Here is a 57,671-nt window from a genome sequence, read left to right on the forward strand (position 1 = left end):
GACCATAGGACAACGTTGCAATCAGAGTACCAAGACCAATACTTCCCCCTAATAAGGTTCCTGTTGCAACCAGGCAAATATCCATTGTAATTCTTACAAAACGAACTTGTTTTTTAAGCTTATCAGCCGCGAACATCATCCATGCATCAAAACCGCCTTCTCCTAATCCAGCCGAAACGTATATCCCAATTCCAATACTCACCAGGAGTATTCCAATAATTAACATGATAACTCTTAAGAGAAAATTTTCGTTTAACTGGTTCACAATCGGCATAAAAAAATTAGCAGAAGCGCCTACTAATACTCCATTGGCAACAGAACCTATTCCAACTCGTTTTTTATCTATAAAAAACAGAATTACTATGATGGATACAACTACAAGCTGAGATGCCGTACCTAAGGGAACACCAAGAAGCTTTCCCATTCCTTCATTAAACAAAGAAAGTGCGTCTAATCCAAATCCAGACTTTGCTTCAAAGGCGATACCGCCCCCCATAATAATAGATCCTGCAATAACCAGAAATAAATCCCACATTCGTTTTGTCATTTGTTTCTCCTTTATTAGAATTCTTTCCAGGGACCCATTAACTTTTCATTTAGCAATCGTTTGTTACCAAACGGCATCTTTATATGATACTATAAAAAGTCAAGAAAGAAAAGAAGATTTCATAAAGAATAAAACGCTGGAAACTTGCATTAAAAAGGACATTACTATGGGTTTTTGGCATTTGCTGTGAACTGGTTCAAGCTTGTCATTTGGCCCATACAAATAGTTACTTCACCTGACAATTTGCATCTATGATTTCCTTTCATTTTATATTTGGGTTTATAAATCTGGACCTGGTCAAGGTAGTACATTGGAAGACTATAAAATACCAATGTCGCACAAATGGGAACTGCCTGTGAAATCAATTCAGGAAAAGGCGGAAGAAATTAACGAAGTGTTGAAAAAAATGATGGGAAAAAGTTTAATGCTGGAATGGGGTATCATGCAGGGAATGCATATAACTGGAAGTACTTCTCCGTATGATTTTTTTCAAAACATATTTGCTTATAAGACAGAACCCTTTTCACATTTAATAACGCAGGATGTTCTTCTTCTCGCAGGACAGAATGATCATTATGTTCCAATCAAGCAGTTTGCCAATCAGATCTCAGCATTGACAAAGGTCCATTCGCTTACTGCACGTACGTTTACATCAGAGGAGTCAGCCGACAACCATTGCCAAACAGGGAATTTGGGGTTGGCTACAGAAGTCATGCCTCGCAATAGATGTTTTGTAATAAAAAAGCTGCACCCCGTCAGAGATGCTGCTTACTTTTTAAATATATTGTACTATCGTCTTTTCTCTCTCTTCGAGAATTGATTATAGCTCTTCTTTTCTTTTAAAGTTCCATCGGCTGTCATGCGGAGTTTCTTCCTGGGAGCAGAGTCTTTCTTCCCAGCGTCCCGCCTTGGCTGCGTCGTCTTGACTGCCGGAAAATTATTCTTTAACGGATAAGGATGATCTTTAATCTCCGTCAGCTTTTTCCCAATCAGCCGTTCAATATCCTCTAACTGGCCTTTCTCATCAAAATCACAAAAGGAAATGGCTGTGCCTCCAAGTCCCGCTCTGCCGGTTCGTCCGATGCGGTGAACATAAGTCTCCGGTACATCCGGCAGATCAAAGTTAATGACATAACTCAGTTCATCAATATCAATTCCTCTTGCCGCAATATCAGTCGCCAGCAGCACACGCAAGGTTCTGTTCTTAAAATCATTTAAGGCACGCTGTCTTGCTCCCTGGGATTTGTCGCCGTGAATTGCCTGGGCAACGACCTTGCCTTTGGACAACTGCCGGATCAGACGATCCGCTCCATGTTTGGTTCTGGTGAACACCAATACCGAATCCATGGTTTTATCCTTTAAAATGTGCATAAGAAGATCTTTCTTATTGCTTTTATCTACATAATACAGATATTGGTCAATGGTATCCACCGTTGATGAGACCGGAGTAATATCAATTCTTACTGGATTTTTTAAAATCGTACTGGCAAGTCTTGCAATATCCGGAGGCATGGTGGCTGAGAAAAAGAGGGTCTGCCGGTTGGTCGGTGTCTTGGCAATGATCTTCTTTACATCGTGAATAAATCCCATGTCCAGCATCCGGTCTGCTTCATCTAATACAAGCATCTGAAGGCGGTCAATCTTAATAATCTTCTGATCCATCAATGCCAGCAGTCTTCCCGGAGTCGCTACCAGTACATCCACGCCCTTTTCTAACTCTTCTTCCTGGGGTTTCTGGGAAACGCCTCCAAAAACTACAGAATACTTTAAATCCGTAAACTTTCCATAGGTCTGAAAGCTTTCATATATCTGCAAGGCAAGCTCTCTTGTTGGGGTAATAACCAGAGCCCGGATATTCCTTCTTCCAAAAGCCTTCTCTTTCTCAAGAAGCTGAATGGCTGGAATGGCAAAAGCTGCCGTCTTACCAGTTCCGGTCTGGGCGCAGCCCAGCAGATCTTTTCCGCTTAAAACAACTGGGATCGCCTGTTCCTGTATGGGAGTAGGGGTCTGATATCCTTCCTCCTCCAATGCCTTTCTAATATCAGGCATAATATCTAAATCATTAAACTGCATAAACACTCCTTTAATATCTGTCTTTGTATATTTATTGTGAAATCTTATTGGTTCTGGTAAATTCAAGTCCTATGTTCTTATTCCGTTTTGCTACTTTTCCAGAACCAATCTTTTTCTCGGCTTGTAAAAAACCGTTTTTTGCTTTTTTTTCTTCTAAAAGCTGTTTCATCTTCTCTATATCATTCATCGACATGTTGGATCTTCCCTTCGGATCATTATTTCGTTGTAGTAGTAATACTCTGAAATCTTGTGGGTCAGAGTTATTTTTTACTATTATATCATAATTTTTGTGATTTGTGGATGGATGCGTATGGGCAGAAGATAATTTGTGGATTTTATTTTTTCTAATATAAGATAGATAGGGATAAGAACAGAAGAAAAGCTCTTTGATTATTCTTGAATAAGATCCGGTTTGTGTGTATAATTACAGAAACAAATACAATAGTATTATACGATATTTACTGGTAAATGAAGGTAAGGAGGTGTTTTCATGACATACAATCCATATGAAATTAAATTCACATCATGTAGTTGGAGCGAAATCAGTGAAAGCGTGGAGTCCTATATTCGGATGAATCAGATGGTAATTGATGCATTTTGGGAAGATCATGTTTTGGAGAGCAACCATTATAAAATGCTGTTTAACGATACAACCATCGGTTACTTTTCTATCCACAATTATTCTACCATCATGCTCTTTTGCGTGATAGAGGAGTTCAGAAGTATATCACAGGAATTATTTGCAAGAATTAAAAAATGGGAATCAATATCAAATGCAATGGTTACCACCGGTGATGAATTATTTATAAGCCATTGTCTGGATAATTTTGTTCGAATTGAAAAACAGGCATACTTTTCCGTCTACACAAATAGAGGCATTCCAAACGAACTGATAAAACCGATTCAGTTGCATCTCGCTGATATCAATGACAAAAAAGATTTAGAGACTCTTCAATTAAGCAAGGGGTTCTTAAATGAAGAGATAGAAAAAATAAAAAATGATCCGGATTTATTAAATATTTATATTGTAGAATTAAACCAAAAAACAGTGGGATTCGGCGTAATTCAATATGGCAGAGTTTTAGCTGACATCGCCAGCATTGGCATGTATGTCTGCGAACCCTACCGCTGTCAGGGCATCGCTTCTAATATCCTTGAAAACCTGAAACAGATCAGTATAAAAAATGGTTTTAAGGCAATCTCCGGATGCTGGTATTACAATCACAATTCGAAAAAAGCTATGGAACTTGCAGGTGCATATTCCAAAACAAGACTGGTCCGGTTTTATTTTTAAAACCGGACACTTATCAAGCGAATATATGTTATGTCAACTAATGTTTTAAATCATAATGGATCTTTTTTTATGTACTTTCCCTTCCATATCATATAATACTCCTCTTCCCCTGTATCTTCATCTACCTGCACTTTTTCTACCACAAACATTTCCCGTATATAAAAATCAATCGCTTTCTTATTCTTTTTATATACAGACAAACTTAAATCAGGATAGAGTTCTTTTGCCTTATCAAGTAATTGTTTTCCAATGCCGCTTGACTGCATATCTTGGGAGACGAAAATCCCTGCCAGATACCCTGCCTTTATGCCCACAAATCCTATCACCTTACCATTGGATTCATAAATATAGACATCTGCTTCTGGAATCATACTCTGAACAGCCTCAAAATTATCCCTCCAGTAACTATCTGGAATAAAGTTATGTGCCTGTATATTGGTATCCAGCCAGATCTTCATCACTTCTTCTAAATCTTTTTGCTCAAATTTTCTAATCAAAATAAGTACCCCTTCTTCTTTATTAAAACGAAACATTCCCAGGGAATATCAAATACCGCTCCACACTCTTACTCTGTCACCCAAGAGAATTCGTATTCCATATGATCCGGATTGTCAATTCCCGGATGTTCCAGTTTTTTAAACGTTCCTGGAAGATCCTTTTCCAGGGCTGCCAAATGGAAATGGCATGCAGCAATCCCCATGTCAACCTTTTGAATATCAATCCTCTCTCCATTGGTTTTCAGCGCTCCATTCTTAAAAAAATGGAAGGAATCCTTATCCTTCATAACCCGCCATGGCTGTTTATTCACAGCAGAAGGCGCCAGACGCAGCATTTCCAACGGAAAGGCATACTCCCCTGCATCTGACTGGCTTAAAGGTTTTGAAACATTCTCTATAAAATACAGATCCTTCCACTCCTTTCTCTGATCAGACTTAGCTGCCAGCCTCATAAACGAATCCAGCAATCTCTTTTTGCTTATGGGATATCCAATTGGAGAAATACAGGGGAAAAGTTCTCCCTCTTTTAAATTCATAGCTGATGCAAAACTACTTCGGTTAAATGTCCCGCCAAGCCAGCAGGTTCCAAGTCCAAGGGAGGTTAGATACAAAACCAGTTTTTCAAAAGAATAGCCCAATGCTTCCAATGCCAGATCCCCTTGCACTACGGATGCTCCAATAAAGTCCACAGCCCCCTTGATAACACCATAGGTTCCAAGCTTTTCTCCGTTGGCTGATGCCTCTTTTTCCAGCAATTGAAAGGAAATATCAATGGAAAACGGATTGGTCAATGATTTCATATATGCTTTAATCTGATCCTTTTCCTTTGTGGAAAGAGTATGGTTATCATAAGTTCTCACACTATACCGTTGTTTCACTGTCTTTTCAATGGAAAATTCCATTTTCATATAAATGAACCTCCTGATTATGTGGCAATGATTTGCCGTGGCTGAGTTGTGTTAATACCCTTTTTTCCCTACTCCGTGTGGATTCCAAAAATGGTTCCACATTCATCCGTATTCCTTTCAAGCTGTTTTATTCTTCTTTCCAGGTGTCGAGACGATCTTGTTCCTTAATCCACCCGGTTGACTGGCTGTCCATCAGTAAATGCTTTGATATTACCCTGAATTAATGACACAAGACGTTTCCTTGTCTCCAATCCTCTCCACCCCATATGAGGAGTGATAATCACATCTTCCATTGTATACAACGGGCTTGCATCATCCAGCGGCTCCGCTTCCTGCACATCCAATCCTGCTCCTGCAATTGTTTTATTATTCAACGCTTCAATCAGAGCTTTTTCATCAATCAGGGCCCCTCTGGCAGTATTGACTAAAAATGCGGTAGGCTTCATCATCGCTAATGTCTCTTTGTTAATCATATGTCTTGTGGATTCGTTTAATGGACAGCTAAGCGAAATGAAGTCGCTTTGTGCTAACAATTTCTCGTTGGTTGTAAAATGAACATTCTCCGTATCTTCTCTGGGCGTTCTGGTGGATACTAAAATCTTCATTCCCATGGCACGAGCTACTTTGATGGTTTCTTTTGCAATATTTCCATAACCGATCACTCCCAGTGTTTTGCCATTCAGTTCCACATGGTCTACCATTAAATGCTTATGGAAATTATCATGATTGCTCTCTGCAAGCATACGAATCTGCTTCTGCATGGAACTTGCCAGATTTAAGATCATAAGGATTGCTGTATGTGCCACCCGCTCACTGCTGTATGCAGGAATGTTGCATAATACGATTCCTTTTTCACGAACTGCCTCCAAATCTATATTATTGTATCCGGTTCCTGCTTCGCAAATCATCTTCACGCTGTCAGGGAATTTTCTAATAATATTACCGGAAACTTTCATCTCTTTTGTTACAACCACAGTAAAACCATTGACCCGTTCTAATATCTTATCTTCCGGGGTTTCATCATAAATTACCACTTCCGATGCAATCGTTGAATAATCAACGTTCCCATCGTAATTTACCAGTCCGGCATTTAATACTACTGTTTTGTCATTCATAACCAATCTCCTCATATGATCCATATGTTACCTTTTTTTAAATAAAAACTGCACTTTATCCAGTTTCTTACCCAAAGTACCAGAGTACTCTCTAATATTTAATTTTACTCTTTCATTCTGCCAAAAACAATCCGGAAAATTATACTTTTTATTTTTTATCAAAAAAATTCAATGGAGGCATCGAAAAGCCAGCTAAAATATTTTTTAATTATAGCATAGCCGTTATGACTTGTCAGTATTGGCAAGGGCTGCTACTAATGGAATCTGTGATATCCGTTTATTCAGATCTTATTAATAACATGAAAATACGCCTCAGTATGGTCTGAAAAACCATACCAGGGCGTACGTTTATATATTCTTTTTGGTTGAAGCTCTCTTAAACCAGTTCTTTTGTATTGTCTTCTTCGGAAAGAAGCTTTTTTATAATAGCCGGTTAAGCATATGTCACCAAATTGTACGTTTGTTCATATTCATTAATATTTGAATAATTCAGCCGGTTTGTTGATAGATCTCCACCCACTCCAAGCATTAAATCTATGTTTTGTACGTTACCATCATGAACGCTTTGTTGAAAATGATTGATTGTTATTGTATATTTCTGTAAATCACTCAGTTCCAAATCATAAGGCTTATGCTTTCTGCTTTGAAAAAAATTATCCCAATTATCAATATCACTGTTATAACGTTGCACGCTTCTGTAGGTACCACTTTTCACTTTGTTATCATACAGATTTTCTCCATACTGTGCTCCGCTTACTAATGCCTGCCTCATATCACCATATCGTTGGTATTGGCTTTTTGTATATTGATAAACAGCCTGAACCGCCGAATGGTCCAAGGGTGCATATAATTGTTTGCTATTTGAAACCATAGAACGATCAGCATATTTTTTTAACTGTTCATCAATCTTTTCCAGATAATTTTCCACATATCCATCAAACGTACGGTTAATAAGAGAAGCCATTCGATTGCTGATTCCAGAATTTTTAGTTAGATAATCGGTTTTCATGGATTGAACTGCCAGATCAAGACCAATGCTTTCCTCGTTGCGTATTGTCCCTATCTGATCCAGAGATTCATACTGTTGTGAAGTCTGCTGCACATAAATAGCTGCAACCTCCAGATCGTGCAAAGAATACGCTGCTGCCTCCGATTTTTCTGACGTCTTCCCTGCAACGAGAGAATGATCCATCTTTTCCCGCAACTGGGCTGCCATGTAGCCATCATCCTGAAGCAGCCATTTATCGCTGTCCGAATCAATCTCAGCATAACTGTGATTGCTTTGTATATAATCAGAATATTCTTTGACACGATTCTCAATTCCAGCACGAATACTTTCTGTCAGATTTGCAGTTTCATCTCCCACACCATTGTCTTCCAGAAAACCGCCTACTACATGAGCATAAGAATCTGCAAGCTTTTCTGTTGCCTTGGAAAACAAGGTATTCAATCTGTCCATTTGCTCTTCCAGGTCTTTCCCCGAATAATTCCCATGAATTCGATCTTGCATTACCGCATAGCGGGAAGCTATATAATCTGCTTTATTACTGAATTGATCAACCGTATTAAGGTAAATACCGACTGAAGAAAAATCATATTCGATGCTCTTCCAGTTAATTTCATCTCCGAGGCCTTTTTTCTCCAGTTTATTGCGGAAGGTTTCTATTGCTTTCAAAAAAGAGTCATTATTTTTTGAATTTGGCAAGCCCACCTCTATAACCTTTCCTTTTCCACTTGCAAGCTCGTCAATGGTATATTTAATATCAAAATGTCTATTATACTGATAAATAACCGCATCCTCTTTTGTATAAGTATCCTCCGACGGGACTCCAATACTTTTACTCAATCGGGAATCTGACTGAGCAGGTCTTGCTAAAGCTTCCAAATAAGGCATCTGCCTCATAATTGAATTAGATATTTGCATATACTACACCCCTTTCTCATTCTAGTGTGTCTGGAAACTGCCTGTTTCAAGATGTGCATTCCATTTTGTTGGATACTTGTTCCAAATGAAGACGACGCAGTAAGCACTAATTGAATTTGGTACAAATATACTGCAAAATAGGACATGCAGATCGGACCAATGAGTTTTCAGATACATTATAGTACCTAAATAAGATATCGACACATTAATTCTATATTTAAGCTTTTTTATACAATTAGATTTATCTTTATTACTATTACTGATCCTTTTACTTCAGAAGGTGAAAATCTTTCTCTCATGACAGGATATTATCCATGAGCAAGGCTATAAGAGTCAACATGAAGCAAACTTCATTTTTTGTTGACATCAGCAGCTTTGTATGATAATATGAAGTCAGCTTCATACGAAGCACACTTCACATAAAGCTTATTTATATTAGGAGGCATTTATGAAAACGAAAGTGAAAGAAATGCGTTTACGCACTAAAATGACTCAGCAACAACTGGCAGACTTCGTTGATGTGTCTGCACGCACCATTATTTCTATTGAAAAAGAGCAATATAATCCATCGCTTATGTTGGCTTACCGCATGGCGGAAGTATTTGGTATGACGGTGGAAGAATTGTGCTGTCTTAAAGAAAATAAAGAATTGGAGGACAAAAAACATGAAAACGATTAAAAGTACAAGACATTTTTTTGCAGGTATGATTACCACCGCTTTGGCTATTACCTGTTTTTTGGTGATTTTGTTTAAAGGATATGAGGCTAGATTTCTTACTACAGGTTTATTTCTACTGACCTGGTCTGTCACGAACTACTTCCTTGCTTTTTCTAAAACAACCATTTCTAAGGATATACTTGGAAAAATGGATGAACGAGACAAATATATCACAATGAAAAGCGGGAAGATGTCCATTCAGATTTTGAATTACCTTATATGTGCCGTCTGCCTGCTCAGCATAATTCTATATGGACTGCTTCATCTTTCTATTTTCATCACGGTATCCGCTACTCTTTCTGGTGTCTTGATTGCCCTGTTTATTATCACGTTATGCGTGAATATTTATTATGAAAAGCATGAGTAAAGAGTTTTAGTGGGCTGGATTTTGTGCTAAAACAGGTTTTTCCCAGATTTGCATTGACTTTCCCCTGCCTATAACAGTAAGACAAGGATAAAAGACAGAAAAATACCGTCCTTCCAATTTCAACGTTCAAAGTGGAAAAGACGGTATTTAATTTTAAAGGTTTTTATTTTTTCGGATTAGATTCCACAGAAGGCTTACGGTCTTCCTCTTCTGCTTCTTTTGTTTCCTTTTCAATGGATTGCAATGCTTCTGTTTTACTTCCAGTAGTGGACCGAATGGAGAAAGCAACATTTACAATATGATCCGATATTCTTTGTAATGAAAACAGAACGGAATAAATGCTTTTTGATACTTCAACAGGATACATTCCGGAACTCAGGCGTATTACATGTTCGTTACGTGTCGTGGATATCAGTCTTTTTATTTCTTTGTGAAGGTTTGAAATTTTTCTAAAACTATCCGTTTTACGTTTTGTAAACGCATCAAAGCCCAAATCAAACATTTCGGATATATCCCCGTAAATCTGGTTAAGCTCATCCTTGGTCTGATCTAAAAACTTCACATTATTTTCCTTCATGTAACTGGTTTCTTTTACCAAAAGAACTGCATAATCCCCTAATCGTTCAATGTCATTTGTTACATGATGCAATCCGCCGATCAACTTTTCATCATCAGCAAATTTAGTAACTGATGAAATTTTAATAAAAAAGCTTGTAAGCTTATTTGTCAAAAAATCAATCCGATATTCAACATCGGCAATCTTTTTGCTCTCACTCATATCTTCGTTGACCAGGGAAGTAAAGGAACGATCAATATTTTCCTTTGCCAGAATCGCCATATCATGCAATTCCTTCAATGCCTGTTCAATGGCAACCGCTGGAGTCTGCAGGAAACGTTCATCAATATATGACAATTCCTCCAGTTCCTGATGCTTATCTTTGACCAGTCTTGTCACCAGATTAACCAAGGGGTCCAAAAACACCAGCAGTACCAGGGTATAAAGTGTATTATAAAGCAGGTTGAACGTTGCAAGGCTAAACTGTGGTTTTCCAGGGAACAGACCTTCAAACAGGCTGCTGACCGGTGCTCTGAAAAGAACCAGTATAATGGAAAAAGCGACCGCTCCAATTGTGCTGGTAATCACATGGAACAATGCAATTCGTTTTCCATTGGCATTGGTAGACAGAGAAGCCATAATGCCGTCACTGCAGGTTCCTATATTGGCACCCATTACTAAGAAAAATGACTGGTCAACATTACGGATTACTCCCGTTGCCAGGAACGCTATAAAAACACCAGTTGCTGCTGTGGAGGACTGTATAATACCAGTAAAGAGAATTCCTAACAACACCAGCAAGATGGGATTTTGCATAATTTCATATTTAAATATTTTGGAAAGCTGAATGCTCAGCGTTGAATCTGCCCCGCCGATTGCGGTTTCCATTACTTCCATTCCAATAAACAACATTCCGAATCCAATTAAAAATGGCGCAATCTTATTCAGGGTTTCGTTACCGGTGGAAAAAACGATGATGACACCGACAAATGCAACCGCTGCAAAAACAGAACTGATGTTAAACCCGCCTTTGCTTATGCCTGAAAGGGCAAAGATAAACGCAGTAAGGGTTGTACCTACTTTTGCCCCCAAAATAAAACCCGAGCCTTGCTTGACTGTTACAATATTGGCATGGGCAAGTCCGACTGTCATGATGGAAGAAGCGGAGGATGATTGCACCAGTACGGTAGCACCGATTCCGATTCCGTAATTAAAGACTCTGTTTTTGTTGATTCTCTTAAAAAGATTTCGTATTCCTGATCCTGCGCTTCGTTCTAAGCCAGAGCTCATCTGCTTCATACCGAACATAAAAACAGCGACTCCACCCAACATAAGCAGTAAATTCATTAATATTTCCATTATTCTTTTCCTAATCTGTATTATTTATTTCTTGTTTTGTATTTCCAGCAGCCTATATTGCGCATATCCGGCAGCCAGTTTCATATTGTACCGAGACAGATTTTCGCTTTCATACTGCTCAAGTTCACAAATTGAATGAATAAATCTTTGTATATTTGCATTATGTGTTCCTCTGCAACTTAATATTTATTATTTTCTCACCCAGCTATCCTTTTTTGTAATAACACATAGCGGAATATATTAATTTTTTGAATCCACCGACTCACCTCCCTGGATTATTCGCCATTTATATTATATTGTCTATTACAATGATAAGTAGGCAATATTAGCAATTTTCATTCATAAGATCACACATGATATTGTGTTTATAATGTACTTATTACAGATATAGATGATATCAACACCATAAACTCAATGTCAATTTCAAAAAACCACGAAACTTCTAGAAAGCTATCATAAGACAACGGAATCCTCTGATGATAAGTTTGAATTATACCATTCCATGATATTCAAATGATTTATAATAAGTTTCCCCTTAATAATATAGCTTAAAGAGGACAAGCATACAAGCAAAAAGCGCCAAATACTTACAAAATAACCGAATTTTTTTAATAAAATCGAAGATTATGGTAATTTCAATTTCTATTATATAAAACAATATGCTTGTTTCCAGTTGTAAAACATGCCATACTGTTGTCAAGTTCTATATTCTATCATGTACTTGAGGTGATTATTATGCAAATAAGCAGACTCTTTGAAATTGTATATATTCTTTTAAATAAAAAAACGACTACAGCAAAAGAACTTGCCCAGAGATTTGAGGTCTCTGTGAGAACCATTTATCGGGATATTGATACATTATCTTCGGCAGGCATCCCCATTTACACAAGTCAGGGAAAAGGCGGCGGTATATCCTTGCTGGATGATTATGTTCTAAATAAATCCCTTCTTTCAGAATCGGAACAAAATGAAATATTATTTGCTCTGCAAAGCTTAGCCATAACTCAAAATCCTGAAATCCACAAAGTTCTTTCAAAATTAAGCAACTTGTTCAATAAAAGCACGACCAACTGGATTGAAGTGGATTTATCGCCCTGGGGAAGCGATAACAATAAAACCTGTGAATTTACACTCCTGAAAAATGCTATCCTTAACCATCAAATCATTGAGTTTACTTATTTTAATTCTTCCGGTAAGAAATGCGTTAGAAAAGTGGAACCCCTAAAGCTTATTTTTAAAGTCCATGCATGGTACCTCCAAGGGTTCTGTCTAACTAAAGATGGGTATAGAATTTTCAAAATCTCACGAATGTCCAATCTGGAGATAACACAAGATTGCTTTACAGATAGAGAATTGGAAGAAATGACTGCAGATCATAGGGAGAAAGACTCTCAAACCTTCATTGACGTGCAATTAAAGATTACTCCCCAAGGAGCTTATCGGGTGTTTGATGAATTTGAAGAAAAAGACATAACCATAAATCAAGACGGCTCTTTTACCGTCATGGCTTCGTTACCAGAAAGTAAATGGCTGTTTCACTATATTCTTTCTTTTGGAACTGATATTGAAGTATTGGCACCAAAAAGCCTACGTGAAATGATTGAAGAAAAATTAGATGAAATGATTCGAAAATACAAAAAGTAAAATCATAACTTGACCCAATGATGTCAGGTTATCCTCAGTATAATCAGGATATGGTAAAAACAACCTGGAAAGTCTGGAAAAGAAAACTGTACCAGCTTTATTGGATTACTCCATTTTGGTATTTACTAACAATGAAAGCCCTAGAAGAAAGAAGGAAAATAACAATGAAATTACAATTACCTGAAGCAATTGAAACTTACTTTCAGGCATCAAACTCTTATGAAAGCAGTCTGCTCGCCAAGTGTTTTACAGAGGATGCCATACTCTATGACGAAGGGTTGGCCTTTCACGGTCCAACTGCTATAGAAGCACATATTGTAGAAGCAAATAACAATCTACTCGTTAAGACTGTTGTTACAAATGCGGTAGAAAAAAATGGACAGACAATTGTTACTGCTACAATTTCCGGTAATTTTGACGGAAGTCCGGCAGCACTTGATTTTTATTTCACCATGGAAGGACAGAAAATTTCTACGTTGAAAATTGTTTTTGCCGGGGAATGAGAGCGCAGGCGGGCTACTTTAATAATCCTGTCTTTTTCAGCAGCAGGAGGTATGGCTCATATTTCTCTTATGCAATATTGTACATTTAAAGGTGGGGTAATTCATTTACCCCACCTTTAAAAAGTCTCTTTCCTGTTTTACAGATAATCAAATAAACTAAATTTAATTTAACACCCCATAATATTCCTGTATGGCCTGGGCAATGTATCCTGTAGTTCCAATTCCATACTGCTTATCTGTAGCTTCTGTTAGTTTTGAATGATGTAAATAGTCGTTTGCCAATTCCAATAGTATATATCTTGCATTATCAAGCCCAAACATAGCCTTATAATTTTCTGCAAGTTTTTCGACTGCTTCCATCGCTATGTCTGTATTGCCCGTTTCCTTAGCCAGTGAAAACTGTTTATAGGTTTTGTCGATTTTATCCTGTTGTTTCTTAAGTTCTTCTTCATTTCCCGTCGATTTTAGACTTGCTTCTAGCGCCTTATCCTTGCTTCCATACATTTTAATCATATGTGCATTCAATTTTTCGTCTTTCAAATTTTGGGCTAAAAAAGTACGATAATCATCAACGCTTCCAAATTTATTGATAATGGCTTTCATCGAGTCCTTTCCCTGTAATTCCAGTGAATGATCTATTATCTTTTTTACATCCTCATCATTAAATGCTTCAAAATTCATAGTATTGACTCCTTTCATCACGTCATTTATTAACTCAATAATTCCATTTAAACGATTTCGTTTATGCTCCAGTAAGGACTTTTGAGTTAACAAAATCTGTTCTTTATCATAATTGGGATTATCCATAATTTTTTTAATATCAATTAATGGAATTTCCAACTCTCTAAAGAACATGATTTCCTGCAACTTCTCCAATGCTTTGTCATCATACTGCCGATAACCGGCTTCTGTTAATTTCGTAGGTTTTAATAACTCTATTTCATCATAATACCTCAGTGTTCTTATACTTACTCCGGTTATCTCTGATACATCCTTGACGGTTTTCATTGCTTCCTCCTTTCTGTTCCATCCTAAACCGTTACGCAGCGAGAGAGTCAATACTAAATTTCAAAAGCAAGAGGCTAAGTCTACATGTCATCAAAATTGACCCAAAACTTAGCCCCTTATTTTTCTATTATTTTTAATGTATTCTATATGCGAATTGATTTTCGAATCCATTCCCTATAAACAGCCAGATCTTCTTCCCCATGGAAATAATGCTCTGAACTATCCGAAATAGAAAGATTACAATGAAAATTTTTACAAAAGGATGCAAGTATATCATACTCACAAAGTTCATCCTTTTTTCCATACAAAATTGATGTTGGCGTATTCCATTTCATAATTGGATTTTCCATAACATACTGATAATAATCCCAATACAGTATTTGACCAATCGGAGTAATAACTTCCTTAGTTCTGCGCAACTGTTCTTCTGTCACAGCAAACCTTTGCATCATATTTTGGATTACTCTCTTCATATCCACTACTGGAGAGAGAAGCAGACTTTGCTTTAACCTCTCATTCTTATAAGCCAGGAAACTAAAATAGGCACCTATACTATTTGCCCATAAGCTGATTGTGTTCGTCCTTGAAGATGCAAATGCAAAAACTTTCTTTAAATCTGAAACACAATTTTCTACCTTAAAAAGTGTCGGCTTATCTTTTCTGTCCCCATGCTCGGGCAAATCAAAGCTAAGTACCTGATAACCTAATGGAACAACTTCTTCCGCAAAAATGCAGATTGGTATATCCGCTTTGGATGACATATTACCATGTACTGCAATGAAGATCTCTGTTTTTTCCTCTCCCCATAAAAGAGCAGGGATTCCTTCTATTACTATATTTTTCTTTAACATATTTCCTCCTTATTACAGAGGAATTACCCTCCGTAAATCTTTGCCTGCACTCTTTTTATGCATCTCATAGTCTCCTTTCTCAATTGATTATATAAAATATCAAATGCAATTTGATACTACATAAGCTGTTTTGTTTTTGCTGAGAATTTCTTCTCTTACTATGAATTTTTATGAGATTTTATTATATCATCTATATTTCCGTCTAAAAACCAAGGCGTAAACCGGCTACTTTTGTGCCTGATTTTTGCCCACTCAAGGAAAAAAGTTTAATTATCTACCCTATCAATATGTAAACATAAACTTATAAAAATCAGGAACATGGATCATGAGATTATCGGATATAAAATTCATTTATAAAATCCCTAATAATAACGTTTTTTCTGGAAAATGTAATATACATTTATGATGAATTTGATTTGAAATGACTCTTCCGAAAAATCTATAATAACTGAATACCAAAACCAACTTCATCCATTATTTTATCAAAGATTAATTTATTGTGCTTATACGACAAGCAATGGGAATTTTCCTAAGCTACCATAATCAAATATATGATCTTCTTTTAAATCCATTTCTACATAATGATAAGAAATCCATTCGTTAAAGAAAATGCCAAATTGTTCAACAAATTCATATGCCTCCAATGCCTCATCTTTCAAACTGAGTGTTCTCTCCAATCCATTCTGTGAATCCACAATAACTTTTGACTTCTCAATAACTGCTATCTTCTTTTTATATTCATTGCTGTTTTTTAAAAGTTCTTTTGCTTGTTCTATTTGAAAACTGCCATTATAACTATAGTAGTTTATATCTTCATTAGGAACAAATGATTCTGGATCATCATAGTCATATCCTTCCGTTAGTCCTTCTTTATTAAAATAGCTCGCAAAGCTGACAATGCATTGATTCTTATCATAAATTTCATATGACCATCCATGATCTTCGGCATTTACATAGAAAACCAATGGTTTAGTATTATATGTGAGCAATTGTTCACAGCAATTGAATTCAGATATTTGATCCTGTTCAATCACAAATGTAACAATGCCATCTTTCTCTGGAAAAACATAACCATGTAAATTTGCATCTTTTAATAATTCTACTGCATCTTGCTGATTGGATGTGATTAAGTGATAACTTGTACTGAATTGACTCATTCTTTTTTTCCTTTCGTCTTGTTCAAGATATTAATTGTCATCTGGCTTCACTATATATAAATTTGAGTTTTTTCACTTTTTATGATATTATAAAACCCGCTTTTTCAAAACATTCATTTCTCTTACCCCCCCCGGTAACCGGAAACATATTGCGCCCCAATTAACCACAAAAACACACCTACATATCCCGCTAGAATCCCCGAACCCCTTAGATTTACTAGGCTTTCCGCTCCAGCAATACGACGGTTTCAACATGTCCACTATGCCCAAACATATCGCACCCTCTTACTTTCACCACCTCATACCCATTCCCCGCAAGATACTTCAAATCCCTTGCAAGTGTTGCCGAATCACAGCTCACATACACCACTCGTTTCGGTGCCATTTTTACGATGGTATCAAGGCAGACCTGGTCGCATCCTTTCCTTGGAGGGTCAACCACAATCACATCCGCATAGACTTTGTTCTTTTCAAACTGTTCCGGCAGAACCTCTTCGGCCTTGCCTCCAAAGAACTCCACGTTCTCAATCCCGTTGATCTTTGCATTCTCCCTTGCATCTTCAATCGCCTGGGGCACAATCTCCACGCCATAGACCTTTTTCGCCTTCTGCGCCAGGAACAGGGAAATGGTTCCAATTCCGCAATAAAGATCCCAGACGGTCTCTTCTCCTGTAAGACCGGCATACTCAAGAGCGGTGCCATAGAGCTTCTCAGTCTGAACCGGATTTACCTGGTAAAAGGACAGGGGGGAGATCTGATATTTCACATCCCCGATATAGTCAATAATATATCCCGGTCCATACAGATTCTCCACCTGATTTCCCATAATGACATTGGTTTGTTCCCGGTTAATACTAAAAGAAATACTCTTCATACCTGGAATCTCCAAAAGCCTCTTTACCAGTTCCTCACTGTGAGGAAGAGTCTTTCCATTGATCACCTGGCATACCATCAGCTCCCCGGTCTTAAACCCTTTGCGGATTAAGATGTGACGGATCAGCCCTTTCTGTGTTTCCTCATCGTAAGGACGCAGGTCGTATTGCTCCATATAAGCCTTCATACGCTTTAATACAGCCTGATTCTCTTCTATTCCCAGTAAACAGTCGTCACAGGGAATAATGGAGTGAGTACGGCCTGCATAAAAACCGGTAATCAAATTCCCTTCTTTATCGGTTCCCCATGGAAACTGTGCCTTATTCCGGTATCTCCATGGCTCGTCCATTCCCATTATGGGAAGCATGGGAATATCCGTAAATCCGCCGATTCTCACCAGATTGTTGTAAATCTTGTTCTGCTTGTAGCGGAGCTGTTCCTCATAATCCATTGATTGAAGCTGGCAGCCCCCACATTGCCTGGCAACCGGGCATAATGGCTCCACTCTGTTTTCGGAAGCCTTTATAATCCGTTCCAATCTTGCGAATCCATAAGACTTTTTCACTTTCATTGCCTTTGCCTCTACCTGGTCTCCAATTACTGTATCTTTAATAAACCAGGTAAATCCGTCGGTCTTGCCGATTCCTTCGCCTGTTTCACTCATATCCTCTATTGACACTTCTATTTTGTCATTCTTTTTCCATTCCGGCATAATTTCCTCCACTGATTCAGACAGCTTCTCTGCAATTTCTCTGTGCTTCGTCAATCCTATTTTGCATTGACTTTCCTGACTTATTGTAACTTTTTTTTCAGCAGGAAGCAAGCGGCTGTTTTAAATCCCTTTTTTATATTCCTGAAAACGAAAACCGGGCAGAGAAGAAAAACAATCTTTTCTTCTCTGCCCGGTTTTCGGAAATTTACCTGCCTTTTCCGTTGGCTTTTTCCATATGGATATTCTTTCCCTTGATCTTAACATCTTTCATGGCTTTTAATACCACATCTGCGTTTTCTCTTGGGACTTCTACGAATGTATATTTGTCATACATGTCGATGCTTCCAACCATCTTACCAGGCATACCGGATTCTCCGGCAATGGCACCCAAAATGTCTCCAGGTCTTACGTTCTGATTCTTTCCGATGTTGATGAAGAGACGAGCCATGTCTTCTCTTTCTCTGGAAGAATCTCCTCTTGAACGACCGTTTCCATTTCCGCCTCTGCCGCGTCCACGTCCGCTGTTGCCGTAGAAACTTTCCAGATCATCAAGAGAACGTGGTTCTCTGGTGTCAATCACATCTTCATTGTCTTCACCCATGGTCATCTTCAAAAGAGCTGCTGCCAGATCAAGAGAGGTGTAATCCTCTTCCAGCAGTTTCTTTTCAATGATGTTGACCATCTTGCTTAAGTCCATCTCATTGATGGTGCTGGCTACGCTCTCTAATACCTTATCTACCTTAATGGCAGTTACGTCATTGAGAGAAGGGATTGCCTGAGGCACAATCTTGGTCTTGCAGTAACGCTGGATGTCACGGAGTTTATAAACTTCCTTGCCTACCACAAAGCTGAATGCAATGCCTTCGCGGTTGGCACGTCCGGTACGTCCGATTCTGTGTACATAATACTCATCATCCTGAGGAAGATCATAGTTGAATACCGCTTCTACGTCGTCTACGTCGATTCCACGGGCAGCTACATCTGTTGCCACTAAAATCTCTGTCTTACCGTTACGGAAGCTGTTCATGACCCTGTCACGCTGTATCTGCTTCAAATCACCATGAAGTCCTTCTGCAAAATATCCACGCCCCTGCAGTGCCTGTACCAGTTCGTCAACCTGCTTTTTGGTGTTACAGAATGCAACGGAAAGCTTTGGTGCGTACATATCTAACAAACGGCACATAACTTCTACTTTGCTCTTTGGTTTTACTTCATAGTAATACTGGGTTACTCTCGGTACTGTCAGTTCCTTTTTAACCACCTTTACGGCTACCGGTTCCTTCTGGAACTTTCTTGCGATATCCATAATTGCTGATGGCATGGTTGCTGAAAACATAACCGTCTGGCGTTCTTCTGGAAGCTGACTTAAAATGGTTTCCATATCTTCTAAGAATCCCATATTTAACATCTCATCCGCTTCATCCATAACTACGGTATGAACATTATCAAACTTCACAGTTTTACGGCGCATATGATCCATCACACGTCCCGGGGTTCCGATAATGATCTGAGTTCCATCTTTTAAAGAACGGATCTGCTTTACAATATCCTGACCTCCATAGATTGGAAGAACTTTTACACCGTGCATATATTTTCCAAGCCGGCGAACCTCATCCGCTACCTGAATTGCAAGTTCTCTGGTAGGACAAAGTGCCACTGCCTGAAGTTTTTTTACCTTAGGGTCAATTTTCTGTAACAGGGGAATACCAAAGGCTGCGGTCTTGCCGGTTCCTGTCTGGGCCTGACCAATAATGTCTCTTCCTTCTACCTGGACCGGAATTGCCTGGGCCTGGATCGGAGACGCCTCTTCAAATCCCATATCTGCTACAGCCCGCAGAATTCTTTCATCCAGTTGTAATTCATCAAATCTAACTGTTTCCATAAATGATTAATTCCTTTCTCATGACCAGCCGGGTTCCTATGTTGCCGACGGCCGCACACAAACATTCGCAAACAAAACGAGAGGTATCAGGCACGTTTCAGACCTTCATCCTCTCGTTTCACACAAAAGTAAAGTATAGCAGACTTTTTTTCCAGTGTCAAGGGCGAAGACTTTTATTTTTCGCACCTGACTGGTAATTTTTTCCACTTTTCTTCTGCTCATTCCCCGTATAACTGGTGTACCACTCCGGCAATCAGCTTTGCTGTTCCAGTCACTCCAAGGAGAGAGGAATCAAGCATCAGATTGGTGTGTTCTGGATCATTTGGCAGATAGCCCGCATATTTTTTATGATACGTTCTTCTGGCTTTATCAACAGATACGATCATCCGCTTTGCCTCACTTACGGTCATTCCAAGAGAATTCACACAGTTCTCTACCCGCTTTAAGTAAGGCGCATAAATAAAGATGTTAATATTGTTCTTCTGCTTTTCCAAAATATAATTGGAGCATCTTCCTACAACAATACAGCTTGACTGTTTTGCAAGATCAAGAATAATGTCCTTTTGAACATCAAAAATAATGTCCTGCATATAGTCCTCATCAGTCCCAAGGGGAAACATATGGGATAGAAAGTTCTTAGACTTCTCCTCTTCGTTGCTGATTGTAGAAATAGGAAGATTCAGTTTTTTTGAAACCTCCTCCACAATATCACGGTCATAAAACTTTACCCCAAGCTCTTTGGAAAGTTCACGGGCAACAGAACTTCCAAGACTTCCGAATTCACGGGCAATGGTGATTGTAAACTTCTCCATTTAAAAGAATCCCTCCCTAGCCAGTTACAATGGTCTTCTGGTAATGCCTTACCACACTGCTTAACGCAAAACATACGGTGAAATAACAAAGGGCTTCAAACGCAAACAGCATAATCATACCCCTCACATCGTAAATACTTCCCATTACAACAGAACTGTTTCTCATTAACTCCGCTACGTCAACCATCTTTAAAAACGAGGTATCTTTAATAATTGTAATAACCTGGCTTAACAGAGCCGGAATTACTTTCTTATAGGTCTGTGGAAGTACAATATACCAGAGTGTCTGGACAAATCCAAATCCCTGGGACTGGGCACCTTCAAACTGACCTTTTGGTATGGAGTTAAGTCCCCCTCTGAATATCTCTGCCATAACGGCTGATGTAAACAGGGAAATAGCAAATACTGATACTCCAATCTTATTTCCCTTAACAGTAAAATAGATCCAGAGAATCCATAAAAGGTTGGGGGTACAGCGGAAAAATTCTGTATAAACTGCTACTAAGGCTCCTGCCCACTTCCATTTTCCACTTGCATAAGTACGAATCAGGGCAAACAGCGTTCCAAAAAACATGCTGATCACCGTAGAAAAGATGGCAATCAGCACCGTCATACGCAATCCCTTTAACATGAAGAGAACATTTGCCGGTGTAAATATCTGGTGAAATAATTCTATCATGCGACCTCCTCATCTGCTGTAATATCAAGCTTCTTTGCAGTTGGCACCCGCATGGAACGAATCTCTAAATAACGGGCAAGCCTTGCCAGCGGGAAACAGATGATGAAGTACAAAAGTGCACTGGTAAAGTACGCCTGTGCAAAATATCCCCGGTCTGAGCCCCAGGAATCCGTAAAGTACATAAGATCCATACCGGCGACCATTGCCAGAACAGAAGTATTCTTTACCAGTCCAAGTGCCTGATTGGCAAGAGGCGGCAGGATGATCTTCATAGTCTGAGGCAAAATGATGTGATACATGGTCTCCAGATAGGAAAAACCCTGAGACGATGCTGCCTCAGACTGTCCCTTTGGTATGGCTTCAATTCCGGTTCTTATAACCTCCGCGATGTAGGCACCATGATAGATTCCCACACCAATAACTCCTAAAATAAACTTTGGGATACGAAAGCCTGAACTGGAAAACAGCATGGGCAGAACAGCGTAATAACACACCACCTGCAATGCCAGAGGGGTATTTTGTACTACTTCCACATAGATTCGTGATATAATACGAAGCGGCTTTAACCTGGATGTGGAGAATATACCAAATACCACTCCCAGGGCCAGCGATACCGCCAGCCCTACCAGTGATATTTTCAGTGTCATAAGAAAGCCTGGTATATAATAATCGGGAAATGCCTGAAACAGGGCACTCCAGCGTTTTACATCAAAAAGACCTTTTATCATGTCAATTTTCCTTTACATAACCGCTTACTGCAATTCCCATTTATCCTGAAGCGTCTTCATGGAGCCGTCAGAGATCATGGTAGTAACTTTATCTTCAACCAGAGACGCAAGACCTTCATTCTCCTTTGCGGAAGCAACGCCGTACTCCTGCTCTGCAAAACGGTCTTCTAAAATCTGGTTTTTATCATTTACATATCCGGATAAAATTGCCCGGTCAACGGAAAAGCAGTCAATCTGCTTGGTTGCCAGTGCCTGGGCAAGAGCTGGATATCCGTCAAATTCCTGGAATTCCGGTTTAACGTTAAAGCCTTTTTCTTCCACATATTTCTTAAATCCATCTTTTGTGTTCGCAGACTGGGCAACGCCTACAATCTTGCCATCAAGTCCCTCAATGGAAGTGATTCCGGAATCTTTATTTACCAAAAGACCAACTGCATCGGTGTAGTAAGGAGTTGAGAAATTATAAGTTTCTTTTCTCTCAGGAGTGATGGTAAAGGTAGCGATAACCAGATCAATCTCTCCATTCTCTAACAGAGGACCTCTTGTTTTTGCAGTTACGCCCTGGAATTCAACCAGTTTCTTCTCTTTTGCTTCCTCAGGGGTACAGCCAAATATCGTGCCTGCGATCTCATAAGCCAGATCATCTTCAAAGCCTTCGTACTCGCCAGTAGCTGTATTTTGTAAACTGAATTTTGGAATGTCGGACTTGCATCCAACCTTTAAGGTTCCACGGTCAATAATCTTCTTCACGTCTGCAGTCACACCGTTTGCTGTATCACCGGCTTTTGTTTCTCCTGCTGATGCAGCAGCCGTTGTTCCCTGTTCTGGTTTGGAACCGCATGCAGTCAGTGCTGCAGCCATGGTAATTGCAAGTGCAAATGATAATATCTTTTTCATCATCTTATATTTCCTCCTCAATCATATTATTATATTAAACAATTCCCTAGTGCAGGATCTTGCTTAAAAACGCCTTGGTTCTCTCATGTTCCGGTGCTTCAAAAAAGTGTTCCGGTGTTCCCTCTTCTACAATATAACCGCCATCCATGAAAATAACACGGTCTGCTACCTGACGGGCAAATCCCATCTCATGAGTAACGCAGATCATGGTGATATTTTCTTTCGCCAGCTCCACCATAACATTTAAAACTTCCTGAACCATCTCCGGATCAAGGGCAGAAGTCGGCTCATCAAATAAAATCAAGGGCTGTTTTGTGCATAAAGCCCTTGCGATTGCCACTCTCTGCTGCTGTCCGCCGGAGAGCTGTACCGGATAATTACCTGCTTTATCCTTAAGTCCTACCCGTTCAAGGCATTTGATGGCATTGGCTTTTGCTTCTTGCCTGGAAATATGCTGCAGCTTAATGGGTGCCAAAGTAAGATTTTCTAAGACAGTCAGATGGGGATATAAATTAAATTGCTGAAAGACCATGGATGAATACTTTTTTGCCATTTCCAGATGATTCTTTCTTGTAACTTCCGTACCTGCAACGGTGACTTTTCCGCTGGTAGGTTCCTCCAGGTAATTAATGCACCGGATAAAGGTTGATTTTCCCGAACCAGAGGGTCCAATAATTACCAGCTTTTCTCCTTCTTTCACGGTAAGGCTGATATCTTTTAAAACCTCCAGGTCGCCGAAGTTCTTTTTTAAGTTCTCAACTTTCACCATATCTGGCATAATTTCATCTCCTCTCTAAGTAAAGAATCCTTCGATATGCAAAAAAACGCCTAAGGGTATATACTCTTAAGCGTCCTCGCTTAGTTTCTTTTTTTAATTGTTGTTATTATAAAAAGATTTGAATGAAAAGTCAAGAATTATTTTTCTAATGTTTGAACGCCATCCTATGGAAAATGTCAGATTTATAGGGGTTTTCTCCGAATAAAGAAAGTTCTTTCATAAGGCGTATAATCATTAAAATAGATGGTAAATCCTGTCTCATTGACTTCTTCTCCGGAATAATGTCCTCCGAATTCATGGGTGCCGTAGCCTGGTCCGATCAAAAGGCTTTCGTTCTCATGATTTAAGGTCAGATATCCGTCCCGAAGCACCATTTCGCCTCCCTTTGCCGTTTGAAAATAAAAATGTTCATTCTCCAGAATGCTTCCCGAGGGAATACAGATCTCCACCCGAAGGGGAACCCGGTCAAGGCCATCGGATTTCACATTCACTTCCATTCCATCCGTCAGTTCCTTTACGGTAACCGTCATACAGATCTGGCTGCTGTTCAGGATTTCCCTCTTTTTATGGTCCATGTTCCACCAGTCACTGGTGTCCTGTTTCTCCTTAAATGGAAGATAATACCAGCCCTTTTCGACTGATGTAAGAATACAGCCGTCCTTTGTCTCCTCCATGGTTTGGGGAATAAAATTACGGATGCTGCAGTAGCTTTCTCCTATTTTTAAGTAGATCAGGGTCTTTCCGAACTTAAGATATAAAAATCCACGTTTGCCTTTTAAAATACTGTATCCATACTGAGGCGTTTTTCCACGAATGACACCGGCTTCTAAAAAATGTTTATGATAGGTGTCCAAAAAACCATATCCCTTAAATTCATAATCTTTCATAATGTCATGCAGCATGAGAATATGAAGGCACTCCGGTGCCATGTCTCCCCTTGCCATATTATCTTTTATGATCTTGTGTGCTGCTTTATCAAAGACTTCATTCCCTGTTCTTGCAGCCAGATAAAGGTACTGGTAGAAATATTTGTCCGCATAATCAGCTCTTCCCTGATCCTGTCTTGTGGAGTTCTGGGTAAATATCGTGTCGTCAGGATCTATGTAATAAAGCATCATCTTTAAATTCCGTTCCACATAGCCTAAGTAAGTTTCATCGCCGGTTTCTTCATACATGGACAGCATGGCACTGTTGACCACCGCATTATAATTGCCGGTGGAACGTTCGGCATATTCTCCGTCTTCATTTCCATCAATGCCCTCCATCAGATATAAATCGGCCCGGTTTCCCAGTTTTTCAGAGAAATCGGGATTTTCTTTCTCCAGCAGATGTGCGCCCTGCATAAGCGCCGCCGCAATTGCCCATCTGTGGTTGGGGGTATGAAATCCTCCATTTAAAAGAGCGTGCAGTCCACGGGTCAGAAGGAAACGGTATCCTGCCTTTAAGTTTCTAAGTTCCTCTTCTTTTGTAAATTTATAAAACAGGCGGTAAGTGGCAATCAGACGTTTAAAACAGAAAGACGTGTCCGGGGCTGAGAGGAAGTTGCAGGAGGGATAGTCAAAGCTTCCGTCTTCCCTCTGGCAGTTCCGGATAAATATCAGGGCGGATTCCATTGCCTTTAAAAGAATCTCATCCTTATAATACCGGCTGTCCGGATTTAAATAGACGGCCGCTGCATCCGCCATCACATAAACAGTGGGCTTACAATCAAGCACAGGTCGTTTCATCCCTCCGTAAAATGGGTCTCTCTCCTCCTTTACCTGGGTATTTAAAAAAATATCCACTCTTTTTTCTGCAGAGTGCAACAGATGTTCCATATACCGTTTCATAGCATTCCCCTCTCCTTTTTATGGCAGCAGAGCCGCACCAATCAGTCCTGCGTCATTGCCCAGCTCTGCCAGGGTAAGTCTTGTCCTTACCTTTGAATTCCTTGCATAGTCCTCCTGGTCTATAATTTCCTGCAGAGGCTTTATCAGTAAGTCTCCTGCCTGGCTGATTCCTCCTCCCAGGCAAATCCGCTCCGGCTGGAACAGATTGATCAGATCTACAAGTCCGGTTGCCAGATAGGCGGTATACTGATGAAGCACCTGTCTTGCTGTCTCATCTCCTTTTCTCATCCCGTCAAATAGGGTCCTGCCCTCAATACGTCCCGTTTCACCCCCGCAAAGGTCCCACAGCAGGGAATCCCGGTCTTTTTCCATGGCAGCCCTTGTCTGGGCAATGAGGGCGGTTGCAGAGGCATATGCTTCAAAGCATCCCCTTCTTCCACAGCTGCATGCCACGCCATTCCGGTCGATGACCATATGACCGAACTCTCCCGCCCCATAGTTTATCCCTTCATACAAGGTTCCGTCTAAGATAATTCCACCGCCGATTCCGGTTCCAAGGGTAACAAAAAGCATGGACTTGCTTCCCTTGCCGCCGCCTGCCAGATATTCTCCCCAGGCGGCGGCATTGGCATCATTTCCAAACCTTATGGCAGTGCCTTTTAAATACTCTTTTGCCATGGCAACAATGGGCACGTCAAAAAAGCCAAGATTGTTGGCGTACTCCACAATCCCCGTCTTTCTGTTGGCAGTTCCGGGAACACCGATTCCCACCCGCCTGATCTTCTCCCATGCCACGTTATGACAAGCGGCGGCTTCTTTGGCTAAATCAGCCATATCCTTTACGATCTCACCGGCACTTCTTTCTCTTTGTGTGGGAACTGACAGACGGTTTATCAGTGCCCCGTCCTCTCCCACAAGCCCTGCTGCAATATTCGTTCCCCCAAGGTCAATTCCTATATAGTAATCCATGTACTTCCCCTCTCTTTATCCGCTGATGGACTCCACACGCTTGTCATTGGACCATTTCAGGATTAACTGGTTCTTTTGATATCCGGGTGGATAGAGAAGATCCAGCTCCAGCTTGGCAGAGTCTTTTGATTTCCCGATTTTCACATTTAAAACCTTCACCTTATCTTCCTGAAATGAGTCAAAAAGCTCCGTCACAACTGAATCGTACTGGGAAGTGCTGATCTTTAAAATCCCACGGTAAGGCTCTTTTGCCAGAAATGGAACATCATGGAGAATGATCTGGGTAAAGAGCAGCAAAATCCCGGCTCCCCCTCCCACATAATAGGCACCTGCTCCAATCGCCATACCAACTCCTGCAGTTGCCCAGATTCCGGCGGCTGTCGTAAGTCCACTGACGGAATTGTTCTTAACAAATATGACACCGGCGCCCAGAAAACCGATTCCTGATACAATCTGTGCTGCCACCCTGGACGGATCAAAGTCAGGAAGATCCTGAAAGCCATATTTGGACACCACCATCATAAGGGCGGCACCCATGGCAACAATCGCATGGGTTCTCATGCCCGCCCCTTTATAGCGGCTCTTCCGCTCATATCCAATGAGATAACCGATCACTCCTGCAACAACAATTCTAAAAAACAGACCGGTCTGGTAAATAAGATCATATCTTTCTATCACTTCTGCCAGCATTGGCTGCATGTCATTCATTTTAAACCTCTTTTCTGCAATCAATGATATATTATTCATATGCTACTAATGTACCATGTTTTACGGAAAACGTCAGCGCAGAATTTGCGATTCTTCCCAGCTTTCTTGTGCATTTCTTGTATTCTTACCCTGGAAGGGGTATTTTCCTCTTTTCCGACAGCAGTGTGGTTAAAAAACACAGAGATACCCGGAAAAAGGCATCTCTGTGTTTTTTCTTTATTTCACTTCTTTAATCCAGTTATATCTTTCATCATCCACTCGTGTGGTCCATGGATTGCCGGTCAGATGCCGGATCATCCAGCAATAATACATTGGATACCCCGGTGCTGTGGTCTGCGGATGGGTCTTCCCTCCTGGTATGAGGGCACAGCTTCCGTCTTTAATCTTAAATGCGTCTTCTCCAATGAAGCAGGCACCAAACCCTTCCGGACGTTCATAGCGGTAATAATAAACCTCAGGCTGTGGATGTTCATGGGGAACATAACTGGACCAGCCGCCCTGATGGGTAATAACCTCTCCATTTACCATGTTGGAATAAGGAGCGTTATTATAATCAAAGATGGTACGGACAGTCCGTTTCATCTTATTTTCCCACAGCCCTTCTCCAAAGATATCACAGGTACAGTCCTCCGGTTTATAAAATACACTGTCAAAAACATTCTTATTTTCTGTGCACTGAACCAGTACTTCACTGTCTTTTTTTGCAGCAATATGAACCTTAACTTCTTTTGCTGTATGCAGACAATAAGGTCCTTCTTCGATCAGATTTTCCCGCACTCCTTCTGCCTCTTTTTCTTCCCAGAAAAAGTGGACCTCTCCTGTCAGAAGGAGTACTGCCATCTCATTATCCGGGGTATAAAAGGTCCGCTCCTCACCGGCTTTGATCCGATAGACAGAAATATCCATTAACATGTCATTCCCTGAATCACCGGCTTTGCTCAATTGCTTAACCCCTTCTTTGTCAAATGCCGGATAACAGAACAATTTACTCATGAAAACTCCCTTCTTCGATAATCTCAGAAATTTTAACCGGTCTGTGCTCTTTTACTGACTTTTTTGCCGCAAGTCCCATTAACACAGGCTTTAACCCATCTTCTACTCCAAGAGGAGTCTCCGTATCATTAACGATGGCTTCGATAAAGCAGTTAACTTCCTTTGCAAAGGACTGCATGTAGCGTTCCAGGAAAAAGTAAAGAGGCTTTTCTCCGGTCACCCCCTCAGCCGTACTTAATACCGCACTGGACTGGGTATCATTTGCAGTTGCCACCATTCCTCTGGAGCCGAATACCTCTGCTCTCTGGTCATATCCATAAGCAGCTTTTCTGGAATTGTCAATGACTGCAATTGCACCATTTTCCATTTTTAAAGTAATTACTGCCGTATCCACGTCTCCTGCTTCTCCAATCGCCGGATCTACTAAAACTGCGGATTCCACATAGATCTCTTCGGCATCACAGCCAGCCAGGAAGCGGACCATATCAAAGTCATGAATGGTCATATCAAGAAACATTCCGCCGGAAACAGCCGCATATTCTGCACTGGGCGGCTCCGGATCTCTGGAGGTCACTTTAATAATGTGAGGTTCCCCGATCTTTCCTTCTGCTACCGCCTGTCTGACTGCTTCAAAGTTGTGATCAAAGCGGCGGTTAAAGCCTACCTGATATTTAACCTTACTGCCTTTTAACGCATGGATCACCTCTTTGATCTTTTCTACGTCATGATCAATGGGTTTTTCGCAGAATACATGTTTTCCAGCCTGAATCGCCTCAACAGATATGGGTGAATGGGTGTTGGTGGAGGAACAGATTAAGACTGCATCAATCTCCGGATCCGCCAGAATCTCTTTGTAATCTCTGGTCGTACTTATAACGCCCATACTTTTTGCCCATTTGTCTGTCTCTTCATTCATAAACGGGTCCGCAATGGTTTTGATGGTTGCATTTTTAACAATATTACAGATGCTTGTGGTATGAACCTTTCCAATTCTTCCTGCCCCAATAATTCCTACCGTTACCATAATTTTTCTCTCCTTTTATTCTCTTCTGAATTAAAGACCAGTTTTTTCTGCAATGAATTTTCTTGCGCGGATTGCATAAGCGAGGGGATTGGCTTTTGCCGGGTCCTGTTCCGCTTCCACTACCATATACCCCTCATAGGAAACATTCTCAAGGACCTGGAAAATAGAATCAAAGTCAATACAGCCATCTCCCGGAATGGTAAATGCTCCGGCACGTACTCCTTCTAAAAAGCTCATTCTTTCCTGCCTTACTTTCTCCACCACCTCGGGGCGGATATCTTTTAAATGAACGTGACGGATTCGTTTGGCATATGTTTTAACCATTGCTACCGGATCTTCTTGGCAGTATGCAAAATGTCCGCTGTCAAACAGAAGGCTTACATATTCCGGGTTGGTACCTGCCATCATGCGTTCCACCTCGTCTGCGCTTTGTACCACGGTTCCCATATGGTGATGAAACGTAAGATGAACCCCATATTCTTCTTTGGATATTTTCCCAAGGCGGTTTAATCCTTCACATAAAAGTTCCCACTCCCTGTCATCCATCTCATGTCTGCCTTCAAAAACCGGCTGATCTTCTATTCCCTGAGTACTGTAACTCTGCTCGGAAATACCTGCTACCTTTGCTCCCATATCAGCCAGAAACTTCACGTGCTCCCGGAAAGGAACCTCGGTTTCTTCAAAAGGCTTACTGATGAGAAAGGTGGAAAACCAGGCATTGCAAATCTCTATTCCCCTTAACTCCAGAGCTTTCTTTAAGGTATCCACATCTTTTGGATATTTGTTGCCTACCTCGGAACCGGTAAATCCAGCTAGAGCCATCTCGCTGACACACTGCTCAAAAGTATTCTCACTCCCCAGGTCCGGAAGATCGTCGTTGGTCCATGCAATTGGGGCAATTCCTAATTTTACTTTCTCCTTATTTAACATCATCGTATCCCTCCGTAGTTTTCAGATCCTTAATACCGCCGTGCCTTTGTGCGGTTTATGATCAGACTTTCATATGCTTTCTGCTGACTTTCTACCCCTGTTACGCTTGCAAGCCCTACATTCCACCAGGAACGGTATCCGTCCGTCATGGTCTTAGGAAGGACTTTTATATCGATTAACGTGGAAACGGTTTGCTTTCTGGCTTCTGCCAGAGCGGCGCTTAATTCCTCCAGTGTTTTTGCCGTGTAGGTTTTTACCCCGTATCCTTCACACACTTTTGCATAATCAATTGGAATCAGTCCGCCGTTTAATTGGCCGTCCTGGCTCCGGTAACGGAATTCCGTTGCCAGATTACCAATTCCGTTTGACATCTGCAGATTATTGATACAGCCAAAACCGCAGTTGTCAAACAGCAGTACATTGATCTTTACCCCTTCCTGCAAAGAGGTAATCAGTTCACTGTGGAGCATCTGAAAACTTCCGTCTCCACACATGGAATACACCTCCTGCTGGGGGGCTGCCATCTTCACCCCAAGACTGGCAGATATCTCATATCCCATACAGGAATATCCATATTCCATGTGGTAAGAATCTTTTTTATCTGTGGTCCACATCCTCTGCAGACAGCCGGGCAGACTTCCCGATGCTCCCACCACAATGGCATCTTGTTCCATCTCTTTTCGAATCAGGGAAATGGCTGCGGTCTGGGTAATGCTGGTTTGCGTAAGCTCTGCAAACTCTTTTACTGTCACTGGATTGCCTGCCTGAATCAGAGGTCTGAAATCATCGTCATAAATATAGGAAGAAAGACGTTCCATCTCCTGCTCCCAGGCTCTCTTTGCCGCCTCAATTTCTCCTGTATAGCCAGACGCATATCCCTTTTTTGAAAGAATGGGAGTAAGGGCTTCTATTGCTGCCCTTGCATCGGCAACCACAGGCAGGGCATCCATTTTGTAAGCATCGTATCTGGATATATTAATAGAAGCAATCCGTACCTCAGGATTCCTAAACTGCCCCTTTGATCCTGTGGTAAAGTCACTTAACCGGGTGCCAACGGCAAGAATCAAATCCGCTTCTTCTGCAATGGTGTTGGCAGACAGATTCCCTGTCACTCCCAGACCTCCCAGGTTAAATGGATTTGAGGAATGACATGCACTTTTTCCTGCCTGGGTTTCTGCAAAAGGAATGTGAAACCGTTCACAAAATTCCTCCAAAGCCTTTCCTGCTTCGGAATATCTTACCCCGCCGCCGCAGATGACCATAGGCTTGCGGCTCTTTATAATCCAGTCTGCAAGTTCTTCCAGATCCCGTTCACAAGGAAGAGGGCGGGAAATGCGGTGAACCCGTTTTTCAAAGAAATAATCTGGATAATCATAGCTTTCCCCCTGCACATCCTGAGAAAGTGCAACACAGACTGCCCCTGTCTCAGCCGGATCCGTTAAAACCCGCATGGCATTTACCATGGTTGTCATCAACTGTTCCGGGCGGACAATCCGGTCCCAGAACTTACACACAGGCCGAAAGGCATCATTGGTTGTGATGGCGGGACTAAAGCTCTGCTCCAACTGCTGCAGCACCGGGTCTGGCTGTCTGGATGCAAAAGTATCTCCAGGAAGGAGAAGCAAAGGGATGTGATTAACCGTGGCGCAGGCAGCCGCTGTTACCATATTGGCAGCTCCCGGTCCAATGGAGGAAGCACAGGCAATGATCTTCTTCCGGTTACTCTGCTTTGCAAATCCAGTTGCCGCATGAGCCATCCCCTGCTCATTTCGCCCCTGATATACCTTTAAGTCCCCAGGATTTTCCTCCAGCGCCTGCCCCAGTCCTACCACGATTCCATGACCAAATATGGTGAAAACCCCTTCTACAAATTTTGTCACCTGTCCATCCTGCTCTACATACTGATTATCTAAAAACCGGACCAGTGCCTGCGCAGCCGTCATTTTGGTGTACCCCATATGAATTCTTCTCCCTTCTCTATGCCCTTGCAATCATCTCGCCATATTTTTCTTTGCTTTCACGGATAAATGCTTTCACCTGTTCCGTTCCCGGAAGATCCTCAGAACAGGAGTGGCTGGCTACCATCATGGCAGCTTCCGCACTTCCAAATTCCAGAGAGTCCATCATATCAAACCCCTGGAACAATCCGTATAAAAATCCAGAGCCATAACCATCTCCCCCACCAAAGGATTTTAAGGCTGTGACTGGAAATGGTTTAATGGTGTAACTGTTTCCGTCATTGGTATAGGCTGTGGAACCTTCTTTTCCATGTTTGATAATTACAATCTTCGCCCGCTCTTTATGCCACGCAGCCGCGCTTTCCTCATCCGTTCTTCCCGGACAGATCAGACGCTCTGTTAAATTAAATTCTTCTCTGGACCCCATAATGATATCTGCTTCCTTTGCCACCATGGAATAATAGATGGCAATCTCGTCTTCAGAAACCCAGTTATATGGGCGGTAATCAATATCAAAAATAATGGCTGTCTGGTTTTTCTTTGCCAGCATAACTGCCTTCAATGCGGCTTCTCTGGAAGGACTTGCGGCTAAAGCTGTGCCGGAGATCAGAATTGCCTTGGTCTCTTTGATGTATTCTTCATCAATGTCCGAGGGATTCAGTTGTAAATCCGCAATGGAATTACGGTACATCAAAATACTGCTTTCCGAAGGAGATAGAATCTCTGTAAACGTCAGACCGATCTTTTCCCCATTTTCACAACGGCGTATTCTGCTTACATCAATTCCTTCTTTCTTAAAAAACTCTGTAACAAAATCTCCAAACTGGTCATCAGATACCCGTGCAAAAAAACCTGCTTTTAATCCATGTCTGGACACGCCTGTGGCAATATTGGCCGGAGAACCTCCCACATATTTTTTAAAAGTGGTACACTCTGCCAGAGGCTTAAAATAATCCACCGGATTAAAGTCCACTGCAATTCTTCCCAAAAGCACCAGATCCATGGGTCTTTTTTCATCAAATTTTATGTACTGCATCCTTTCCCCTCCCCTTTACTGCAAATCCTTATCCATCTGAAAGATATGGATGTGCTTGATTACATTGTCATAGGTTCCTCTTACCATGGCTTCATTTAAGCCGAAATAATCATGTTTTCCTTCTTCTGCAAGATAATCTGCCGCTTCTTTGGTCAGACGGTCAAAGCTGGCAGTGGCAATGTTAATCTTTCTGATTCCAAGGCCGATAGACTTTTTAAAATCCTCTGCTGTAATCCCGGTTCCCCCATGAAGTACCAGAGGAATATGGGTCTTTTCTGCAATGGCACCCAGCACATCAAATGCCAGCCTTGGTGCTACCGGATAATTACCGTGCGCATTGCCAATGGCAACTGCCAGCGCATCAATTCCGGTCCGTTCTGCAAACTCTCTGGCTGCCTCCGGATCGGTCACACGGATTCCTTCGTCCGTGGTTCCGTCTTCGCTTCCTCCAACAAGTCCCAGTTCTGCTTCTACTGCCCCTCCATATTCCCTTGCCAGTTCCACCGCCTGTCTGGTTCTTTCTATATTTTCCTCAAACGGCAGGGCGGAACCGTCAAACATCACAGATGTAAAACCATAATCCAAAGCTTCTTTTAATACTGCTCTGGTCTTTCCATGATCCAGATGAACAGCAATGTCCACCGAAGCGGTCCTTGCCGCCTCCACCATCATGGGACCCATAAGGGCAAGAGGGGAATAAGGAAGGCGAACCTCTGCAATCTGTAAAATAACAGGAGTGTTGGTATCCTCCGCCGCCTTTACTGCTCCCTTTACCATCTCTAAGTTCCCCACACTAAAGGCCCCCACCCCATGGTTTTTCTCTTTTGCCTGAGACAGCAGTTTTTTCATGTTTACCAATGCCATATGCTTCTCCTTTTTAATCAGTCCCAGAGCCTTTTATAGATCTCCATCACATCTTCCTTTGTCATGCCTTTTCTGGTGTTTGAAGGACTTCCGCTCTCCATGGCATCTCCTGCCATCTTTTCTATGACTGCCAAAAATGCTTCCCGGTCAATGCCATACTCCAAAAGCGACGGAATCTTTAACTCCTCACAGATTCCAACCACTGCATCTAAAAATCTTTTGCTGGCTTCTTCATCGGATAAATCCTCTGACGCAGCCCCTATTTCCCTTGCCATAATTCCAAACCGCTCATAGGTTCCGTCAAGGGCGAAGCGGAAACACTCCTTTAACAGCATGGCATTGGAGATTCCATGAGGTACATGGAACAATGCTCCAATTGGACGGCTCATGCCGTGAACCAGGGTTACGGATGCATTGTTAAAGGCAATTCCAGCCTCCAGAGCTGCCAGTGCCATCTCTTCTCTCGCCTGTTTGTCACTGCCGTCATGAAAGGCTTTGGGAAGCCACTGAAAAATCCGTTTTACTGCTGACAGGGCAAAAACATCGGATAAGGGCTGTGCCTTTTTTGAAGTATAAGCTTCCATGGCATGGGTTAAGGCATCCAGACCGGTTGCAGCGGTAATGAAAGGCGGAGCTGTCATGGTAAACCTGGGATCAATTACAGCCAGGTCCGGCATCAGCACGGCGCCTTTTAATAACATCTTTATATCTTTTTTCGTATCCGTAATAATGGTGAACTGCGTGGCTTCGGAACCGGTTCCTGCTGTGGTAGGAATGGCGGTCATGAAAGGCATGGTGCCTGTAATGACTTTTCCCATATAATCAGCAGCCGTTCCTCCGCAGACAGAAAGAGCGGCAATTGCCTTCATGGCGTCCATCGGACTTCCCCCTCCCAGGGCCATAAGAAAATCACAGCCCTCTTCCTGATACCGTTTTAACCCGGCTTCAATCATTACGTCTGTGGGTTCTCCGTTTATTCCATCAAAAACTGCATACCCAATGTTCTCTTCTTCCAGCAGCTTTGTAAGGATGGTTACATTCCCAAGTTTCCCCATCATCTCGTCTGTAACTATCAGTGCTTTCTTTCCCTGCTCTCTCCAATACACGCTGGCATCATAAAGGGCATTTTCACCGCTTACAATTCTGCCAGGCATGATAAAATCTCTTCCCATGAGTCCCTTCCCTTCTCCTTATGGTCATATGTTAATTGTATGTTGGTTATATTTTGGTTATATATTAGCATTTTCTCCGAAACCGGTCAAGAGTTTTTCCTAATTTCTTTCACATTTTGGTCATTTATTGGTATTATATTGATATTTTTTTGTGCACCTGTTATAATTCTATGAGAACATTCTGATCAAAACCCAGCAAATAAGGAGTACACCATGAGAATTTCCCGTATTGACCAATTGGAAGAATATATAGTAGAACATAAAAACGTCTCGATTGATACGTTGTGCCAGGTGTTTGAGATATCTAAAAATACCGTCCGGAGGGATCTGGATGTTTTGGTTTCCAGAGGAACGGTAGAAAAGGTATACGGAGGCGTAACCGCCTGTGAAACCACCTCACCGATTCCAGGTCTGGTCACGTTCCAGGAACGTGCCAGTAAAAATGCCCAGAGCAAACAGCAGATCGCTGCCCTTGCCGCTTCCTGGGTCAGGGAGCGGGACATCATTTTTCTTGACAGCGGCACCACAACCATGTATCTGGTGGATTACCTGACACATTTAAACATGGTTACCGTGATTACAAACAGCATTCAGGTAATCAATAAAGCCTTAAATTATCCCAATATCAACTTAATTGTCCTGCCTGGTTCCCTTAAACGGGATACCGCTTCTTTAGTGGGAATCTCCTGTGTGGAGTATCTGGAGGACTTTAACATTGTGCGGGCTTTTATGGCATGTACCGGAATCTCCGCACAAGCCGGCGTCTGCAATGCTTCTACGGAAGAATATAATGTAAAAAGGGCTGCTTTAAAAAAAAGCCAGAAGCATTACCTTCTGGCTGATTCCTCAAAATTCGGACGAACCTCCCTAATGACCTTTGGAGAAGTGAATCAGTTTGATTCCATTGTCACAGACCAGATGCCTGAGGAAGCCTTCTGTTCTTACTGTGAGGAGCAGGGCTGCTCCATTGACATCGCTCCAAAGCTCTAAGACGTGCAGACTGGAGCAAGGAGGGTTCAGACACCTTTTAGTGAAACGTCACATTTTCTGTGTGCAAAAGGGTGACTTCCTCTTTGTAATAAGGTTTCATATCCTCTGTCACATGGATTTTTACACGATCAAACTGGATATCCCTGGCGTATTCTGCATGGATGGCAGATATTTTTGTCCGAATAATTCCCTCCCCCTGACAGGGGCGGATATCGTACCCTTCAATCTCCCATTTGGAAGTCTTTAAAAGTGTCAGATGAATGTTTTCAAAGCTTACATCCTCCACCGGATTATCTTCACTTCCCCGGATAAAGATTCCATTCTCCCCTATGCAGGTGATGTTTTGAAAGCGTACATTTCTCACATGACCGGCTTTTACCCCTGGCTTCCGGTCCTGAACCGTAATGCAGACAGGCTCTGCCCGCCCCCACCATTCGTGAGAAAAACGGCGTGTTTCAATGGTTATATTGGAAAATACCACATTTTCCACATGACCCCCATCCCGGATCTGGAGAGAGATTCCCCGATTGCTCTTGCTGATGGTGCAATTTTCTACCAGAACATTCCGGAAACTGCACTCTCCTTCCGTTCCAAACTTAATGGCTGCACTTGTGGAGATCAGGGTGCAGTTGGAAATGACGATATTTTCACAGGGCCCATAGTGGTTATAATCCCCGGAATTCTTTAAGACAATGGCATCATCCCCACATTCAATGTGACAGCCGATGATGCGGACATTGGTGCAGTGATCCGGATCAATTCCATCGGAATTGGCCATCTGCAAGTTGTTGAGCAGCCGGATTCCTTTTATAAGAACATCGTTGCAGCCAACCAGATGGACGGTCCAGAAGGCACAGTTTATCATGGTTACATGTTCAATGGTCAGATGTTCGAATTTCTCCAGCAGCATAAGCGGAATTCTGGGATAATAGGTTCCCTCAATGTGATACCCGGAATTGGAACCATAAAAGATCTTTTCATTGGCATCAATGGTGCCAAAACCGGTAATCGCTACATTCTTCTGGTCATAGCCGTAGAGAAACGCATGAAACGGTCTGCCATTATATTCACTGTTTAAGAAGGAGGGAAGCCCGGATTCATGTGCCACAATCGTTCCCCCGTTTGCAAGGGGATAATAATCCTCCAAATCATCGCTTGCTTTTAATACAGCCCCCATCTCCAGATGAAATTCCACGTTGGATTTAAGAAGGAGGGAGCCACTGTTATAAACATGACCGCCTGGAAGCACTACCCGCCCTCCCCCGGCAGCCGAACAGGTGTCAATGGCCTTTTGGATTGCCTGCCCGTCCTTTGTGATGCCATCTCCTTCTGCCCCAAATTCCAATACATTATAAGTCATAATTACCTCCCGCCTCTGTGCTCTCATTCGCGTCCTCAAATGATGGCATTATTATAGCAATTGAACCAGCGAAAAGAAAGCCAGCCTGATGAAATAGACGGAATTGAATTGTAAAAAAGCCGTTTTTTATATGCCTGTTTTTGAAAGGATTTCTGTCAGTGCTTTATGAGCAAGTATAAAGGCTTCCTCTCCGCTTAATTTCTTCTTTTCTGCACCTTGCTTTTCCAGTGCATGGAAACCGGTAAAATCTGCCAGGTGAGGTTCCAGTGAGAGAAATCCCTCATATCCACTTTTCTTTAACATTCCCAGTATCTTTTCCACATTTCCATCCCCATAACCTGCCGGGACCACGCTCCCATCGGCCCAGAGCGCATCCTTTACATGAATGTAGGCAATGTATGGTTTCAGCATCTCATAAGCATCTAAGGTGTCCTGTCTGCACTGGACAAAGTTTGCAAAATCAAACACCGCTTTAAAATGTTCCCCGTAAAATTCCTTCATCAGCTCCAGACAACGGTCTGCCTTATCCCCATAGATATCTTTTTCATTCTCATGAAGAAGAACCACCTGATTTTCTTTTGCGTAGTCCACAAATCGTCCCAATCTCTCCATGACTTTTCCACGGAAAGGGGTATAGTCTTCCCCTTCCGGCATAAAAAAGCTGAACATCCGGATCAAGGGAGTCTCCATCTCATGAGCAAGCTCTACGGTGTGTTTATAAAGTTCCATATGAGGTTCAAACTCGTCTGTAATCTTGATCTTTCCAATAGGAGAACCAATTGCAGACAGGCGGATCCCCTCACCGTGAAGCTGTTTTTTTACTTCCTTTGCCTCTGCCAGAGAATGTTCCACAAGCCCCTTTCCATTGACTCCCCGCATCTCCACATAATTGATGGAACATTTTTTTAATACCTGTATCTGTTTTGTTAAATCAGGATCAATCTCATCTGCAAACCCGGATCGTTTAATCTTCCACATATTTTTTCTCCTTTTCTTTCCCCTTTAATAACTGCCTTCCGTATCAAATACCACTCCGGTTCCCTCTTTTTTTCTGGAGGCTTTACGCCGTTTGTCCAGTTCTGCCAAAAACAGGTCTTCATCAAATGGAATGGACACCTTTCTTCCAAGCCAGCTTGACAAATGCATGGCATTGGAAAGAGTCAGACCGTGAATTCCCTCTACGCCCTCTGCGATAAGAGGAGTTCCATGAAGAATTCTTCCTGCAAACGCTTTGATCACTCCCATATGCTGTTCATTGATTCCGTCTGTGGGAACCTCTGTAACTGTACATTCCGGCACGTCAAATCCACCTTTTGCCCTTTTACAGAATACCCGTTCATTTTCACTCAGCTTATAAAGCAGAAGCTTGTCATGTTCACATACTAGCTTTCCCATCTCCAGGGTTATTTCAAACCGGTTGGTTCCGGGGGCATCGGCTGTTGTGGTGACAAACACTCCGGTGGCACCTCCCGGATATTCCATGTAAGCGGTTACATCATCCTCTACCTCAATATCATGCCATTTTCCGTTGTGGCAAAAAGCCTGGACCTGATCAGGCATTCCACAGATCCACTGGAGCAGATCCATGTTGTGGGGGCACTGGTTTAACAGCACACCGCCTCCCTCGCCGTCCCAGGTAGCCCGCCAGCTTCCGGAATCATAATAGGACTGGGTTCTGTACCAGTCTGTAACGATCCAGTTCACCCGTTTTATAGCACCTAACTCTCCGCCTGTTACCAGTTGGTGCATCTTTCTGTATATGCAGTTGGTTCTCTGGTTAAACATCATGGCAAAGACCCGGTCACTTTTCTGTGCGGCTTCGTTCATTTCCCGTACCTGTCTGGTATAAACCCCAGCCGGTTTTTCACAGAGAACGTGAAGCCCATGTTCCAATCCGTAAATGGTCAGTTCGGGATGCTGATAATGAGGAACTGCAATTAACACCGCATCACAGACATCTGCTGCCATCAGATCTATTCCCTCCTCATACACCGCTACTGATTCCGGCAGATGTGTCCTTGCCCATGTCCGCCGGTTTTCCTGACGGTCTGCAATGGCGGTGACAGCAATCTCAGGCACTTCCCCCTTTAATAAATTTTTGCAATGCCCGGTTCCCATATTTCCAAGTCCAACGATTCCAAGCCTTACCTGTTCCATTCTGATCTCCTCTTTTCTTTTTCCGGTTTGTGTGATACATTGATTATATACTTTACTTTGCGCCATTTGCTTGCGCAGATTGACTGGAAACATGCACAGATTGCTTTATGTGGAGGGGATCATATGAAAAAAGAAAGCCTTTACCAATACCGGGAATTCTCCGAGCCATTCAGTTGTGATTTTACTACCAGCAGCATTGCTGGAAATGTGGACTTTCACATGCACAACAGCCATGAAATTTACTTTCTTATAGATGGTCAGATCCAGTATTTTGTGGAAAACTCCTGTTATGAGATGCAGGCAGGAAATTTAATTTTATTTTCCAACCGGGAGATTCATAAGGCGATCAATTCCGGGGGGAAACCATTTACCCGCCTGGTCATTCATATAAACCCCGGATTTATACGCCCTTACTGTACACAAAATACAGATCTGCTGGAATGTTTTTACCGGGACCCGGGCACCAACAATCTGATTCTGCTCTCAAAATCAGACCGGGAAGCCCTTATCTCCATGGCAAATACCTTGAATGAGGCAAAAAAAAATCACCGCTCCTATGGCAGTGATGTAACAGCAATTACAACATTATTGCAGATTTTAATTCTGATTCATAAAACCTGGAGAAAGTCCAGCCTGGGAAAGACCTCTCCGCCGCCCCATAAAACCCAGGCAATCATGCGCTATATTGACCAGAACCTAACGACTCCCATGACTCTTGATTCCATTGCAAAGGCTCTCTCCATGGACAAATATTATTTAAGCCACTTGTTCAAATCGGAAACAGGAAGTACCATCTTCCAGTACATCATTGTGAAACGGGTGGCATTTGCAAAAGAACTGCTCATCAGGGGCTATACGGTTTCCGAAGCCTGTCATCTGTCCGGCTTTCATGATTACTCCAACTTCATACGCACCTTCCGCCAGACCACAGGCCATACACCGGGGCAGTTCAAAGGGATAAACCAGTAACCTACTTCATCTTATAGACCGGATCTGCAGGATAGCCACCCCGGATCTTCTGCATTCCTCTCTGGACAGCATCTTTGGACTGCTTCCAGTCCGCGTCTTTATTAATATAATCAAATTTCTCAATGAACCAGTCCACATCCTCCGACATCCGCTCCATATTCTCCTCCATAAGCTGAAAGAGAACGGGATAGAATTCCTTTCGTTCCCCGTCACTTAAATACCGGTCCGCCCCGCTGCACAGATCCCCAAAGTGATGAAGGCAGAATCCCTTGCTGCCGGCTAACTTCGTCCGAAATTCGGAATCCTTTTTATATAGATGGAAAAATGTAGCTACAAACCGCTCATAACGTTCCGAAAAACGATCACAGATATAGCAGGTCTTTTCTCTGGAGGACACCCATTCTTTCACGGGATTGTCATTGCCCGCCTTTTTTGTAAACCGGTCCTTTAAGGAGGTTTTCTGAGGTGTAAAGCTTTTGAATTCTTCTTTCATCTCTTTGATCAGCTTTTTATAATAAGTCTTTAATATCCAGCCGTTTCCCAGGGCATTGCCGTAATCAAACATCTTCTTCTGATGGGTGCGGCAGAATCCTTCCTTATCCGTATTCTCTCTGGTATCACTTTCCATATAAGAAGCACAGGACCCCAGAACAAAGTCCATCAGCTCCTGTTCCACCTTTCGCTCCAGATAGCAGAACGGACACTCATCGTCTGCGTCCATGGCATCATTAAGCGGTATCTCATATAATTTTTCTTTCATATGGTTTCCTCCCTAAAGGCAAAAAGGCTGCGGGAGGGGATGCCCCATCACACAGCCAGCCATCTATACTTTAAACCGGTATCCAACTCCCCAGATCGTCTCAATATACTGAGGTTTTGCCGTATTAAATTCAATCTTTTCCCTGATCTTCTTTATATGGACCGTAACGGTGGCAATATCGCCGATGGATTCCATATCCCATATCTTATTAAATAATTCTTCCTTTGTATATACATGGTTGGGATTCTGGGCAAGAAAGGTTAAAAGGTCAAACTCTTTGGTCGTAAAATTCTTTTCCTCTCCGTTGATCCATACCCGCCTTGCAGTCTTATCAATCTTCAATCCACGAATCTCAATAATCTCATTATCCGGCATTCCGCTTCCAATTAACCGCTCATACCGTGCCAGATGAGCTTTCACCCGGGCAACCATCTCACTGGGACTGAAAGGCTTTGTAATATAATCATCCGCACCAAGCCCAAGCCCTCTGATCTTATCAATGTCTTCCTTTTTTGCAGAAACCATGATAATGGGGGTGTTCTTCACTTCTCTTACTTTGCGGCAGATTTCAAATCCATCCACACCAGGAAGCATCAGATCCAGAATCAGCAGATCAAAATCCTCATGAAGTGCCAGAGACAGACCTTCCCTTCCATCATTTTCAATCTCAACCTCAAATCCGCTCAGTTCCAGATAATCCTTTTCCAGTTCCGCAATGCTTATCTCATCTTCCACAATCAGTATTCTGCTCATTCCTGTATGACCTCCTGATATTTTCTTAACACAAAATGAATCTCCGTTCCAATGCCTTCCTTGCTGCTTGCCCAGATCCTTCCGCCATGATCCTCTATGATCTTCTTCACAATGGAAAGTCCGATTCCGCTTCCCCCCTGAGAAGAATTTCTGGAAGAATCTGTGCGGTAAAACCGGTCAAAGATATTAGGCACATCCTTTGCCGGAATACCTTTGCCATTGTCTTCAATTCCCACCTGGATAAAATCACCTGCATCCTTAATCCGGATGTTGATGATACCACTCTTTTTGTCCATATATTTAACAGAATTGCTGATAATATTATTAATTACACGGCGAAGCTGCTCTGCATCTGCAATAATCTCCACATCTTCATCCACATAATTAAAATACCCAAGTTCTATGCTTCGTGCTTCCATCTCAAGTCCCACCTCATCCACGCAGTCCCTGAAATAGCCGGACACGCTGAGTTTGGAAAATGTATAAGGAATCTTATTGGTATCAATCTTGGAATAGAAGGTCAGCTCATCAATCAGTTTATCCATATCATTCGCCTTATTATACACGGTACGGATATAACGGTCCAGCTTCTCCGGGGAAGATGCCACTCCGTCTATAATCCCCTCCACATAGCCTTTAATCGCAGTGATGGGAGTCTTTAGATCATGGGAAATGTTACTGATCAGCTCCTTATTCTCCTTATCATACTGAACCTTCTCCTCTGCCGACTCCTTCAGACGCATCCGCATCTCTTCAAAGTCCTGGCAGAGCTGCCCGATCTCATCATCTTCCTCAATCTCAAGAGCAAAATCCAGATTCCCGTCCCGAATGTTCTTGGTGGCGGTCTTAAGCCGGCTTAAAGGGCTGATTACGGACCGGTACACCCACATCATGAGGATGGCATCCGTAAATACAATAATCATGATTCCTGCAAGGAGCATCTCCCACATGAGAATCTTGATCTCAGGAAGAAGTCCGTCCACATTGGAGATAATAAATACACTTCCATGTCTCTGATCCGGAAATAAAAAATCAATCTGCTTCACCAGATGCTGGGTCTCCCCATCCAGATAGATGGCACCATCTAAGGTACTGTCCATCTCTTCGTACCTGGGAAGCTGACTATATAGACCTTCCGTCACCCTGCTGTTCCCGTCAAAGATCACGGAATCTTCTTTCCGAACCACCACATAGGCATACTTGGATGCCAGAGAGCTGTTCAGCTTCTCCAGATACTCCTGATTGCCAAGCTGCCCGGGGTTCGTTTTTAACACCTGACTGACTTCCCTGACCTCCTGACTGGTCAGACGGTTGAATATCTGTACGGTATTACCGGATATGAGATCCACCTGATCCGACAGGTTGTGAGTCTTGCTGAATGCCTTTCTCTGATGGCTGCTAAGTCCCATAACCACCCCGCAGATCAGGGTCAGCGGAATTACGGTAATAATAATAAATGCAACGACCAGACGAGTCTTTAATCGTAATTTCACGGTACACGCCTTTCCTAAATTAATAGCGAATTTCATAACAGAAAATCAGGGCGTGTCTGAAAACTGCTTGTGCCCTGATACAATGTACTGGTATTATAACACATTCCGCCTGGAGAATTTATAAAACAATTCTAAAATTTAAAAAGCTGCTGCAAACAGGAAATACCTTCCTTTTGCAGCAGCCTTTTATGATTCTACAGCCAGTTTTATAAATACTTCTTTAAAAGCTCTACCTTATCCAGTTTCTCCCATGGAAGATCCAGATCATTTCTTCCAAAGTGTCCGTAAGCAGCGGTCTGCTTATAGATCGGACGGCGTAAATCAAGCATCTTGATGATTCCTGCCGGGCGGAGGTCAAAGTTCTCACGAATGATCTCAACCAGCTTTTCATTGCTGATCTTGCCTGTTCCGAAGGTATCAACCATAACGGAAGTAGGCTGTGCAACACCAATTGCATAAGACAACTGAATCTCACACTTGTCAGCCAGACCTGCAGCTACCATGTTCTTTGCCACATAACGGGCTGCATAAGCAGCAGAACGGTCAACCTTTGTACAGTCCTTTCCAGAGAAAGCGCCGCCGCCGTGACGTGCATATCCGCCGTAAGTGTCTACGATGATCTTACGTCCGGTTAAACCGCTGTCTCCGTGAGGTCCGCCGATTACAAAACGGCCGGTTGGATTAATAAAGAACTTTGTATTCTTATCCACCAGTTCTGCAGGCAGAATGGCATCAAATACATATTTTTTAATATCTTTGTGAATCTGATCCTGGCTTACATTCTCATCGTGCTGAGTGGATAAAACCACAGCATCTAAACGAACTGGTTTGCCGTTCTCATTATATTCTACCGTTACCTGGGTCTTGCCATCAGGACGGAGGTAGGTTAAGGTTCCGTCTTTACGGACCTTGGTAAGCTGACGGGCAAGCTTGTGTGCCAGTGCGATGGGATATGGCATAAATTCTTCGGTTTCATTGCTTGCAAAACCGAACATCATACCCTGATCTCCTGCACCAATTGCTTCAATCTCTGCGTCAGACATTTTATTTTCTTTTGCTTCCAGAGCACGGTCAACGCCTAATGCGATGTCCTGAGACTGTTCGTCAAGAGCCACTATCACGCCGCAGGTATCACAGTCAAAACCGTACTTTGCACGATCATATCCGATCTCCCGTACTGTCTCCCGTACGACCTTCTGGATATCAACATAGGCATGAGTGGTAATCTCTCCCATAACCATAACAATTCCTGTTGTGGTGCAGGTCTCACAAGCCACACGGCTCATCGGGTCCTGCTTTAACAGTTCGTCAAGTATGGCGTCAGAAATCTGGTCACACATTTTATCCGGATGTCCTTCGGTTACAGACTCGGATGTGAATAATAATTTTTCCATGATGTCATTTCCTCCTCTAATATACATGGGGGAATAACAAAAAGAAAAGTCCGCAGCAATGCGGACTTGATCAAACTGTCAAATCCTCTTATTGCTCGATTACTCGCTCAGGTTAGCACCTTCCAGCCTCATAGAATAGCGAAATGCCATCGTATGACCGGGGTTGCCGTGACTTCATAGATCCTCTGTATCTCCATCACTCTGAATAAGGGATATTACGTACTTTTCATTTGTTATTCAATTGTAAGGTACTTGAATTGCACCTATATATTATCCTATTCAGAAACGGATGTCAAGTGCATTTCTATTGGATTGTTCCCTTTTTTCCCCACAGATTTTCGGGATAAAGACCGGAATCCTTTAAATCCTGAACTGCCTTTACCACGGTGGCTTTATCCTCTTTATAGGTCACCCCATACCAGCGGTCAGGACTTTTTAACACCGTTACCTCTGCCTTATTCTCCTTTAAGAGTTCATCCACCACAAAGGGAAGAAAATATTCGCACTTTAAGGGATTCTTCTCCATCTCACGGTCTAAAAAGGCAGTAAAACGGTTGGAAAGCTCCGTAAGGATGCTGGAGGTAAAGCCCCATAAATTCATGGATACATAAGTCTCTTTCGAAAGAGGAGTAAAGCTTTTTCCCTCGTCTTCCGTATACTCCGCAATCTCTCCGTGCTTTTCAATCCTGGTGCGTTCATGGATATCAAGAAGTTTTCCTCTCTCATCAACGGTGCACACCCCTCTTGCCACATGACCGTTCTCCGTCAGGGTATTATAAAGCTCATACGCTACCATGGCATAGCGGTATTTGTCATCATCACAAACCTTCGTAAGCTGCTGATAGATGTTGACAAATGCCCGTTTCCCATAATAATCATCTGCATTAATTACCGCAAACGGACCGTCGATCACATCGCTGCAGCACAGGATTGCATGACCGGTTCCCCATGGCTTTTCCCGTCCCTCAGGAACCTTATAGCCCTTTGGAAGCTTATCAAGTTCCTGATAGACATACTGAACCTTTACATACTTTGACAAACGGTTGCCGATATGCTCTTTAAATTCTTTTTCAATGGATTTCTTAATGATAAATATAACCGTTTCAAACCCGGCTTCCACCGCATCGTATATGGAAAAATCAATGATCTTATTTCCGTAGGAATCCACAGGATCAATCTGCTTCAATCCTCCGTAGCGACTTCCCATACCTGCTGCCATGATTACCAGAACCGGTTTCTGATTCATTTTGTTACCTCCGCTCAACTGTTTCTTTCCTATCTCTGCCATTTTAGCACGGAACCAGCCTGCTGTCCAGACAGGGAAAGAAAGCGCCAGAAGAGTTACTGGTCAATAACCGATCCATCGGTGGATACTCTGGTTAAAATATGGCGTTTAGAGTAAGGATACTTTTCCGCCGCACCCTCTGCCAGTGCCACTCCGATTCCAGGGGTATCCGGCAATTCCATGAACCCGTCTTTGCAGGAAAAGGTTCTGGTGACCACATCCTTTTTCCTTACTCCCTGCTCCACGCTGGTAGAACCGTAGCGCTCTGACATGGCAGGTTTGTCATCTCCTGTATATTCAAACATGGAAAAGCTTGGGGAAACGGCAGCAATCTGGAGACAGGCGGCTGTGGATACGGGGCTTAAAGGACTGTGAGGCACTACCAGCACATCCATGGCTTCTGCCAGGGCAGATATTTTTTTTGCCGCAGTGATTCCGCCTACCATACACACATCAGGGCGAATATAGGCAACTCCATCCCGTTTCATCAGCATGGCAAAATCCTGAAGGGAATTAAACCGCTCTCCCGTTGCAATGGGAATGGTGGTCCGGGCTGCAATCATGGCAGTGGAATCAAAGTTATCCGGTGTTGTGGGATCTTCCAAGAACATGGGAAGGGCTCCCTCAATCTGTTTGGAAAAGCTGATTGCTTCTGCAGGATTCAGCCTGCGGTGAAGCTCCAGGCACAGATCCACATCTCTTCCAACCGCCTCCCGAAAGGCATAAACCCGGTCTACGGCATCTCCGATCTTTTTGCTGTAAGGCTCAAAGTAAGGTTCGGATCTGGTACTGTCTAAAAACGGAGACAAGTGACCCACTGCATGAAACCCTTCTTCTTTCGCCTCTTTTAGATTTTCAATGACTTCCTCATTGGTTCGGCCTCCCACATGATAATAGACCCGTGCCTTATTCCTTACCTTTCCTCCCAGGAGCTCATAGACAGGCACCCCGTAGTGCTGCCCTGCAATATCCCAGAGAGCAATGTCAACAGCACTTAACGCCCCCATAATGGCAGCCCCTCTGAAATGCCAGCAGCGGTAAAGATACTGCCAGTGGTGTTCAATGGTCAAAGGATCTTTTCCAATGAGATATTCTCCAAACAGCTCTGCAGCCTCCTTTGACGCATCTAAAAATCCCCACGCACCTGATTCGCCCACTCCTTTCAGTCCGGTATCCGTGGTAATCTCCACAAACAGATACCGATTGATCAAAAGCGGTTTTACTTCCTGTATTTTCATAAGAATTCCCTGACCTTTCCTTTTATTTTGAGAAAACCTTTTCCATATAGACTGTGTGATGCTGTTTTCCTTCTAACTGGACTGTATTAAAAGGAACAAATCCCATGCCTTCATACATTGAGACCAGCCAGGGGTGTTCTTTTGCAGTTCCAAGGGTAACAGACGGGGTTTTTAATTCTTTTGTTAATACGTTCTTCTCCAGCTCATGAAGAAGCTTTTTCCCATAGCCATGCCCCTGGAAATCCGGATGAGTGACAAACCAGCCGATATGAGGCACCTTCTTAGGTCCCGGCAAAGGTCCCCATGGCATCCGGAGGGAAATGGAAGAAGCCAGTCTTCCATTTTCAAAAAATCCATAAGCCGGATGAGCAGAAAACCAGGCAAGAGCCGTTTCTTTTGAAGCATGGATGGCTCCAAAGGTAATAGGGTAGTCTTTTAACGGGCTGTACCCTTCATGAAGCACCTCATACCACGCCTGCCCGTCTTCCTCTTCCAGTATGCGAAAACCATTCATGTTACCCCTTCCTCTCTAAACATCGTTACTTCCTCTATAGATACCCTTTCTTTTTCAGGGCAAGAATCACCTCTTCCACTTTTTCTTCTGCAAGTCCGGTGTAGGTTTCCGGCACCAGCCAGCTCTCCACTTCCGTCCGGTCAAAACGAGCCGCAATCTCCGGCTGTTCCATTAATACATCTGCAAAAGAACGGTGCTCCTCATAGGACTTCATGGACGCTTCATAAACCAGATGATGAGCGGTCTGTTTTCCAAGCTTTTCTCCTACTTCAAACATTACCTTTTCAGAAAGAAGCAGACCATGCTGGGAATTTAAATTCTCATACATCCGCTCTTTATTTACTGTAATCCCCTGTAAGATTCCAATGAGAGAAGTAAGCTGATAAGAGGTATAAATATTGATTTCCGGAAGGGCAATCCATTCCAGACGCCAGGACATGGCATCTCTTTCATGTTCCATATGGGCGGACTGGTAGATTAAACCAACGCTCTGTAATACAGCCGGTGTCAGACTGGCCAGACCTTCAAATGCGGCAGGGTTCCGTTTATGGGGCATGGTGGAAGAACCGATTTTTCCTTTGGTAAACTGTTCTTCAATCTCCCCGATTTCCGTACGCATCAGATTATAAAATTCATTGCCGATTTTCCCAAGAGTTGCTGAAATGGATGCCAGAACAGAAGCATATTCCGCAAACCGGTCACGGGCAGACTGCCAGCAGATATTGGGTGCATTTAAACCCAGATATTCCATGGTCTTTTTTTCTACTTCAATGCCCCGGGGACCAAAAGAAGCATAGGTTCCTACCGCACCGCTCATACTTCCGGTAAATACCCGGTCTTTTAATGCTTCCAGACGTTCCCTGTGACGGCCGAATTCATCCAGCCAGACAGCCAGTTTATAACCAAAGGTAATGGGAAGCGCGTGAACTGCGTGGGTACGTCCTACCATGGGAAGAGACTTATATTTCTCCGCCATTTCCGCCAGAACACGGATCACTTCGCTGACATCCTCCAAAATATACCCATACGCCTGCTTTAGCTGAAGCATTGCTCCTGTATCCACAATATCCTGGGTGGTTGCACCGTAATGCACATATTCCCCTGCCTCTCCGGCAAGGGTCTGCAAGGTATGTATGGTTGCCATCAGGGAATGTTTTGATGCGGCGGCTTCTTTTGCTACCTTCTCCACATCAAAATATTCTGCTTTTGCTGCTGATACAATGGCTTGTGCCGCTTCCTTGGGAATAATTCCCAAATCCGCTTCTGCCTTTGCAAGAGCCGCTTCTGCCTGAAGCTGTGCTGTGATACGGGCGGTGTCATCCCAGACCTTTCGCATCTTTTCCGTTCCAAAATTATTTTGAAGCATGATGAGATCTATTACATGTGAAGCCATAGTGTTCTCCTTTTTTGTTTTATTTCAAACAGTTTTATTTCTTCGTTATGATTTACATTGGTTAAAAGGGTCTGTGAATCCGGGTCAGTACCTCACACATTTCGGTTTTTTCCAAATCCCATATGGCGGCAACCAGCAATCTTTGCTCTTTTCCGTTTCCGAAAGAAAGGGAAAGCTTTTCCAGTTCATCATCAAGGGTGAGCGGATTATTGGGGGAACCTTTCGGAAATACAATGGACCGGGTCTCTTCGGATCCGTCATTTTTGACCACTGTTACGCTGGTATAAGGATCTCCATCTACTTCTGTAACTGTATAGCGGGTGATCCGTTTCAAATTTTCCCTCATGGTTTCTGACAGTTTTTTCTTTGAAAAACGTTCCAGATCATAAGTTTTCCCAGTCAGCCCCAGCCAGACAATATATTCAATAGAAAATCTCCCCTCTTCTCCGGTTTTGGGATCTCTGGAATACAGGGCAGAATCCTTTCCCGGAAAAAATCCGATCCTTACTTCCTTTATATCATCTGTTTCATAAGCGAACTGCTGGCGAAGCTCCATAGCGGCATCGGCTCCCGGCAAAGCAGCAGAGCAGAACGGATATTTTTTCAGCCATAATCCTGGTGAAGCAATCCTCCAGCTTTTCCCCCAGTCTTTTTGAAGGGCATTTTTATACAGAAGCTCATTGTCTGATTTATAACCAAACAGATCAAAGAAACCAAACTTTTTATACAGGAATTCTGTCTCCCCATAAATTCCTGCCTGTACCAGCCTTACGGCTTCCAATGCGTTCCGGGCAGCAAAACCAATGTGCAACGCTTTTGCAGGTGTGCCAAACTGAGCACGCATTCCGCCGGACTGGGTCGCACCAATTCCCATGGCATGAGCTGTCTGAACCGGACTGAGTCCCATCAGACGGGAAAGTGCCGCTGCGGCTGCTATACTGCCAAGGGTGGAGGTGTTGTGCCAGCCTTTTAAATAGTGTTCCGGGTTCACTGCTTCCCCCAGTCGTGCCATGACTTCCACTCCCGTTATATAGGCCGCCAGAAAATCTTTTCCCGAATGCTCCGGCGTTGCTGCGGTCAGCAGAGCAGATAAAATCACCGCACCGGGATGTCCCCTTACATCACCATGGACGTCATCAATATCCAGAAGATGGGCACGGAATCCATTGACAACCGCTTTGGCACTTTCCGGCACCTCTTCCTGTAACACTGTGGATATTCCTTTAAAATCTCCCATGCCATATACCTGCTGTACCGTTTTTAATTCCTCTTCTCCTGTGGCAAGAAGGGAGGACGCAAGGTAATCCAGAAGCCCGACTTTTGCAGCACTGACTGCCTCAGAATCTTTTATAGGATCTGTTTCAATAACCATCTGCGCCAATTTCAGACTATCCATCTCTTAATACCTCCCTGCTTCATCACATAATACAAAATGCCCTTTGGAAACTTCTCTCAGTTTCTTCTCTGCCCGATCTGTTTCATCAGGAACGTAAGGAATCGCCTGCCGTTTCCGCTCAATCAATGGTTCTGGAACGGGTATGGTTGAGAGAAGGCTTTGTGTATAGGGATGTATGGGATTTTCATACAGTTCCTCGGCAAAAGCCAGTTCTACCAGCCTGCCCCGGTACATGACTCCAATCCGGCGGCTGATGTATTTTACCATGGACAGATCGTGAGCAATAAACAGATAGCTGAGGTTCTTCAACTGCTGCAGATCCCGCAGGAGATTGACAATCTGCGCCTGCACAGACACATCTAAGGATGAGATCGGCTCATCACAAACCACCAGTTCCGGCGTTACCGCCAGTGCTCTTGCAATTCCGATTCTCTGCCGCTGACCACCGGAAAATTCATGGGGATAGCGGTCCATATGAGACTTCTCCAGTCCAACCAGTTCCAGCAGTTCTCCCACCTTTTCTCTCTTTTCATCCCTTGAATTTACCAGGGAAAAAATCTCCATGCTTTCTCCAATCACGCTTTCAATGGTCATCTTGGGATTTAAGGAGGAATAAGGGTCCTGGAAGATCATCTGAATGGATTTCCGGTAAGCCGCCCTTTCCTGTCTGTTTTTTAAATGAAGAATGGACTGGTCCCGGAAACGAATGTCTCCGCTGGTTGGTTTATGAAGCTTTAAGATGGCTTTTCCCGTTGTGGATTTTCCGCACCCCGATTCCCCAACCAGACCAAAGGTTTCCCCTTCCTCTATTTCGAAACTCAAATCATTCACTGCCTTTACAGGCTTTGGTGAATAACGGTTATAAACATGGGTCAGATGATCCACGGTTAATATGGTTTTACTCATAATAAAAACCTTTCCCTTTCCATGGGGCATCCCCTGCTATAATGATGCACTGCCATAAGATTTTAATTGAAGCAGATCGTCATAGATCTTATATCGTCTGGCAATCTCCGGTGGAAGCGTTACTTCCGGTGCATCAGAAGCCAGAAGCCAGGTAGCTGCATAATGGGTCTCTGTTATGGGAAAAAGAGGTGCTTCCTCCAGTGCGTCCCGGTCCAGAGCAAAATAGTTGCGGGGTGCAAACGGATCTCCCGTAACCGGATTCATTAAATTAGGCGGTGAACCCGGTATGGTAAAGAGCCGTTCCTCTCCTGTTTTGGTGGTTGGCATCGCCTCAAGCAGCCCCCAGGTATAAGGATGATTTGGATGGTAAAACACTTCTTCTGCCGTACCGATCTCCACAATACGCCCTGCATACATAACTGCCACCCGGTCTGCAATGTTTGCTACCACACCAAGATCGTGGGTAATGAACAAAATGGCAGTTCCGGTCTTTTTCTGGATGTCTTTGAGCAGATCCAGAATCTGTGCCTGAATGGTAGTATCCAGGGCAGTGGTGCACTCGTCTGCAATCAGAATATCAGGCTCACAGGCAAGGGTAACGGCAATTAAAAGCCGCTGTCTCTGTCCGCCGGAAAACTGGTAAGGGTACTTTTTCAGACATCCTTTCGGGTCTGGAATTCCCACCAGTTCCAGCAGTTCCAGCACTCGTTTCTTCACCGTTCTCCGGTCTGTAAGATGATGATTTTTAATGGACTCTGTAATCTGAGCTTCGATGTTCATACTGGGATTTAAGGAAGTCATGGGGTCCTGAAAGATCATTCCAATGGATCTCCCACGAAATTCCTGCCATTCCTTTTTGCTCTTCTGATAAACGTCTTCTCCCTGGAACAGCACCGTCCCTCCGGTTACAGAGGCATTCTCAGGCAAAAGCCCCATAAGGCTTTTGCTGGTTACGGATTTACCGGAACCAGACTCCCCTACCAAAGCTAAGGTTTCTCCTGCTTTTAAATCAAAGGATACTCCCCGGATAATCTCTGCCTTTTTCGATTTGGTCAAAAAAGTGACTTTTAGATCTTTTACTTCCAATAATGGCTGGCTCACTGGTTCCTCCTCCTTTTTATTTACTGAATATAATCTGTGATAAATCTGGCTGCTGTCTGGAATCAAAGACAAAGTTGGTGATCTTGTTGGTATAGCCATAGCTTACTTTCTGGAATACAATGGGAATGGAATAATAGCTGTTCCAGCAGTACTCCTGAAGTTCCTTATAGATTTCTTTCCGTTTTGCATCGTCTGATTCTGCTCTTCCCTTTGCCATCAGCTCATCAATATGAGGATCATTGGCATTTAAAGCGCCCTTATAACCAGACTGCCAGTTCGCAAGGGCATGATCCGGGTCTCCGGTAGAAGTGGTAAAGTTACTTCTGCCAAAACGGGTCAGTCCAGCCGCATTGTTATCTTTATAGGTTGCCTGATCAAGCGGAGTAATGGTTACCTTAATTCCTGCCTCTGCCCACATCTGCTGTGCAATCTCAAGAGCCGCCTGTGTGGTGGCACTTTCTCCAAACGTGATCTCTGTCTGGATTCCGTCTGGATATCCTGCCTCTGCCAGAAGACGTTTGGCTTCTTCTACATCCTGCTTGATCGGTCCGATGGAAACGTGTCCGTACACCTTATCACTGAAAATAGAATCCGCCGGTTCTCCAAGCTCTCCCCATACTGCATTTACGATGGAAGGTACATCAAGAGCCAGTGACATTGCTTTTCGTACACGAATATCTGAAAATTCATCGGCAGTCATGCTCAAAAGAAACAACTCATGGGTAAATCCAGTTCCAACCTCTGTTATCAGATCAGGATTTGATTTAATCCGTTCGTAATCTGCCGGATAGATATCAAAGAGAAAATCCACGCCTCCGGATTCCAGTTCAATGGAGCGAACGCTGGCATCTGGAATAATTCTTGCGATAAAGTTCTGGTAAGTTGCTTTGGGTCCCCAGTAATCAGGATTTCTCTCCAGAATAATCCGGTCACCAGATTCCCACTTAGAGAACTGGAAGGGGCCGGTTCCAACTGGTTCCAGTCCAAATCCGTCTAACCCCTTTTCTTCTGCTGCCTTTTTGGATACAATATATCCTCTTGATGTTGCCAAATAAGCCAGTGCACCGGAAAATGGTTCTTTTAACTTTACATCAACGGTGTAATCATCAACCACAGCGGTATTCTCTCCGTCAAATGCTTTAAAGATAGACGCGGAAAGCGGAATCTCTGTAGCTCTCTGAATGGTATAACGTACATCTTCTGCAGTCATTTTCTCTCCGTTATGGAACGTTACATCCTGGCGAAGATGAAACCGGATAGTAAGGGGATCAGGAAACTCCCAGGATTCGGCTAATGAAGGCTTAATGTCTCCATTTTCCTCTCTGGCTACCAAGGTGTCAAACATCTGTGCCTGCACCTGATAAGCAGATACCACACCTACATTCTGAGGATCTAAAGACCCTGGCTCATTGGCAATGGCAACTACAAGAGTGTCTCTGGCATTTTTTACTTCGCCCTGTGTTTCACTTGCATTTCCGGATTCACCGGCTGCTGTTGCTGCAGATTCTGTTTTTCCGCAGCCGCTTAATAACACCATAGATAACAGTCCTGCTGCAAGTATCATTCTTTTCTTCATATAATTTTCCCTCTTTCTTCTATTCCAGATGATGGTTTTAAATAGGACGCAAACCATTTCCGGATCTCCCTGCTGTGTTTCAACCTTGCCTGAGGTTTCCCGGTTGCAGTCAGTCCGTGGCTCTCTCCTTTAAATATCACTAATTTTGCGGGCACTCCGCTAAGTTTTAAGGCGGTATACATCTGAATGGCTTCCTCTATGGGACAGCGCAGATCCCCTTCTGCATGAACGAGCAACGTGGGTGTTGTGCACTGGCTGATATATTGGACAGGAGAAGCATCCCAGAATTCCTGGAAGTCTTCCCACACCCGGTTATGAAGTCTTACCAGAGGATAGCGAAAGCCCGTGTCGCTTGCCATCTGCTTGCTGATCCGGTTACTGATACTGCGCACCGAAACCGCACAGGCAAACCGATTGGTCTGGGTGATCATCCAGTTGGTTAAATATCCACCGTAAGACCCTCCTGTAATCCCAATCCTCTGGGGATCAATCTGCTTCCAGGTTTCTAAAGCAAGATCCAGAGACTTTAAAATATCCTCCATATCAGTTTTTCCATTGTTTCCGATTACATCGGCAAACTGATTATCCAGTCCGTCGCTGCCTCTTGGATTACAGAATATAACAAAATATCCCTCATCCGACCATAACTGAAAGTCAATCATCAGCGCATCTCTGCCATATGCCATCTTATGTCCGCCATGTATGGACACAATCGCCGGACAACATCGGACTCCCTCAGGCAGATGCCTGGGAGGAAGAACAAAATAATCCACCGGCTGTCCCTCCGGAGAAAATTCACCGGGAACAGGTCGGACTGGCTTCAACTTATCATTTATATCCGGATGAAAGTCTGATACTTGTTTTTTGATGCCTGCCTCATACACATACAGTTCATCAAACCCAAGCAGATAAGACCCTGATACCAGAAGCCTTCCATCAAAAAAGCACTGGAAATCATCGGTTACACCTTCTTCATGAAGTGCGGTGGTTATAGTTCCTTCCCAGTCCAGTTTTTTTATAATTCCGTCTCCCCGGAACGTGGAAAGATAATAAAGCCCGTCTTTTCCCAAGCCATATCGTCTGGCTGTGGATTTCCAGTCCCGCACTACGGTATGACTGGCGCTCTCTTCGTTGGCAGCAAATAAAGTAAGACTGCCGGACTCACTAAGCTTATAAAAATCAGGATTCTGGTTTGGACCAAAACGCTTCATATCCGATGCAGCCAGTAAAAGGTAATCGCCCCATGGCTGTATGGTATCAATCCGGTAAATGAAATCTTTCAGCAGCAGCCGGGGCACCTCTTCCCCATCCCATGGGATTTCGTACACGGCACTGTGCTGAAAATCAACCCGGCTTTCCTGTCTTTCATATCCCGTTATATAGATCCTGCCCTTTAATACCGTCACCAACTGAACCTGATATTGTGCTGATACAATCCGTTTCCATGTCTGGCTTTCCTTATTCAGAACCCATAACGTGCCAAACTGTCTGATGTAGCCTTTCCCATCTGCCAGAAAAGGAAGACTTTCTGTTGTGAAAAAGTCCGGGTCCTGCAAGATCTCTTCCTGCAATTTAAACAGGAGATGATCGGAATCCAGGAAAAGCACCTGCTCCACCCTTGCCGGGCAGGAAAAACCAGACTTCTCACCCGTTCTTACGTCAAGAACCCGGTAATCATGATCCTTTTCCCATATCAGAAGACAGTTGTCTGACAACCACCATACACTTGCCTGCTGTACCGGATCTGCGTCAAGGACTGGCTTCCATGTATTTGAATCATAAACGGAAAGCTGATATTCATTTTTATTTTCTTCCAGATTTGGCTGTCTGCGGACCACTGCCGCCAGAGCTTCATCTGGAGACTTTTGTATGCAGGTAATGACTCCCTGCCCAATGTATTGTTCGTCTGTCATATCAGCCTCTTTCTTACTTTTCCTGTGGATCTAAGGCATCCCGCAGACCGTCGCCAAGAAGATTCAGCGCACAGACCGTCGCCATAATGGCAATTCCCGGAAATGTGACAATCCACCAGGCATTTCTGATATAAGCCCTTCCTGCGGATATCATACTGCCCCATTCAGCCGCCGGGGGCTGAACGCCTAATCCGATAAAGCTTAAACTGGCAGCGGTTAATATGGCTCCTGCCATACCGGCAGATGCCTGAATGACAATAGGGGCAAGGATATTGGGAAGAATGTGGCGCATGATAACTCTTGCCGAACCCGCACCGCTGACAATGGCGGCATCTACAAAATCAAGCCCTTTCACATCCAAAACACTTCCCCGGACAATCCTTGCATAAACCGGAATAGAACTGATGCCTACCGCAATCATGGCATTGACCAGTCCTGGTCCCATGGCAGCGGATAAAGCAATGGCAAGCAAAAGCCCTGGCACCGACTGCATGATATCAATGACACACATCACCGCATGATCTACAATCCCTCCCCACCATGCCGCCATAATTCCAGCAAAGGTTCCGATGGAACAGCCGATCCCAACGGAAATCAGGCCAATCACAAGGGATACTCTGGAACCGTAAATTACACGGCTGAACACATCTCTGCCAAAATTATCGGTTCCAAAGAGATGGGCATTGGATGGCGGTGCATAGAGATTTTTCAAATCCTGCCCTTCAAAGGAATAAGGGGCAATCTGAGGGGCAAAAATAGCGATCAGTGCAAAAATCAGTAAAATGACTGTCCCCACAACAGCCATGGGATTTTTACAAAACCGTCTGCCGAAATGTTCCCTCTGCTGCTGTACGTCGGCAGTCTTTTCTATCAGCCCTTCTACATAAGGTACTCGTTCCATTCTCATTCCTCCCTAATCCCGCCGAAGCTGTTCTTTGATCTGCGGGTTAATATGGGTATACAAAATATCCACAAACAGATTGATCAGACAATAGGAAATGGAAATCAGGAAGACACTTGCCTGAACAACGGGATAATCCCTGGATTTAATCGAATCTACAATCAGCTTTCCAAGACCGGGAAGAGCGAAGATGGATTCTGCAATCAC

54 protein-coding genes and 1 riboswitch (2 of these 55 cut by a window edge) are annotated in these 57,671 nt (G+C 43.0%); of the genes, 8 read left to right on the plus strand and 46 right to left on the minus strand.

Annotation, left to right across the window (positions count from 1 at the left end; translation table 11 throughout):
- Nucleotides 1-547, minus strand: partial view of a hypothetical protein gene (locus FAY33_RS06930; protein ID WP_143320154.1) — the 5' portion only. The gene continues 77 nt to the left of window position 1, outside the view; only the first 547 of its 624 coding nucleotides appear in the window; the start codon lies at nt 545-547; its stop codon lies off the left edge, out of view.
- A 310-nt stretch (nt 548-857) separates the two neighbouring features.
- On the opposite strand from FAY33_RS06930, the gene FAY33_RS06935 reads away from it, so the two are divergent.
- Nucleotides 858-1,367: a hypothetical protein gene (locus FAY33_RS06935; RefSeq protein WP_143320156.1), complete on the plus strand. Its 510-nt coding sequence runs from the start codon at nt 858-860 to the stop codon at nt 1,365-1,367.
- Here the strand turns inward: FAY33_RS06935 and FAY33_RS06940 are convergent.
- Both FAY33_RS06940 and FAY33_RS19330 read right to left on the minus strand, forming a co-directional pair.
- Nucleotides 1,337-2,620 carry a DEAD/DEAH box helicase gene (locus FAY33_RS06940; protein ID WP_143320158.1) on the minus strand — a complete coding sequence of 428 codons (1,284 nt, stop codon included), beginning with the start codon at nt 2,618-2,620 and terminating at the stop codon, nt 1,337-1,339. The genes FAY33_RS06935 and FAY33_RS06940 overlap by 31 nt on opposite strands.
- Before the next feature lie 31 nt (nt 2,621-2,651).
- Complete coding sequence (locus FAY33_RS19330; protein WP_185967525.1) at nt 2,652-2,813, minus strand: hypothetical protein; 162 nt, start codon at nt 2,811-2,813, stop codon at nt 2,652-2,654.
- 297 nt (nt 2,814-3,110) lie between these two features.
- On the opposite strand from FAY33_RS19330, the gene FAY33_RS06945 reads away from it, so the two are divergent.
- Nucleotides 3,111-3,914, plus strand: coding sequence for a GNAT family N-acetyltransferase (locus tag FAY33_RS06945; RefSeq protein WP_143320160.1), 804 nt, complete (start codon nt 3,111-3,113; stop codon nt 3,912-3,914).
- Between the two features lie 50 nt (nt 3,915-3,964).
- Here FAY33_RS06945 and FAY33_RS06950 read toward each other — a convergent pair whose 3' ends face one another.
- From FAY33_RS06950 to FAY33_RS06965, 4 genes are all read right to left on the minus strand, one after another.
- Complete coding sequence (locus tag FAY33_RS06950; RefSeq protein ID WP_143320162.1) at nt 3,965-4,411, minus strand: N-acetyltransferase; 447 nt, start codon at nt 4,409-4,411, stop codon at nt 3,965-3,967.
- Nucleotides 4,412-4,479: 68 nt separating this feature from the next.
- On the minus strand, nt 4,480-5,319 hold the full coding sequence (locus tag FAY33_RS06955; protein ID WP_143320164.1) for a nitroreductase family protein: 840 nt from the start codon (nt 5,317-5,319) through the stop codon (nt 4,480-4,482).
- A 164-nt stretch (nt 5,320-5,483) separates the two neighbouring features.
- A complete protein-coding gene (locus FAY33_RS06960; protein ID WP_143320166.1) occupies nt 5,484-6,434 on the minus strand; it encodes an NAD(P)-dependent oxidoreductase in 951 nt (316 codons plus the stop codon).
- 433 nt (nt 6,435-6,867) lie between these two features.
- The gene (locus tag FAY33_RS06965; RefSeq protein WP_143320168.1) at nt 6,868-8,358 is read right to left on the minus strand and encodes a hypothetical protein; all 1,491 of its coding nucleotides are present in this window, start codon (nt 8,356-8,358) and stop codon (nt 6,868-6,870) included.
- 448 nt (nt 8,359-8,806) lie between these two features.
- On the opposite strand from FAY33_RS06965, the gene FAY33_RS06970 reads away from it, so the two are divergent.
- Entirely contained in the window at nt 8,807-9,037 is a 231-nt protein-coding gene (locus FAY33_RS06970; protein WP_143320170.1) for a helix-turn-helix transcriptional regulator, read from the plus strand.
- Nucleotides 9,024-9,443, plus strand: a complete 420-nt coding sequence (locus FAY33_RS06975; protein WP_143320171.1) for a hypothetical protein — start codon at nt 9,024-9,026, stop codon at nt 9,441-9,443. The genes FAY33_RS06970 and FAY33_RS06975 overlap by 14 nt, the downstream gene beginning before the upstream one ends.
- Nucleotides 9,444-9,606: 163 nt before the next feature.
- Here FAY33_RS06975 and FAY33_RS06980 read toward each other — a convergent pair whose 3' ends face one another.
- The gene (locus FAY33_RS06980) at nt 9,607-11,358 is read right to left on the minus strand and encodes a Na/Pi cotransporter family protein (RefSeq protein WP_143320173.1); all 1,752 of its coding nucleotides are present in this window, start codon (nt 11,356-11,358) and stop codon (nt 9,607-9,609) included.
- A gap of 735 nt (nt 11,359-12,093) precedes the next feature.
- Here FAY33_RS06980 and FAY33_RS06985 point away from each other — a divergent pair.
- Both FAY33_RS06985 and FAY33_RS06990 read left to right on the plus strand, forming a co-directional pair.
- The gene (locus FAY33_RS06985) at nt 12,094-13,002 is read left to right on the plus strand and encodes a YafY family protein (protein WP_143320175.1); all 909 of its coding nucleotides are present in this window, start codon (nt 12,094-12,096) and stop codon (nt 13,000-13,002) included.
- A gap of 164 nt (nt 13,003-13,166) precedes the next feature.
- Nucleotides 13,167-13,505 carry a nuclear transport factor 2 family protein gene (locus FAY33_RS06990; RefSeq protein WP_185967543.1) on the plus strand — a complete coding sequence of 113 codons (339 nt, stop codon included), beginning with the start codon at nt 13,167-13,169 and terminating at the stop codon, nt 13,503-13,505.
- A 162-nt stretch (nt 13,506-13,667) separates the two neighbouring features.
- On the opposite strand, the gene FAY33_RS06995 is transcribed toward FAY33_RS06990, so the two are convergent.
- The 20 genes from FAY33_RS06995 to FAY33_RS07090 form a co-directional block, all read right to left on the minus strand.
- Nucleotides 13,668-14,513: a MerR family transcriptional regulator gene (locus FAY33_RS06995; RefSeq protein ID WP_143320177.1), complete on the minus strand. Its 846-nt coding sequence runs from the start codon at nt 14,511-14,513 to the stop codon at nt 13,668-13,670.
- 143 nt (nt 14,514-14,656) lie between these two features.
- On the minus strand, nt 14,657-15,364 hold the full coding sequence (locus tag FAY33_RS07000; protein WP_143320179.1) for an alpha/beta hydrolase: 708 nt from the start codon (nt 15,362-15,364) through the stop codon (nt 14,657-14,659).
- A 503-nt stretch (nt 15,365-15,867) separates the two neighbouring features.
- Entirely contained in the window at nt 15,868-16,521 is a 654-nt protein-coding gene (locus FAY33_RS07005) for a hypothetical protein (RefSeq protein WP_143320180.1), read from the minus strand.
- A gap of 217 nt (nt 16,522-16,738) precedes the next feature.
- Nucleotides 16,739-18,106 (minus strand): 23S rRNA (uracil(1939)-C(5))-methyltransferase RlmD, encoded by a 1,368-nt coding sequence (gene rlmD / locus FAY33_RS07010; protein WP_143320182.1) that lies wholly within the window; start codon nt 18,104-18,106, stop codon nt 16,739-16,741.
- Nucleotides 18,107-18,311: 205 nt separating this feature from the next.
- Nucleotides 18,312-19,988 carry a DEAD/DEAH box helicase gene (locus tag FAY33_RS07015; RefSeq protein ID WP_143320184.1) on the minus strand — a complete coding sequence of 559 codons (1,677 nt, stop codon included), beginning with the start codon at nt 19,986-19,988 and terminating at the stop codon, nt 18,312-18,314.
- Between the two features lie 218 nt (nt 19,989-20,206).
- Nucleotides 20,207-20,800 carry a cytidylate kinase-like family protein gene (locus FAY33_RS07020; protein ID WP_143320185.1) on the minus strand — a complete coding sequence of 198 codons (594 nt, stop codon included), beginning with the start codon at nt 20,798-20,800 and terminating at the stop codon, nt 20,207-20,209.
- A 16-nt stretch (nt 20,801-20,816) separates the two neighbouring features.
- Nucleotides 20,817-21,479 (minus strand): amino acid ABC transporter permease, encoded by a 663-nt coding sequence (locus tag FAY33_RS07025; RefSeq protein WP_143320187.1) that lies wholly within the window; start codon nt 21,477-21,479, stop codon nt 20,817-20,819.
- The gene (locus FAY33_RS07030; protein WP_143320189.1) at nt 21,476-22,207 is read right to left on the minus strand and encodes an amino acid ABC transporter permease; all 732 of its coding nucleotides are present in this window, start codon (nt 22,205-22,207) and stop codon (nt 21,476-21,478) included. The genes FAY33_RS07025 and FAY33_RS07030 overlap by 4 nt, the downstream gene beginning before the upstream one ends.
- Nucleotides 22,208-22,231: 24 nt before the next feature.
- Entirely contained in the window at nt 22,232-23,107 is an 876-nt protein-coding gene (locus tag FAY33_RS07035; protein WP_185967526.1) for a transporter substrate-binding domain-containing protein, read from the minus strand.
- A gap of 43 nt (nt 23,108-23,150) precedes the next feature.
- Nucleotides 23,151-23,873, minus strand: a complete 723-nt coding sequence (locus FAY33_RS07040; protein WP_185967544.1) for an amino acid ABC transporter ATP-binding protein — start codon at nt 23,871-23,873, stop codon at nt 23,151-23,153.
- A gap of 191 nt (nt 23,874-24,064) precedes the next feature.
- A complete protein-coding gene (locus FAY33_RS07045; protein WP_143320193.1) occupies nt 24,065-25,711 on the minus strand; it encodes a hypothetical protein in 1,647 nt (548 codons plus the stop codon).
- An 18-nt stretch (nt 25,712-25,729) separates the two neighbouring features.
- Nucleotides 25,730-26,680, minus strand: coding sequence for an ROK family protein (locus tag FAY33_RS07050; RefSeq protein ID WP_143320195.1), 951 nt, complete (start codon nt 26,678-26,680; stop codon nt 25,730-25,732).
- A gap of 15 nt (nt 26,681-26,695) precedes the next feature.
- On the minus strand, nt 26,696-27,388 hold the full coding sequence (locus FAY33_RS07055; protein WP_347562664.1) for an MgtC/SapB family protein: 693 nt from the start codon (nt 27,386-27,388) through the stop codon (nt 26,696-26,698).
- A 216-nt stretch (nt 27,389-27,604) separates the two neighbouring features.
- Entirely contained in the window at nt 27,605-28,381 is a 777-nt protein-coding gene (locus FAY33_RS07060) for a 5-deoxy-glucuronate isomerase (protein ID WP_143320196.1), read from the minus strand.
- Nucleotides 28,374-29,405 (minus strand): inositol 2-dehydrogenase, encoded by a 1,032-nt coding sequence (iolG, locus tag FAY33_RS07065; protein WP_143320198.1) that lies wholly within the window; start codon nt 29,403-29,405, stop codon nt 28,374-28,376. The genes FAY33_RS07060 and iolG overlap by 8 nt, the downstream gene beginning before the upstream one ends.
- 30 nt (nt 29,406-29,435) lie before the next feature.
- A complete protein-coding gene (iolE, locus tag FAY33_RS07070; protein WP_143320554.1) occupies nt 29,436-30,335 on the minus strand; it encodes a myo-inosose-2 dehydratase in 900 nt (299 codons plus the stop codon).
- Between the two features lie 29 nt (nt 30,336-30,364).
- Nucleotides 30,365-32,293, minus strand: a complete 1,929-nt coding sequence (iolD, locus tag FAY33_RS07075) for a 3D-(3,5/4)-trihydroxycyclohexane-1,2-dione acylhydrolase (decyclizing) (RefSeq protein ID WP_143320200.1) — start codon at nt 32,291-32,293, stop codon at nt 30,365-30,367.
- 19 nt (nt 32,294-32,312) lie between these two features.
- The gene (iolC, locus tag FAY33_RS07080) at nt 32,313-33,329 is read right to left on the minus strand and encodes a 5-dehydro-2-deoxygluconokinase (RefSeq protein ID WP_143320202.1); all 1,017 of its coding nucleotides are present in this window, start codon (nt 33,327-33,329) and stop codon (nt 32,313-32,315) included.
- Between the two features lie 15 nt (nt 33,330-33,344).
- Nucleotides 33,345-34,193, minus strand: coding sequence for a class II fructose-bisphosphate aldolase (locus FAY33_RS07085; protein ID WP_143320204.1), 849 nt, complete (start codon nt 34,191-34,193; stop codon nt 33,345-33,347).
- A gap of 17 nt (nt 34,194-34,210) precedes the next feature.
- A complete protein-coding gene (locus FAY33_RS07090) occupies nt 34,211-35,365 on the minus strand; it encodes an iron-containing alcohol dehydrogenase (protein WP_143320206.1) in 1,155 nt (384 codons plus the stop codon).
- 213 nt (nt 35,366-35,578) lie between these two features.
- On the opposite strand from FAY33_RS07090, the gene FAY33_RS07095 reads away from it, so the two are divergent.
- Nucleotides 35,579-36,355 (plus strand): DeoR/GlpR family DNA-binding transcription regulator, encoded by a 777-nt coding sequence (locus tag FAY33_RS07095; protein WP_143320208.1) that lies wholly within the window; start codon nt 35,579-35,581, stop codon nt 36,353-36,355.
- Nucleotides 36,356-36,392: 37 nt separating this feature from the next.
- On the opposite strand, the gene FAY33_RS07100 is transcribed toward FAY33_RS07095, so the two are convergent.
- The 3 genes from FAY33_RS07100 to FAY33_RS07110 form a co-directional block, all read right to left on the minus strand.
- Nucleotides 36,393-37,715, minus strand: a complete 1,323-nt coding sequence (locus tag FAY33_RS07100; protein ID WP_143320210.1) for a glycosyl hydrolase family 28 protein — start codon at nt 37,713-37,715, stop codon at nt 36,393-36,395.
- A gap of 126 nt (nt 37,716-37,841) precedes the next feature.
- The gene (locus FAY33_RS07105) at nt 37,842-38,693 is read right to left on the minus strand and encodes a sugar phosphate isomerase/epimerase family protein (RefSeq protein WP_143320212.1); all 852 of its coding nucleotides are present in this window, start codon (nt 38,691-38,693) and stop codon (nt 37,842-37,844) included.
- Between the two features lie 24 nt (nt 38,694-38,717).
- Entirely contained in the window at nt 38,718-39,872 is a 1,155-nt protein-coding gene (locus tag FAY33_RS07110) for a Gfo/Idh/MocA family oxidoreductase (RefSeq protein WP_143320214.1), read from the minus strand.
- Between the two features lie 123 nt (nt 39,873-39,995).
- Here FAY33_RS07110 and FAY33_RS07115 point away from each other — a divergent pair, with 123 nt between their 5' ends.
- Nucleotides 39,996-40,841, plus strand: a complete 846-nt coding sequence (locus tag FAY33_RS07115; protein ID WP_185967527.1) for an AraC family transcriptional regulator — start codon at nt 39,996-39,998, stop codon at nt 40,839-40,841.
- A gap of 1 nt (nt 40,842) precedes the next feature.
- On the opposite strand, the gene FAY33_RS07120 is transcribed toward FAY33_RS07115, so the two are convergent.
- The 15 genes from FAY33_RS07120 to nikB all read right to left on the minus strand — a co-directional run.
- Entirely contained in the window at nt 40,843-41,601 is a 759-nt protein-coding gene (locus FAY33_RS07120; RefSeq protein WP_143320218.1) for a DUF6062 family protein, read from the minus strand.
- A gap of 63 nt (nt 41,602-41,664) precedes the next feature.
- Nucleotides 41,665-42,354 (minus strand): response regulator transcription factor, encoded by a 690-nt coding sequence (locus FAY33_RS07125; RefSeq protein WP_143320219.1) that lies wholly within the window; start codon nt 42,352-42,354, stop codon nt 41,665-41,667.
- Nucleotides 42,351-43,847, minus strand: coding sequence for a HAMP domain-containing sensor histidine kinase (locus FAY33_RS07130; protein ID WP_143320220.1), 1,497 nt, complete (start codon nt 43,845-43,847; stop codon nt 42,351-42,353). The genes FAY33_RS07125 and FAY33_RS07130 overlap by 4 nt, the downstream gene beginning before the upstream one ends.
- Nucleotides 43,848-44,053: 206 nt before the next feature.
- Nucleotides 44,054-45,241 (minus strand): methionine adenosyltransferase, encoded by a 1,188-nt coding sequence (metK, locus tag FAY33_RS07135; protein WP_143320221.1) that lies wholly within the window; start codon nt 45,239-45,241, stop codon nt 44,054-44,056.
- A gap of 85 nt (nt 45,242-45,326) precedes the next feature.
- Nucleotides 45,327-45,453: riboswitch (SAM riboswitch) on the minus strand.
- 92 nt (nt 45,454-45,545) lie between these two features.
- Nucleotides 45,546-46,487 (minus strand): sugar phosphate nucleotidyltransferase, encoded by a 942-nt coding sequence (locus FAY33_RS07140; protein ID WP_143320222.1) that lies wholly within the window; start codon nt 46,485-46,487, stop codon nt 45,546-45,548.
- Between the two features lie 95 nt (nt 46,488-46,582).
- Complete coding sequence (locus FAY33_RS07145; RefSeq protein WP_143320223.1) at nt 46,583-47,764, minus strand: mandelate racemase/muconate lactonizing enzyme family protein; 1,182 nt, start codon at nt 47,762-47,764, stop codon at nt 46,583-46,585.
- A gap of 22 nt (nt 47,765-47,786) precedes the next feature.
- Nucleotides 47,787-48,278: a GNAT family N-acetyltransferase gene (locus FAY33_RS07150; RefSeq protein WP_143320224.1), complete on the minus strand. Its 492-nt coding sequence runs from the start codon at nt 48,276-48,278 to the stop codon at nt 47,787-47,789.
- A gap of 34 nt (nt 48,279-48,312) precedes the next feature.
- Nucleotides 48,313-49,671: an adenylosuccinate lyase gene (gene purB / locus FAY33_RS07155; RefSeq protein ID WP_143320225.1), complete on the minus strand. Its 1,359-nt coding sequence runs from the start codon at nt 49,669-49,671 to the stop codon at nt 48,313-48,315.
- Between the two features lie 61 nt (nt 49,672-49,732).
- Nucleotides 49,733-51,067 (minus strand): MmgE/PrpD family protein, encoded by a 1,335-nt coding sequence (locus FAY33_RS07160; protein ID WP_143320226.1) that lies wholly within the window; start codon nt 51,065-51,067, stop codon nt 49,733-49,735.
- A 3-nt stretch (nt 51,068-51,070) separates the two neighbouring features.
- Nucleotides 51,071-51,973 (minus strand): ABC transporter ATP-binding protein, encoded by a 903-nt coding sequence (locus FAY33_RS07165; RefSeq protein WP_143320227.1) that lies wholly within the window; start codon nt 51,971-51,973, stop codon nt 51,071-51,073.
- A 36-nt stretch (nt 51,974-52,009) separates the two neighbouring features.
- Nucleotides 52,010-53,074: an ABC transporter ATP-binding protein gene (locus tag FAY33_RS07170; RefSeq protein WP_243126640.1), complete on the minus strand. Its 1,065-nt coding sequence runs from the start codon at nt 53,072-53,074 to the stop codon at nt 52,010-52,012.
- 16 nt (nt 53,075-53,090) lie between these two features.
- Nucleotides 53,091-54,650: an ABC transporter substrate-binding protein gene (locus tag FAY33_RS07175; RefSeq protein WP_185967529.1), complete on the minus strand. Its 1,560-nt coding sequence runs from the start codon at nt 54,648-54,650 to the stop codon at nt 53,091-53,093.
- Nucleotides 54,647-56,563: a prolyl oligopeptidase family serine peptidase gene (locus FAY33_RS07180; protein ID WP_143320230.1), complete on the minus strand. Its 1,917-nt coding sequence runs from the start codon at nt 56,561-56,563 to the stop codon at nt 54,647-54,649. Before FAY33_RS07180 ends, FAY33_RS07175 begins: the two co-directional genes overlap by 4 nt.
- A gap of 13 nt (nt 56,564-56,576) precedes the next feature.
- Nucleotides 56,577-57,464 (minus strand): ABC transporter permease, encoded by an 888-nt coding sequence (locus FAY33_RS07185; protein WP_143320232.1) that lies wholly within the window; start codon nt 57,462-57,464, stop codon nt 56,577-56,579.
- A 12-nt stretch (nt 57,465-57,476) separates the two neighbouring features.
- On the minus strand, nt 57,477-57,671 hold the 3' portion of the coding sequence (gene nikB / locus FAY33_RS07190) for a nickel ABC transporter permease (protein WP_143320234.1). 738 nt of this gene lie beyond the right edge of the window; 195 of the gene's 933 nt are visible here — the last part of the coding sequence; the start codon falls outside the window, past its right edge — the gene reads right to left on this strand; it ends in the stop codon at nt 57,477-57,479.

Origin of the sequence: Clostridium sp. HBUAS56010, from assembly GCF_007115105.1 — a bacterium.
Classification (GTDB): Bacteria; Bacillota; Clostridia; order Lachnospirales; family Lachnospiraceae; genus Lacrimispora.

Bases quoted from the DNA above. Each gene is read 5' to 3' on its own strand.
- FAY33_RS06940 (WP_143320158.1), bottom strand. From the start codon at position 2,620: ATGCAGTTTAATGATTTAGATATTATGCCTGATATTAGAAAGGCATTG.
- FAY33_RS19330 (WP_185967525.1), bottom strand. From the start codon at position 2,813: ATGTCGATGAATGATATAGAGAAGATGAAACAGCTTTTAGAAGAAAAA.
- FAY33_RS06945 (WP_143320160.1), top strand. From the start codon at position 3,111: ATGACATACAATCCATATGAAATTAAATTCACATCATGTAGTTGGAGC.
- FAY33_RS06955 (WP_143320164.1), bottom strand. From the start codon at position 5,319: ATGAAAATGGAATTTTCCATTGAAAAGACAGTGAAACAACGGTATAGT.
- FAY33_RS06960 (WP_143320166.1), bottom strand. From the start codon at position 6,434: ATGAATGACAAAACAGTAGTATTAAATGCCGGACTGGTAAATTACGAT.
- FAY33_RS06965 (WP_143320168.1), bottom strand. From the start codon at position 8,358: ATGCAAATATCTAATTCAATTATGAGGCAGATGCCTTATTTGGAAGCT.
- FAY33_RS06970 (WP_143320170.1), top strand. From the start codon at position 8,807: ATGAAAACGAAAGTGAAAGAAATGCGTTTACGCACTAAAATGACTCAG.
- FAY33_RS06975 (WP_143320171.1), top strand. From the start codon at position 9,024: ATGAAAACGATTAAAAGTACAAGACATTTTTTTGCAGGTATGATTACC.
- FAY33_RS06980 (WP_143320173.1), bottom strand. From the start codon at position 11,358: ATGGAAATATTAATGAATTTACTGCTTATGTTGGGTGGAGTCGCTGTT.
- FAY33_RS06985 (WP_143320175.1), top strand. From the start codon at position 12,094: ATGCAAATAAGCAGACTCTTTGAAATTGTATATATTCTTTTAAATAAA.
- FAY33_RS06990 (WP_185967543.1), top strand. From the start codon at position 13,167: ATGAAATTACAATTACCTGAAGCAATTGAAACTTACTTTCAGGCATCA.
- FAY33_RS06995 (WP_143320177.1), bottom strand. From the start codon at position 14,513: ATGAAAACCGTCAAGGATGTATCAGAGATAACCGGAGTAAGTATAAGA.
- FAY33_RS07000 (WP_143320179.1), bottom strand. From the start codon at position 15,364: ATGTTAAAGAAAAATATAGTAATAGAAGGAATCCCTGCTCTTTTATGG.
- FAY33_RS07005 (WP_143320180.1), bottom strand. From the start codon at position 16,521: ATGAGTCAATTCAGTACAAGTTATCACTTAATCACATCCAATCAGCAA.
- rlmD (WP_143320182.1), bottom strand. From the start codon at position 18,106: ATGCCGGAATGGAAAAAGAATGACAAAATAGAAGTGTCAATAGAGGAT.
- FAY33_RS07015 (WP_143320184.1), bottom strand. From the start codon at position 19,988: ATGGAAACAGTTAGATTTGATGAATTACAACTGGATGAAAGAATTCTG.
- FAY33_RS07020 (WP_143320185.1), bottom strand. From the start codon at position 20,800: ATGGAGAAGTTTACAATCACCATTGCCCGTGAATTCGGAAGTCTTGGA.
- FAY33_RS07025 (WP_143320187.1), bottom strand. From the start codon at position 21,479: ATGATAGAATTATTTCACCAGATATTTACACCGGCAAATGTTCTCTTC.
- FAY33_RS07030 (WP_143320189.1), bottom strand. From the start codon at position 22,207: ATGATAAAAGGTCTTTTTGATGTAAAACGCTGGAGTGCCCTGTTTCAG.
- FAY33_RS07035 (WP_185967526.1), bottom strand. From the start codon at position 23,107: ATGATGAAAAAGATATTATCATTTGCACTTGCAATTACCATGGCTGCA.
- FAY33_RS07040 (WP_185967544.1), bottom strand. From the start codon at position 23,873: ATGGTGAAAGTTGAGAACTTAAAAAAGAACTTCGGCGACCTGGAGGTT.
- FAY33_RS07045 (WP_143320193.1), bottom strand. From the start codon at position 25,711: ATGAAACGGTATATGGAACATCTGTTGCACTCTGCAGAAAAAAGAGTG.
- FAY33_RS07050 (WP_143320195.1), bottom strand. From the start codon at position 26,680: ATGGATTACTATATAGGAATTGACCTTGGGGGAACGAATATTGCAGCA.
- FAY33_RS07055 (WP_347562664.1), bottom strand. From the start codon at position 27,388: ATGAATGACATGCAGCCAATGCTGGCAGAAGTGATAGAAAGATATGAT.
- FAY33_RS07060 (WP_143320196.1), bottom strand. From the start codon at position 28,381: ATGAGTAAATTGTTCTGTTATCCGGCATTTGACAAAGAAGGGGTTAAG.
- iolG (WP_143320198.1), bottom strand. From the start codon at position 29,405: ATGGTAACGGTAGGAATTATTGGGGCAGGAAGAATTGGAAAGGTTCAT.
- iolE (WP_143320554.1), bottom strand. From the start codon at position 30,335: ATGTTAAATAAGGAGAAAGTAAAATTAGGAATTGCCCCAATTGCATGG.
- iolD (WP_143320200.1), bottom strand. From the start codon at position 32,293: ATGGGGTACACCAAAATGACGGCTGCGCAGGCACTGGTCCGGTTTTTA.
- iolC (WP_143320202.1), bottom strand. From the start codon at position 33,329: ATGCAGTACATAAAATTTGATGAAAAAAGACCCATGGATCTGGTGCTT.
- FAY33_RS07085 (WP_143320204.1), bottom strand. From the start codon at position 34,193: ATGGCATTGGTAAACATGAAAAAACTGCTGTCTCAGGCAAAAGAGAAA.
- FAY33_RS07090 (WP_143320206.1), bottom strand. From the start codon at position 35,365: ATGGGAAGAGATTTTATCATGCCTGGCAGAATTGTAAGCGGTGAAAAT.
- FAY33_RS07095 (WP_143320208.1), top strand. From the start codon at position 35,579: ATGAGAATTTCCCGTATTGACCAATTGGAAGAATATATAGTAGAACAT.
- FAY33_RS07100 (WP_143320210.1), bottom strand. From the start codon at position 37,715: ATGACTTATAATGTATTGGAATTTGGGGCAGAAGGAGATGGCATCACA.
- FAY33_RS07105 (WP_143320212.1), bottom strand. From the start codon at position 38,693: ATGTGGAAGATTAAACGATCCGGGTTTGCAGATGAGATTGATCCTGAT.
- FAY33_RS07110 (WP_143320214.1), bottom strand. From the start codon at position 39,872: ATGGAACAGGTAAGGCTTGGAATCGTTGGACTTGGAAATATGGGAACC.
- FAY33_RS07115 (WP_185967527.1), top strand. From the start codon at position 39,996: ATGAAAAAAGAAAGCCTTTACCAATACCGGGAATTCTCCGAGCCATTC.
- FAY33_RS07120 (WP_143320218.1), bottom strand. From the start codon at position 41,601: ATGAAAGAAAAATTATATGAGATACCGCTTAATGATGCCATGGACGCA.
- FAY33_RS07125 (WP_143320219.1), bottom strand. From the start codon at position 42,354: ATGAGCAGAATACTGATTGTGGAAGATGAGATAAGCATTGCGGAACTG.
- metK (WP_143320221.1), bottom strand. From the start codon at position 45,241: ATGGAAAAATTATTATTCACATCCGAGTCTGTAACCGAAGGACATCCG.
- FAY33_RS07140 (WP_143320222.1), bottom strand. From the start codon at position 46,487: ATGAATCAGAAACCGGTTCTGGTAATCATGGCAGCAGGTATGGGAAGT.
- FAY33_RS07145 (WP_143320223.1), bottom strand. From the start codon at position 47,764: ATGAAAATACAGGAAGTAAAACCGCTTTTGATCAATCGGTATCTGTTT.
- FAY33_RS07150 (WP_143320224.1), bottom strand. From the start codon at position 48,278: ATGAATGGTTTTCGCATACTGGAAGAGGAAGACGGGCAGGCGTGGTAT.
- purB (WP_143320225.1), bottom strand. From the start codon at position 49,671: ATGGCTTCACATGTAATAGATCTCATCATGCTTCAAAATAATTTTGGA.
- FAY33_RS07160 (WP_143320226.1), bottom strand. From the start codon at position 51,067: ATGGATAGTCTGAAATTGGCGCAGATGGTTATTGAAACAGATCCTATA.
- FAY33_RS07165 (WP_143320227.1), bottom strand. From the start codon at position 51,973: ATGAGTAAAACCATATTAACCGTGGATCATCTGACCCATGTTTATAAC.
- FAY33_RS07175 (WP_185967529.1), bottom strand. From the start codon at position 54,650: ATGAAGAAAAGAATGATACTTGCAGCAGGACTGTTATCTATGGTGTTA.
- FAY33_RS07180 (WP_143320230.1), bottom strand. From the start codon at position 56,563: ATGACAGACGAACAATACATTGGGCAGGGAGTCATTACCTGCATACAA.
- FAY33_RS07185 (WP_143320232.1), bottom strand. From the start codon at position 57,464: ATGGAACGAGTACCTTATGTAGAAGGGCTGATAGAAAAGACTGCCGAC.